The 57,671-nt window shown below is 47.0% G+C and carries 52 protein-coding genes and 1 riboswitch (1 of these 53 running past the window's edge); of the genes, 28 read left to right on the top strand and 24 right to left on the bottom strand.

Annotated features, from left to right (window positions below; translation table 11 throughout):
• A protein-coding gene (gene gshB / locus ASC49_RS16915) for a glutathione synthase (RefSeq protein ID WP_055464423.1) crosses the window boundary here: on the top strand, nt 1-655 show its 3' portion. It extends 299 nt beyond the left edge of the window; the window shows 655 of its 954 coding nt (coding positions 300-954); its start codon lies beyond the left edge, outside the window; its stop codon occupies nt 653-655.
• Between the two features lie 9 nt (nt 656-664).
• Nucleotides 665-1,528: an energy transducer TonB gene (locus ASC49_RS16910; RefSeq protein ID WP_055464422.1), complete on the top strand. Its 864-nt coding sequence runs from the start codon at nt 665-667 to the stop codon at nt 1,526-1,528.
• A gap of 244 nt (nt 1,529-1,772) precedes the next feature.
• On the opposite strand, the gene rpoH is transcribed toward ASC49_RS16910, so the two are convergent.
• From rpoH to ftsY, 4 genes are all read right to left on the bottom strand, one after another.
• On the bottom strand, nt 1,773-2,639 hold the full coding sequence (gene rpoH, locus ASC49_RS16905; RefSeq protein ID WP_055464421.1) for an RNA polymerase sigma factor RpoH: 867 nt from the start codon (nt 2,637-2,639) through the stop codon (nt 1,773-1,775).
• Nucleotides 2,640-2,768: 129 nt separating this feature from the next.
• Nucleotides 2,769-3,794 (bottom strand): permease-like cell division protein FtsX, encoded by a 1,026-nt coding sequence (gene ftsX, locus ASC49_RS16900; RefSeq protein WP_055464420.1) that lies wholly within the window; start codon nt 3,792-3,794, stop codon nt 2,769-2,771.
• On the bottom strand, nt 3,795-4,466 hold the full coding sequence (gene ftsE / locus ASC49_RS16895; protein ID WP_055464419.1) for a cell division ATP-binding protein FtsE: 672 nt from the start codon (nt 4,464-4,466) through the stop codon (nt 3,795-3,797). It abuts the gene before it with no gap.
• A 38-nt stretch (nt 4,467-4,504) separates the two neighbouring features.
• Nucleotides 4,505-5,791, bottom strand: a complete 1,287-nt coding sequence (ftsY, locus tag ASC49_RS16890; protein ID WP_082443868.1) for a signal recognition particle-docking protein FtsY — start codon at nt 5,789-5,791, stop codon at nt 4,505-4,507.
• Nucleotides 5,792-5,970: 179 nt separating this feature from the next.
• Between ftsY and ASC49_RS16885 the strand changes: the two genes are divergently transcribed.
• From ASC49_RS16885 to ASC49_RS16830, 12 genes are all read left to right on the top strand, one after another.
• The gene (locus ASC49_RS16885; protein WP_055464418.1) at nt 5,971-7,257 is read left to right on the top strand and encodes a hypothetical protein; all 1,287 of its coding nucleotides are present in this window, start codon (nt 5,971-5,973) and stop codon (nt 7,255-7,257) included.
• Nucleotides 7,254-7,859 (top strand): 16S rRNA (guanine(966)-N(2))-methyltransferase RsmD, encoded by a 606-nt coding sequence (gene rsmD / locus ASC49_RS16880; RefSeq protein WP_055464417.1) that lies wholly within the window; start codon nt 7,254-7,256, stop codon nt 7,857-7,859. The genes ASC49_RS16885 and rsmD overlap by 4 nt, the downstream gene beginning before the upstream one ends.
• An 80-nt stretch (nt 7,860-7,939) precedes the next feature.
• Nucleotides 7,940-9,826 (top strand): methyl-accepting chemotaxis protein, encoded by a 1,887-nt coding sequence (locus ASC49_RS16875; protein ID WP_055464416.1) that lies wholly within the window; start codon nt 7,940-7,942, stop codon nt 9,824-9,826.
• 163 nt (nt 9,827-9,989) lie between these two features.
• Complete coding sequence (gene metX, locus ASC49_RS16870; RefSeq protein ID WP_055464415.1) at nt 9,990-11,147, top strand: homoserine O-succinyltransferase MetX; 1,158 nt, start codon at nt 9,990-9,992, stop codon at nt 11,145-11,147.
• Nucleotides 11,148-11,738 (top strand): methionine biosynthesis protein MetW, encoded by a 591-nt coding sequence (gene metW, locus ASC49_RS16865; RefSeq protein ID WP_055464414.1) that lies wholly within the window; start codon nt 11,148-11,150, stop codon nt 11,736-11,738. It abuts the gene before it with no gap.
• Nucleotides 11,739-11,753: 15 nt separating this feature from the next.
• Nucleotides 11,754-12,185, top strand: a complete 432-nt coding sequence (locus ASC49_RS16860) for a DUF4426 domain-containing protein (protein ID WP_055464413.1) — start codon at nt 11,754-11,756, stop codon at nt 12,183-12,185.
• A 9-nt stretch (nt 12,186-12,194) separates the two neighbouring features.
• Nucleotides 12,195-12,800 (top strand): XTP/dITP diphosphatase, encoded by a 606-nt coding sequence (locus ASC49_RS16855; protein ID WP_055464412.1) that lies wholly within the window; start codon nt 12,195-12,197, stop codon nt 12,798-12,800.
• Nucleotides 12,797-13,966 carry a radical SAM family heme chaperone HemW gene (gene hemW, locus ASC49_RS16850; RefSeq protein WP_055464411.1) on the top strand — a complete coding sequence of 390 codons (1,170 nt, stop codon included), beginning with the start codon at nt 12,797-12,799 and terminating at the stop codon, nt 13,964-13,966. The genes ASC49_RS16855 and hemW overlap by 4 nt, the downstream gene beginning before the upstream one ends.
• A gap of 279 nt (nt 13,967-14,245) precedes the next feature.
• Complete coding sequence (locus ASC49_RS16845; protein ID WP_055464410.1) at nt 14,246-15,829, top strand: BCCT family transporter; 1,584 nt, start codon at nt 14,246-14,248, stop codon at nt 15,827-15,829.
• A gap of 91 nt (nt 15,830-15,920) precedes the next feature.
• A riboswitch (yybP-ykoY riboswitch) is annotated at nt 15,921-16,018 on the top strand.
• An 83-nt stretch (nt 16,019-16,101) separates the two neighbouring features.
• The gene (locus tag ASC49_RS16840) at nt 16,102-16,665 is read left to right on the top strand and encodes a TMEM165/GDT1 family protein (protein ID WP_055464409.1); all 564 of its coding nucleotides are present in this window, start codon (nt 16,102-16,104) and stop codon (nt 16,663-16,665) included.
• 12 nt (nt 16,666-16,677) lie between these two features.
• Nucleotides 16,678-18,531: a DUF294 nucleotidyltransferase-like domain-containing protein gene (locus ASC49_RS16835; protein WP_055464408.1), complete on the top strand. Its 1,854-nt coding sequence runs from the start codon at nt 16,678-16,680 to the stop codon at nt 18,529-18,531.
• A 9-nt stretch (nt 18,532-18,540) separates the two neighbouring features.
• Nucleotides 18,541-19,236, top strand: a complete 696-nt coding sequence (locus ASC49_RS16830; RefSeq protein WP_055464407.1) for a 3'-5' exonuclease — start codon at nt 18,541-18,543, stop codon at nt 19,234-19,236.
• Between the two features lie 14 nt (nt 19,237-19,250).
• On the opposite strand, the gene ASC49_RS16825 is transcribed toward ASC49_RS16830, so the two are convergent.
• A complete protein-coding gene (locus ASC49_RS16825) occupies nt 19,251-20,864 on the bottom strand; it encodes an alpha-glucosidase family protein (protein WP_055464406.1) in 1,614 nt (537 codons plus the stop codon).
• Between the two features lie 49 nt (nt 20,865-20,913).
• Complete coding sequence (locus ASC49_RS16820) at nt 20,914-21,882, bottom strand: carbohydrate kinase family protein (protein ID WP_055464405.1); 969 nt, start codon at nt 21,880-21,882, stop codon at nt 20,914-20,916.
• 198 nt (nt 21,883-22,080) lie between these two features.
• Between ASC49_RS16820 and ASC49_RS16815 the strand changes: the two genes are divergently transcribed.
• Together ASC49_RS16815 and ASC49_RS16810 are read left to right on the top strand one after the other, a co-directional pair.
• Nucleotides 22,081-22,842: a response regulator gene (locus ASC49_RS16815; RefSeq protein ID WP_055464404.1), complete on the top strand. Its 762-nt coding sequence runs from the start codon at nt 22,081-22,083 to the stop codon at nt 22,840-22,842.
• The gene (locus tag ASC49_RS16810; RefSeq protein ID WP_055464403.1) at nt 22,820-24,268 is read left to right on the top strand and encodes an ATP-binding protein; all 1,449 of its coding nucleotides are present in this window, start codon (nt 22,820-22,822) and stop codon (nt 24,266-24,268) included. Before ASC49_RS16815 ends, ASC49_RS16810 begins: the two co-directional genes overlap by 23 nt.
• Here the strand turns inward: ASC49_RS16810 and ASC49_RS16805 are convergent.
• Genes ASC49_RS16805 through ASC49_RS16795 form a run of 3 tightly spaced genes read right to left on the bottom strand, consistent with a single transcriptional unit; the run spans nt 24,254 to nt 27,844 of the window.
• Nucleotides 24,254-25,966 (bottom strand): GGDEF domain-containing response regulator, encoded by a 1,713-nt coding sequence (locus ASC49_RS16805; protein ID WP_055464402.1) that lies wholly within the window; start codon nt 25,964-25,966, stop codon nt 24,254-24,256. The genes ASC49_RS16810 and ASC49_RS16805 overlap by 15 nt on opposite strands.
• Before the next feature lie 8 nt (nt 25,967-25,974).
• On the bottom strand, nt 25,975-26,403 hold the full coding sequence (locus ASC49_RS16800; protein ID WP_055464401.1) for a response regulator: 429 nt from the start codon (nt 26,401-26,403) through the stop codon (nt 25,975-25,977).
• Nucleotides 26,393-27,844 (bottom strand): sensor histidine kinase, encoded by a 1,452-nt coding sequence (locus ASC49_RS16795; protein WP_162265220.1) that lies wholly within the window; start codon nt 27,842-27,844, stop codon nt 26,393-26,395. Before ASC49_RS16795 ends, ASC49_RS16800 begins: the two co-directional genes overlap by 11 nt.
• A gap of 218 nt (nt 27,845-28,062) precedes the next feature.
• On the opposite strand from ASC49_RS16795, the gene ASC49_RS16790 reads away from it, so the two are divergent.
• The 8 genes from ASC49_RS16790 (at nt 28,063) to ASC49_RS16750 (ending at nt 36,013) form a co-directional block, all read left to right on the top strand.
• Nucleotides 28,063-29,310: an ABC transporter substrate-binding protein gene (locus ASC49_RS16790; RefSeq protein ID WP_055464400.1), complete on the top strand. Its 1,248-nt coding sequence runs from the start codon at nt 28,063-28,065 to the stop codon at nt 29,308-29,310.
• A gap of 69 nt (nt 29,311-29,379) precedes the next feature.
• Nucleotides 29,380-30,309 (top strand): carbohydrate ABC transporter permease, encoded by a 930-nt coding sequence (locus tag ASC49_RS16785; RefSeq protein WP_055464399.1) that lies wholly within the window; start codon nt 29,380-29,382, stop codon nt 30,307-30,309.
• On the top strand, nt 30,302-31,183 hold the full coding sequence (locus ASC49_RS16780) for a carbohydrate ABC transporter permease (RefSeq protein WP_055464398.1): 882 nt from the start codon (nt 30,302-30,304) through the stop codon (nt 31,181-31,183). Before ASC49_RS16785 ends, ASC49_RS16780 begins: the two co-directional genes overlap by 8 nt.
• A gap of 78 nt (nt 31,184-31,261) precedes the next feature.
• Nucleotides 31,262-32,371, top strand: a complete 1,110-nt coding sequence (locus ASC49_RS16775) for an ABC transporter ATP-binding protein (protein WP_055464397.1) — start codon at nt 31,262-31,264, stop codon at nt 32,369-32,371.
• 27 nt (nt 32,372-32,398) lie between these two features.
• Nucleotides 32,399-32,842, top strand: a complete 444-nt coding sequence (locus ASC49_RS16770; RefSeq protein ID WP_055464396.1) for a hypothetical protein — start codon at nt 32,399-32,401, stop codon at nt 32,840-32,842.
• A gap of 11 nt (nt 32,843-32,853) precedes the next feature.
• Nucleotides 32,854-33,237, top strand: coding sequence for a hypothetical protein (locus tag ASC49_RS16765; protein WP_055464395.1), 384 nt, complete (start codon nt 32,854-32,856; stop codon nt 33,235-33,237).
• Nucleotides 33,238-34,075: 838 nt separating this feature from the next.
• The gene (gene ushA, locus ASC49_RS16755) at nt 34,076-35,692 is read left to right on the top strand and encodes a bifunctional UDP-sugar hydrolase/5'-nucleotidase UshA (protein ID WP_055464393.1); all 1,617 of its coding nucleotides are present in this window, start codon (nt 34,076-34,078) and stop codon (nt 35,690-35,692) included.
• A gap of 135 nt (nt 35,693-35,827) precedes the next feature.
• A complete protein-coding gene (locus ASC49_RS16750) occupies nt 35,828-36,013 on the top strand; it encodes a YgaP family membrane protein (protein ID WP_407067176.1) in 186 nt (61 codons plus the stop codon).
• 63 nt (nt 36,014-36,076) lie between these two features.
• Here ASC49_RS16750 and rph read toward each other — a convergent pair whose 3' ends face one another.
• Nucleotides 36,077-36,799, bottom strand: a complete 723-nt coding sequence (gene rph / locus ASC49_RS16745) for a ribonuclease PH (protein WP_055464391.1) — start codon at nt 36,797-36,799, stop codon at nt 36,077-36,079.
• 133 nt (nt 36,800-36,932) lie between these two features.
• Between rph and ASC49_RS16740 the strand changes: the two genes are divergently transcribed.
• The 3 genes from ASC49_RS16740 (at nt 36,933) to ASC49_RS16730 (ending at nt 39,747) form a co-directional block, all read left to right on the top strand.
• Nucleotides 36,933-37,799 (top strand): YicC/YloC family endoribonuclease, encoded by an 867-nt coding sequence (locus tag ASC49_RS16740; protein WP_055464390.1) that lies wholly within the window; start codon nt 36,933-36,935, stop codon nt 37,797-37,799.
• Nucleotides 37,800-38,150: 351 nt separating this feature from the next.
• Nucleotides 38,151-39,407 (top strand): tyrosine-type recombinase/integrase, encoded by a 1,257-nt coding sequence (locus tag ASC49_RS16735; RefSeq protein ID WP_055464389.1) that lies wholly within the window; start codon nt 38,151-38,153, stop codon nt 39,405-39,407.
• A gap of 10 nt (nt 39,408-39,417) precedes the next feature.
• A complete protein-coding gene (locus ASC49_RS16730) occupies nt 39,418-39,747 on the top strand; it encodes a hypothetical protein (RefSeq protein ID WP_245624748.1) in 330 nt (109 codons plus the stop codon).
• A 132-nt stretch (nt 39,748-39,879) separates the two neighbouring features.
• On the opposite strand, the gene ASC49_RS16725 is transcribed toward ASC49_RS16730, so the two are convergent.
• Both ASC49_RS16725 and ASC49_RS16720 read right to left on the bottom strand, forming a co-directional pair.
• Entirely contained in the window at nt 39,880-40,359 is a 480-nt protein-coding gene (locus tag ASC49_RS16725; RefSeq protein ID WP_055464387.1) for a PIN domain-containing protein, read from the bottom strand.
• Entirely contained in the window at nt 40,360-41,412 is a 1,053-nt protein-coding gene (locus ASC49_RS16720; protein WP_055464386.1) for a helix-turn-helix domain-containing protein, read from the bottom strand.
• 553 nt (nt 41,413-41,965) lie between these two features.
• On the opposite strand from ASC49_RS16720, the gene ASC49_RS16715 reads away from it, so the two are divergent.
• Nucleotides 41,966-42,652 (top strand): hypothetical protein, encoded by a 687-nt coding sequence (locus tag ASC49_RS16715; protein ID WP_055464385.1) that lies wholly within the window; start codon nt 41,966-41,968, stop codon nt 42,650-42,652.
• 138 nt (nt 42,653-42,790) lie between these two features.
• On the opposite strand, the gene ASC49_RS16710 is transcribed toward ASC49_RS16715, so the two are convergent.
• From ASC49_RS16710 to ASC49_RS16655, 12 genes are all read right to left on the bottom strand, one after another.
• Entirely contained in the window at nt 42,791-43,840 is a 1,050-nt protein-coding gene (locus tag ASC49_RS16710; protein ID WP_211262079.1) for a restriction endonuclease, read from the bottom strand.
• A gap of 425 nt (nt 43,841-44,265) precedes the next feature.
• Nucleotides 44,266-44,826, bottom strand: coding sequence for a hypothetical protein (locus ASC49_RS16705; protein ID WP_029841376.1), 561 nt, complete (start codon nt 44,824-44,826; stop codon nt 44,266-44,268).
• Nucleotides 44,827-45,566: 740 nt separating this feature from the next.
• Nucleotides 45,567-46,109, bottom strand: a complete 543-nt coding sequence (locus ASC49_RS16700; RefSeq protein ID WP_055464384.1) for a hypothetical protein — start codon at nt 46,107-46,109, stop codon at nt 45,567-45,569.
• Nucleotides 46,110-46,115: 6 nt separating this feature from the next.
• Entirely contained in the window at nt 46,116-46,700 is a 585-nt protein-coding gene (locus ASC49_RS16695) for a hypothetical protein (protein ID WP_055464383.1), read from the bottom strand.
• Nucleotides 46,701-46,703: 3 nt separating this feature from the next.
• Nucleotides 46,704-48,059 carry an AAA family ATPase gene (locus tag ASC49_RS16690; protein ID WP_055464382.1) on the bottom strand — a complete coding sequence of 452 codons (1,356 nt, stop codon included), beginning with the start codon at nt 48,057-48,059 and terminating at the stop codon, nt 46,704-46,706.
• Nucleotides 48,060-48,100: 41 nt separating this feature from the next.
• Entirely contained in the window at nt 48,101-49,294 is a 1,194-nt protein-coding gene (locus tag ASC49_RS16685; protein WP_055464381.1) for a restriction endonuclease subunit S, read from the bottom strand.
• Nucleotides 49,287-50,921: an HsdM family class I SAM-dependent methyltransferase gene (locus ASC49_RS16680; RefSeq protein ID WP_055464380.1), complete on the bottom strand. Its 1,635-nt coding sequence runs from the start codon at nt 50,919-50,921 to the stop codon at nt 49,287-49,289. Before ASC49_RS16680 ends, ASC49_RS16685 begins: the two co-directional genes overlap by 8 nt.
• Before the next feature lie 32 nt (nt 50,922-50,953).
• Nucleotides 50,954-54,082: a type I restriction endonuclease subunit R gene (locus ASC49_RS16675; protein ID WP_072242162.1), complete on the bottom strand. Its 3,129-nt coding sequence runs from the start codon at nt 54,080-54,082 to the stop codon at nt 50,954-50,956.
• A 19-nt stretch (nt 54,083-54,101) separates the two neighbouring features.
• Nucleotides 54,102-54,305: a helix-turn-helix domain-containing protein gene (locus tag ASC49_RS16670; RefSeq protein WP_033539344.1), complete on the bottom strand. Its 204-nt coding sequence runs from the start codon at nt 54,303-54,305 to the stop codon at nt 54,102-54,104.
• Between the two features lie 272 nt (nt 54,306-54,577).
• Nucleotides 54,578-56,320, bottom strand: coding sequence for a DUF927 domain-containing protein (locus tag ASC49_RS16665; protein ID WP_055464379.1), 1,743 nt, complete (start codon nt 56,318-56,320; stop codon nt 54,578-54,580).
• The gene (locus ASC49_RS16660; protein ID WP_007146785.1) at nt 56,307-56,549 is read right to left on the bottom strand and encodes a helix-turn-helix transcriptional regulator; all 243 of its coding nucleotides are present in this window, start codon (nt 56,547-56,549) and stop codon (nt 56,307-56,309) included. The genes ASC49_RS16665 and ASC49_RS16660 overlap by 14 nt, the downstream gene beginning before the upstream one ends.
• A 330-nt stretch (nt 56,550-56,879) precedes the next feature.
• Nucleotides 56,880-57,671: type II toxin-antitoxin system HipA family toxin (locus ASC49_RS16655; protein ID WP_141656868.1), on the bottom strand; the 792-nt coding region annotated here is incomplete at its 5' end.

The raw sequence follows: 57,671 nt of genomic DNA, 5'->3' as shown, positions 1-57,671 counted from the left end.
CATGATTCTTGATCAAGCGCAGCGTGACGGTGCCATGGTCGTTAATAATCCGAAAGCTTTACTTGAGTGCAACGAAAAATTGTTCGCCACACAATTCCCGCAATGTTGCCCTGAAGTACTGGTGACTCGTCGAGCAGACTTGCTAAAAGCCTTTCACAAAGAACACAAAGACGTCATTTTTAAACCCCTAGATGGCATGGGGGGCAGCTCAATTTTCCGAGTTAAAGAAGACGACGCTAACGTCAACGTGATTATCGAGACCCTAACCGAAATGGGAGCGATGCAAATCATGGCTCAGAAATACATTCCCGAAATCAAAGATGGTGACAAGCGTATTTTAATCGTGGATGGCAAACCCATTCCTTACGGTTTATCACGCATTCCAGCCTCCGGCGAAACCCGTGGCAATTTGGCCGCTGGCGGGCGCGGGGAAGGCCGAGCACTGACGGAACGTGAGCGTTGGATTTGTGACCAAGTGATCCCAACATTGAAAGAAAAAGACCTGATGTTTGTTGGCCTGGACGTTATCGGTGACTACCTGACAGAGATCAACGTCACCAGTCCAACTTGCATTCGTCAGCTAGATGAGCAATTTGGGTTAGATATCGGTATGACATTGATGGATTCGATCGAAGCGCGCTTAAGCGCTCGTTAATTTAAATTCATGCGCACGATCGACCGCTTTTCTATCACCTTATTTATCGCCATCAGTTTGCACTTGGTGGCGATAACCTTGGTGAACTTTGACTTTTCCTTGGGGCAAGCCGTACCTAGAAAAGCGCTCGAAGTGACTCTAGTCCAACACAAGTCGGAAGCCCCGAAAGAAGCGGATTTCATTGCACAAGCGAATCAACAAGCCAGTGGCACGGAATTGCGCAAGCAAAAACTCACCACAACAGAGACCGCCCAGTTCCGAGCTGATGAAATTCAAGATATTACCCCCCCAGTGCAGCCGGAATTAGCTTCCGCAGAGCCGGTCAAAGACCCAGAGCTGATCGCCAGCCGTAATCAAAGCGATGTGTTTCGCGTACTTGACGACCCCGAGCAACAAAACAAAACCCTAGAAGAGCAATTCATTGGCAAAACCCAAGTACCGAGCCGCCTTTCCAGCGACATTGCCACCTTAGAAGCTCTACTCGATCAACAGCGCCAGTCTTACGCCAAACGTCCCCGCATTCGCCGACTTACATCGGTTTCAGCGAAATCCGCCATCGATGCAAAATACCTTGATGACTGGCGCCGTAAAATTGAACGTATCGGTAACATTCACTACCCTTCAGAAGCCAAGCAAAACCATCTTTACGGCCAACTTCGTCTGGCAGTATCCGTGCTGCCAAATGGCTATGTGGACAGTATTGAAGTGCTGCATTCCTCAGGTGTTCGAGTTTTGGATGACGCCGCCATGCGTATTGTGCGTCTCGCAGAGCCCTTTGATGCCTTCCCCTCTGAATTGAAAAAAGAAGTCGACCAGCTGGAAATCATCCGTACTTGGCAATTTGTACCGGGTGATCAGCTCCGTAGCCAGTAAGCTATCTTGATTTAGAACCTCCGTAGAGGAGCTCAACTCTGCAATCCAATTTGCTTGCGCTTGTCTCGTCTCATTCTTCGACACCGACGCGTCAGCGCAAATCAGACGCAGAGCATCACTCTAAAAGCTTGTTGTGGTGGATGACTCTTGTAGGAGGGCGAGTCCATCTTATTTCCTACAAACAAAAAAAGCCCTCACGGTGGAGGGCTTCTTAAGATGTTTAACGAGGGTTAAGACTTAGTGCTTAGTGGAATTCCGCTTCACCCATCGCCAAGCGAATCTTCTTCATCGCGTTTTTTTCAAGCTGACGAATACGTTCCGCAGACACGCCATATTCATCGGCCAAATCGTGCAGAGTAGCTTTGTCGTCATTCAACCAACGCTTCACCAAGATATCGCGACTGCGATCATCCAACTCCATCATAGCGCTTTCAAGACGACGATTAGAATCCGCTTCCCAGTTACCGTGCTCAAGCATCAACGCTGGGTCGTAGCTAGAGTCTTCTAGGTAATTAGCCGGCGCTTGGAATGCATTATCATCGTCATCGTCACTGCTGGCATCAAATGCCATATCCGTTGAGCTCATACGACCTTCCATTTGGCGCACCACTTCTGGGGTCACACCTAGGTCGCTAGCAACAGACTCCACTTCCGAGTTGCTCAGCCAAGTCAGGCTTTTCTTAGCACTGCGTAGATTAAAGAACATTTTGCGCTGTGCTTTTGTGGTTGCCACTTTCACAATACGCCAGTTCTTCAGAATAAACTCGTGAATTTCGGCTTTGATCCAATGTACAGCGAAGGACACCAAGCGAACACCCACTTCTGGATTAAAGCGTTTAACCGCCTTCATCAGACCGACGTTACCTTCTTGGATTAAGTCACCTTGGTTCAGACCATAACCCGAGTAGCTTTTAGCAATATGTACGACAAAACGCAGATGAGACATAACCAACGAACGCGCAGCTTCAAGATCGCCTTGGTAGTACAAACGTTCCGCTAGCTCGTTTTCCTCTTCCGCTGACAAAATTGGAATGGTACTAACGGCCTGTACATACGACTCAAGATTTTGTCCCGGAGTCATCATGTCGATTGGCTGGAGAGCTTTACCCATTTCTATTTCACCTCTTCGTGTTCATACTGAGTATGAGCAAATAGTAGCAACAAAGTTCACACTGTATGTGCTGTAAATGAGGAGAATTCACTCAGAATCGTCAACTCTGATACGCGTTTTCTTCCCCAATTACTGTAATTCTATATTGCGAATATGACGGCTAACAGCGACCCAAGAGCCGATTACGCCAATCACCGCGCTGATAGTTAAACATATAATTATTTCGACTGCATTAAAACTTTGCAGTTCGAACCCTGCATGGTAGAGCTCCACTAAACGCGCCGCTGGCGCGCTCACCCACCAAGACAATAGCAGGATACAAATACTAGCAAATAAGCCACCTAGAAGACCAAACCAGAAGCCCATGTATAAGAAAGGACGACGGATATAGCTGTTAGTCGCCCCCACTAGCTTCATGACGAGCACTTCATCGCGGCGACTTTCTACTGCCATCCGGATCGTGTTGCCAACAATTAAAAGCACAGCAATGATCAATAATGCTGAAATGGCGTAGACAAAGCGCTCACCGAAACTAATCATTGTCGCTAACCGCTGTAACCATTCTGCATCCAGTTGCGCTAGCTCTACCTGCGGCAGACTTTGCAATTGATCACGTAGCGTTTGCAGATCAGGCAAGGTGTTTAAATCCACAATAGCCTTAGGGATCACCTTTAGCACAATCGGCAGCGGGTTTTCCGGCAAGGTCGACATAATCTGTTCATAACCGCTGGATTGTTCAAAATACCGCAAACCTTCCTCTTTCGAGATATATTCCACCGACGCCACATCAGCACGGCTCGACAGCTGATGAGAAAGCGATAACGCTTCGGTATCTTCCAAACTTGGAAAAAGGTACAAGGAAATGACCGACTGCTGCTCCCAACGATCGGTCACAGACTGAACGTTTTTTAGCAGTACAAACAAGCCACCCGGTAGCGATAGTGAAATCGCAATGACCATGATGGTCATAATACTGGCCAACGGATGGCCAATTAAACGAGTGAAGCTTTCAATGAGAAAGGCTTGGTGCTGACGCAGGTAAAGCTTGAGATCAAAACCTTGTGCTCGCCATGCAGGCTTTTGTTGCACAGAGTGGTTTTGACGCGTCGCCCCCCGTTGGGAGGGTCTCTGCGGTTGTTGCGGAGGTCTTGCCATTTAAGCAAATCCCCCGTCATTGACCATTCGCCCCTGATTTAGGGTCAACACACGATGTCGCATACGCGCTACCAGCGCCAAATCATGGCTCGCAACCAATACAGTTACACCTACTCGATTGAACTCTTGAAACAGGTTCATGATTTCTGCTGATAAACGCGGGTCTAGGTTACCAGTTGGTTCATCTGCCAACAGGAGCTGCGGCTTATTCACCACAGCACGGGCAATGCCGATACGCTGCTGTTCACCGCCAGAAAGCGCCATTGGATTCAGCTTTTCTTTCCCCAATAACCCGACTTTATCGAGCGCCGCACGCACTCGTTTTCCAGTTTGATCGTCGTCCGCGCCACTGACTTGTAATGGCAAGGCCACATTGTGGAACACACTACGATCAAATAGCAGCTGGTGGTTTTGAAATACCACGCCAACACGGCGACGATGATAAGGAATGGCGTGCTGACTTAAGGTATGTAAATCCACGCCATCGACTAGGATTTTGCCGGTGGATTGACGCTCGATCATCATTATGAGTTTCATCAGGGTACTTTTACCAGCCCCCGAGTGACCAGTAAGAAAGGCCATTTCACCTTGGCGCAGATGAAAACTCACCTGTGACAACGCATCATGACCGCTCTCGTATTTTTTTCCAACTCGTTGAAACTCAATTTCCACGCCGACATCCTCTGTTGTTGACTGGTGTAATCTACCTGTTACTCACTATCAAATAAAGCGTCAACAAACTCTTGGGACTTAAATGGACGTAAGTCATCTGCTTGTTCTCCAACCCCTATGTAACGGATCGGTAAGCCAAACTGCTTGGCTATGGCAAAGATAATGCCGCCCTTAGCAGTACCGTCCAGTTTAGTCAGAGTAATACCCGAAACCCCTACTGCTTCGGTGAACAACTTGGCTTGGCTCAAAGCGTTTTGCCCAGTGGCCGCATCTAATACCAACATCACTTCATGTGGCGCAGCAACGTCCAGCTTTTTCATAACGCGAACGACTTTTTCAAGCTCTGCCATTAGGTTAGCTTTGTTTTGCAGACGACCAGCGGTATCAGCAATGACGATGTCCACACCGCGTGATTTGGCTGATTCGATGGCATCGTAAATTACCGACGCAGAGTCCGCACCAGTGTGTTGTGCTACAACAGGTACGTTATTACGTTCACCCCATACTTGTAGCTGTTCAACCGCAGCAGCACGGAAAGTATCCCCAGCAGCGAGCATGACGCTCTTACCCTCTGCTTGGTATTTTTTCGCCAGCTTACCGATCGTCGTGGTTTTACCCACACCGTTGACACCGACCATCAAGATTACAAATGGACCGTCTTTCGCTACCGGATCAAGCGGCTCTTCTGAGTCGACAAGAATGTCTTTTAACTCGCTCTTTAGGGTGCTCATCAGAGCATCCGTATCTTTCAATTCTTTACGGTTTAGCTTTTCTGTCAGGGTATCAATCAACGCTTGTGTCGCAGCCACACCCACATCGGCCATCAAAAGCTGAGTTTCTAACTCTTCTAGCAAATCGTCATCAATCTTCTTGCCGCCCATCAATAAGGACGACAGACCAAAGCCGCCACGGGTGCGAGCAAGACCCGCTTTGATACGCTGCGACCAAGAAAGTGTTGGCGCAGGTTCAGGCTCTGTAGGGAGAGCGACTTTCGGAGTAGGCTTTGGCTCAGTTTTCGCAACTGGCTCAACCTTCGCTGCGTCTTTTGGTGCTGCAACGGGCTCAGATGGCTCAGCTTCAGGCGTTGGAGCGCTATCAAGCTGAACTTCCTGTGCTGGTGCAGAATCGTCTGGCGTTTCCTCCTGCTCCGACGCCACAGGCTTCTGTTTCGCAGCTTTGATGTCGGCATCCATACTCTTCATCACAGAACGTTTGATAAAGAAGGCAATGATGGCCAACAAAACACCTAAACCAATGGGTGCAAAGCGAGCATATTCACCGAAGTACGGCGTTAAATAGGCGATAATCTGATCTACAAATTCCATTCACATCTCTCTAAATTAATCCCACTATCGGGGTAACTGAGTCGCGACGCGCCAATTCGGCTAAGCCATGCTGGGCGTAGTTGCGTTAAAAGCGGTAATTTTAGCATCATTCCTATTGGCAAAAAGCCCCACTTTCGTGGAAAAATGCACCTTATCTGATTCATTAAGCGACATTTATTATGTTTAAACGCGATAAGCCGTTATTTAGCCGCCCTGCATTAGCGGTCATTATTGTATTGTCGACATTGGCGGTTTGGTTGCTCAACCTCACCAGCCCCAAAACAGAGCTCGCTACGCCACGCATAGAAAGCTGGCAAACCGCGAACGGTATTCCAGTGTATTGGCTCTATCAAAATGCTTGGCAAGGCAGTGATAAAGTTGAACTCACCATTGTTTTAAATGGTCCATCTACAGACGCCGCACTGACCAAGAAAACCTTGACCCTGTTAACTGGGCCGACGCTACCACTCAGCACGGCAACCATAAATCAGCGCTTAGCGCCCATCGCCGCTCAGGTCAGTACCTATTATTCTCTGCCGCAGCAACAAATTAACATCACCTTCAGCAACCGCCCGCAATTTTTAAAGCCAACACTGTCCTTGCTGGATACTTGGCTGAACCAAACACAATTTAAGGCCAATGCGATATTGCGCAGCGAAAGTCGAGCAGATAACGATCTAGGGCAGCAGCAACTGATGCTACAGCTGTTTGGCTCTACAGCCACGGTTGAGCCAACACCGGCTTCTCTCTCCATTGCTCAAGTGAGTCAGCATTTTGCCTCACTTAAGCAGCAGGTATCGCATATTATGATCGCTGGTGCGCTGGACGATGTCGCACAGCAACAATTAGCACAGGGACTGCAACAGATTACCCAATCTATGCAACCATCATCTGGCCCATTAGCACACATACTGGCCACTCAGCCCGCAACCTCTACATTAGGGGCTGAAACACTCAAAGCCATGTACGGCGCCATTGGCCTCCATCCCCTCACATCGGTGGAAGATTGGCTGGCACTGCAAATCTGGGCCAAAGACTCCTTGGAAGCTCAGAAGCAGCAACTACACAGTCAAACAGGGCAATGGCTATTGCATTTGGCACCGCCGCAAGCCTTCGTCACCTGGCAATTGCAGATCCCGCAAGCCGTATTACAAAATGCAGCCACAGAAACTCAGTCACAAACCAGCTGGGTTGCCGCCAATAGCTTGCCGAGCTATCAAGACAACGCTGCCTTTAGCAACCTGAAACAACAGCTGTTAACGCAACTAGAAAGCTTAAGCCAGAATCCCAGCTGGTGGCGGGCCATCGGTAGCAGTGTCGCCTTACCCAAAGCACCATTGAGCTTGGAAGATTTCGCAAAGCGCTACAGTGATGCCGCGAACTCTTTTACAATGGAGCAATACCAACAACGGATCGATCAGCTGTTGATTCCCTCGTCACGTCAAGAAGTATTGATAAAACTATGAGAAAACCCAGCCCGCGTGCCCCTAAACCCAACCATAAATCCTCTTCCAAGCTACGCATTATTGGGGGTGAATGGCGCTCACGCCAGTTGCCAATCCTTGATATTGAGGGATTACGTCCGACGACTGACCGAGTCCGTGAAACGGTCTTTAACTGGTTGAATTTCGATATCCCTGGCGCTAGCTGCTTGGATTTATTTAGTGGCTCTGGTGCACTGGGATTTGAAGCGCTCTCTCGCGGTGCAAAAGACTGCACCTTCGTAGAGCTAAACCGCAACGTGGCCCAACAAATCAAGCAAAACCTCGCCACACTGCAATCTAACAATGGAACAGTCGTCAATAACGACGCTTTATCTTTCCTACAAAGCACTCCACATGCCTTTGATGTCATCTTTCTCGATCCACCGTTTCGTAAAGGCTTCTTGGAGCAAGTAATCCCTATGATTTCAAGCGACTGGATCAAACCAAATGGCTACCTGTATATAGAAAGAGAAAGTGAATCGAGCTTGGATTGTTTGCCCGAGCATTGGCAATTAATCAAAGAAAAGCGAGCTGGACAGCTGACTTACGCGCTATATCAAGTAGTGCAGAAATTTCCAATATAAAACTTGCACGATAGTTGCATATTCCCCCTCTGATGCTCTATTTTGAACGTAATCGTAATTTATGTGGTTGAGGGTGCTGTATGTTGAACAACCTGTCCTTCCGAGCCAAGCTGATGTTGCTGTTAGTTTGTGCCATCGTCGGTTTTATCTTAGTTACCTGGGTGGCAATTCATGGCATGAACGCCCAGCAAAAGGCTAACCAGCAATTGCGAGCCTATGGTGATATCGGCTCCAGCGTTGATAGAATCAGCCTAGACATCTTGGAAGCGGCAGATCAGTTGCGTAACCTGAGTGAAGCCAGCTACCCGGCCTACCAAAGCGACCTGACCCGCAAAAAAGAACAAGACCTGCAAATCCTCGATACAAACATTGCGGCCTCTCAGCGAACCGAACTGAAAAACAGTTTGGAAAGTGCTCGCGAGGCATTAGGGCATTACGCTGACGCGCTATTAGCACTGGCTAGCCAACGCAACATCATCGGCTTTGATAACCAATCTGGCTTGAAGGGTAAAATCACCCAGCTCGGCGGCGAAATTTCTACTAGCATCGAGCGTTTGAGTCTATTACGTCGCGAATTTGTCAATGTGCGTAAATTTGAAGCCACCTACCTAAGCGATCCAACTCCTGAGGTTTTATCCGAGCTTAATGCGAGCTTCGAACGCTTTAATTCCAAAGTAAATGACTTTGGTTTTAACGACTCTCTTGGGCCAACCGTCACCACTTACTACGACAGCTTGCTCGCCTACGGTCCTGCATTCAGTGCTCTCCAGCAAAGCGAAGATACCTTTGATATTCAGAAGCAAGCCTTCACGGATGGACAACTGAAGCTCGCTCAACAGATCGAAGGCATTATCGAACAAGCCGAAGCACAAGCAGACCAACAGTCTAGCCAATCTCTTTACACACTGATCGCCATGAGTATTGGCGTGGCTATTGTGTCTATTTTGCTAATGATGAGCATTGGTCGAAGTGCACGAAACACGCTGACGCAAGTGATTAACGACCTGACGAAGGTGAAAGAAGGCGACATGACGGCGAAAGCCTCCATCAACCGCAAGCGTAATGACGAGTTTGATGCGCTCAGCCAATCCCTCAACGAAATGACGGGCGGCTTGGGTAACGTATTAACAGAAGTCGTAAACACCACGTCCAACGTCAGTCATATGATCAATGATCTAAATGGTGCGATCACCGACATCGCGGATAACAACCGTTCGGTGACCGAACGTACCAGCTCATTAGCCGTTGCAACAGATGACATTTCGGGACGCATCACCAGCCTGTCTTCCACCACTGATGAGCTGCGCGAACACTCCAGTGAAACCTACCAATCAGCCAAAGCTGGCGCGAAAACCATTCGGGTGGTATTAGACAACTTAAAAGGCACTGTCGATGCGGTGAACTTAACCGGCCAACAGCTAGATGAATTAGGCCGTTTATCGTCTGATATCGATAATGTGATCGGCATGATCAACGACCTAGCCAACCAAACCAACTTACTGGCATTGAACGCCGCCATTGAAGCCGCCCGTGCGGGTGAAGCTGGCCGTGGTTTCTCGGTCGTAGCCGATGAAGTTCGCTCTTTGGCAGAAAAAACCGTCGATGCCACCTCAAAGATCACAGACATTGTTGGCACCATCCAGAACTCGACGAAAATGGCCATCAGTAGCATGGAGCAAGGCCAAGAACGCTTGCGCGTAATTGAGCAAAACGGTGGTGAAGCAGAAGAAGCCATTCGCGTGATTGAAAACAATGCTCAGACCAGCTCTCAAGCATCTGATCATATGGCCGCTTCGATCCAAGATGTCGCCAGTACAGCGATCCAAATGAGTACGGAAATGGATCAAATCGCACAGCAACTAAGCGAAGACAGTCACTCCATCGAGCGTATTGTTAACAGTGCCCATCAAATTCATGACATGGCCAGCACACTGGCGGACAAAACTCGCGTTTTCACCTTGCGATAACATGCCTAAAACACCCCGACCATGATTACTTGTGGTCGGGTTTCCCCCCATTCTCTTGATGCGCTCTAACGCAACCGCTAGACTGTGCATCCGTTTAAAAAGAATTCTATAGGCCGCCGATCTCGCGGCATTTCGCTTACTTTCATCAGGAAACGCACAACCTATGCCGGACACCATTCCTGTCGATTCTGTGGGGCTTGTTACGCCACAGGTAGCACAATTCGATACGCCATTAGTGCTCGCTTGTGGGCAGACGCTGCCGACCTACCAGCTGATCTATGAAACTTATGGTCAACTGAACGCTGACGCCAGCAACGCGATCTTAATCTGTCATGCACTAAGCGGCGATCATCATGCAGCAGGCTACCACTCGATGGATGATAAAAAACCAGGGTGGTGGGACACAGCGATTGGACCAGGCAAACCTATTGATACCAATATTTTCTTTGTCATCAGCCTAAATAACCTCGGTGGTTGTAACGGCAGCACAGGGCCGACCACCGTCAACCCTGAGACAGGTAAGGTATGGGGCGCTGAATTCCCAATGGTCACAGTGGAAGATTGGGTCGAAACCCAAGCGCGTCTTGCTGATCGTTTTGGCATTCAGAAATTTGCCGCCATCGTCGGTGGCAGTCTTGGCGGTATGCAGGTTCTAGAGTGGAGCGTACGCTATCCCGAGCGCTTGTCTGCTGCCGCAATCATCGCCTCGGCACCAAAGCTGTCGACACAGAATATCGCCTTTAACGAAGTGGCACGCCAATCGATTCGTCGCGACCCTGAATTTTTCGATGGTAACTATCAAGACCACGACACCATTCCCCACAACGGCTTAGGTCTGGCGCGTATGTTGGGGCACATTACCTACCTGTCTGATGATTCCATGGGCAATAAGTTTGGCCGCCAGATGCGCCATGATACTTATCAGTACAACTACGAAGTGGAATTTGAGGTGGAAAGCTACCTGCGCTATCAAGGGGAAGCCTTCACAAAACGCTTTGATGCCAACACCTATATGTTAATGACTAAAGCGCTGGACTACTTTGACCCAGCTGCACGCGAAGGCGGTGATTTGGCCAAAGTGCTGAGTAAAGCTCAGTGTGAGTTTCTCATCGTGTCTTTTACCACCGATTGGCGTTTCTCTCCTGAGCGCAGTGAGGAAATCGTTGATGCCTTGGTACGTTCTGGTAAACACGTGAGCTACACCAAGATTGAAGCGATTGAAGGTCACGATGCCTTCCTATTCCCTCTGCCGCGTTATATGGCGGCGTTGCGTGGTTTCTTGAGTCGAGTGAGTAAACGTTTACCAAAGGAGAATGCCTAAATGCGCGCGGATCTTGAATTAATCAGCGACTGGGTCGCACCCAACTCCCGTGTGCTGGATCTTGGCTGTGGTAATGGCGCCCTGTTGGAACACTTGCAAGAACACAAGCATGTAACGGGCTATGGTTTGGAATTCGATGCTGACAACATTAACCAGTGTATTGAAAAAGGCATCCCTGTACTGGAACAAGACATTGATCAGGGGCTGACCAACTTCGACGACCAAGGTTTTGACGTGGTCATCATGGCGCATGCGCTACAGCAGTTCCGCCGTCCGGACCTACTGTTAGACGAAATGCTACGTATCGGCAAAGAAGCCATTATCACGTTTCCAAACTTCGGTCACTGGCGCAATCGTATTCACTTAGGCATCAAGGGCCATATGCCTTTCTCAGAATTCTTACCTTATAACTGGTATGACACCCCCAATATCCACTTTTGTACCTTTAATGATTTTCGCGACTTATGTCAGGCAAAAGGCTTAAAAGTAGAACGTTGGGCGGCGGTTGACGGACAATTACGCGATCACTGGTGGACTCGTTTAATGCCAAACCTCTTTAGCGAGACCGCCATTTTCAAAGTTAGTCGCTAATCTAGGAGTCAAGTTATGAAATGGTTAATCGGTCTTGTTACCACTTTGATGTTGTCCACTGCACAAGCTAATCAGGTCAGTCAATTTGGCCAATATCAGCTGCACTACAATACCTTTGAGTCCACTTTCCTAACGCCAGACATTGCCCATCAATATGGCCTGACCCGCACCAAAGGCCAGGCCATATTAAACATTGCTGTGACGACCCAAGCAAAAGGTGAACTGCCACAATCTCAGCGCGCTATGGTATCTGCCAAGGTAACCAATTTGCTGGGGCAGATTGTGCCGCTCTCTTTTATTACCATCGAAGAAGGCGACTCGATTTACTACCTCGCCCCCTTTACCAAAACCGATGATGACATTTTAAAATTCACTGTTGAAGCCAAAATCAGCGCCGACAGCGCGCCGATGACAGTGAACTTCCAACGCCACTTTTACGTGGATTAAAGGTATCCCATGAGCCAAACCATCGTGCTTGCCAGCAACAATGCTGGCAAGATCAAAGAATTTAACGCCCTTTTGAGCCAATTTAACTTCGAAGTGAAGCCCCAAGGCGACTTCCGCGTCGAGGATGCAGAAGAGACAGGACTGACGTTTGTTGAGAACGCCATCCTAAAAGCACGCCATGCTTGTGAGAAAACAGGCCTGCCGTCTCTGGCTGATGATTCAGGTATTGAAGTGGACTACTTAAACGGCGCGCCTGGCATTTACTCGGCACGATTTGCTGGTGAGCATGGCAATAACGAAGCCAATAATGCTCTTCTGCTGGAGAAACTGGCTGGCGTCCCAGAAGCTGAGCGCACGGCGCGTTTTCACTGCGTGCTGGCGTTTATGCGCCATAAAGACGATCCAACGCCAATCATCGCCCATGGCACTTGGGAAGGCCGTATTTTAGAATCGGCCGAAGGTGTGGAAGGGTTTGGCTACGATCCAATTTTCTACGTACCGGAAAAAGGCTGCAGCTCTGCAAGCCTACCAAAAGAGATCAAAAACCAGCTTAGCCATCGTGCCAAAGCTCTGGCGCAACTGGTTGAGGCGTTTCAAGCCCGTCAAATGCTATGAGTCAATTACCGCCCTTAAGCCTCTATATTCACGTGCCTTGGTGTGTGCGTAAATGCCCTTATTGTGACTTTAACTCACACCAAGCAGATCGCTTTGAAGAGCACGGCAAGCTACCTGAACAAGCTTACTTGGATCAACTGATCGCAGATTTGGAAGTAGACCTACCCTTCGTAGCCGGCCGTCCGATTCAAACAGCGTTTATTGGGGGCGGAACACCGAGTTTAATGAGTGCTGATTTCTACTATCAGCTGTTCGAGCGTTTGCGTGGCAAGCTGAACTGGGTTGACCATGCGGAAATCACCATGGAAGCGAATCCCGGCACGTTTGAGCAGGACAAATTCGCTCACTTTCGCCAAGCGGGTATTAACCGTTTGTCGATTGGTATCCAAAGTTTTCAGCCAAACCTGTTGAAAACCCTAGGAAGAATCCACAATCGTGACGAAGCCATTGCCGCTGTGGATAAGTCTCGTCTGGCTGGCTTTGACAATATCAACCTAGATTTGATGCATGGCTTGCCGGATCAAAGCGTAGAAATGGCCTTAGACGATCTGAAATTAGCCATTGAGTTAAACCCCGAGCACCTGTCTTGGTATCAACTCACCATCGAGCCCAACACCGAGTTTTATCGCCGCCCCCCAGCACTCCCAGAAGACAACACCTTGTGGAACATTCAAGATGCAGGTCTTGAGCTACTAGAGCAACATGGCTATTCCCAATACGAAATTTCTGCCAATGCTAAGCTAGGTAGGCAAGCTCAGCACAACCTAAACTATTGGCGTTTTGGTGATTATTTAGGCATTGGAGCTGGCGCACATGGCAAAATCACGCTAAAAAATGGGGAAATATTTCGTACACGAAAGACTCGCCATCCCAATCACTATCTGAATAACCTCCCAGAAGCGCTGTCTATTAAGGACGCCATTGCACCAGAAGACCTGCCGCTAGAGTTCATGATGAACCGCTTGCGATTGTTCGAAGACTTTGCCTTAAAAGACTATGAAACCTACGCCTATCGTGCTGTTCCTAAAGAAATTTTTGACGCATGTGAGCAAGCTGTTCAGCAACAACTGCTTGATCCGAATGCTTGGCAAAAGGGAATTATCAGCACGACTTCAAAAGGAAAATTATTCCTCAATGAGCTACTTGAGCTATTTCTTGATGAATAAATGACCGACCTTACGATTGTTTGACATCTAATTAACTTACTGCCATTCTCAAATCCGCAATGTCACAAGGCCCATTGTATTCCTTGTGACAGAGCACTTTCTTAACGCTGCCAGCTCATGATTATGGGCGGTTCAATCTAACGCGTTGTGTACCAGATTCATTCTGGCGCTGCGCAGAGCGACAATTGGAATGGCTGCTTATGAAGTTGTGTTTTTCTCATATTTTTGCACACGGCCTTCATTCCAATTGTTACCACCAATTTAGTTTGGAGAAACAATATGAGCAAAAAGACACCGGCAACGGGTCGGGACGAGTACGATACGGACTACAAAGCGGGTCAAGATAACGTACAGTTCCTCGGCTTAGATGTGCATAACCCTGTGTTTGGCATCTCAGCCTTTATTATTTTTGCTTTCGTGATCGGCTCCATTGCCTTTCCTAGCAATGCAAAAGATATTCTTATGACTGCTCGCGGCTGGTCGATCAATAATTTCGACTGGTTCTACATGATTGCCGGCAACATTTTTGTCCTATTTTGTTTAGCCTTGATCTTTTTACCTATGGGTAAAATCCGTCTAGGTGGTACAGACGCCAAAGCCGAGCACTCCACCATCGCATGGTTCTGTATGCTGTTTGCTGCAGGTATGGGTATTGGCTTGATGTTCTGGAGCGTGGCCGAGCCTGTGGCCTACTACACCGGTTGGTATGGCACACCACTCAATGTCGAAGCTCGTACACCAGAAGCCGAATTCTTAGCCATGGGCGCCACCATGTTCCATTGGGGTCTTCACCCTTGGGCGATCTATGCGGTTGTAGCACTGGCACTGGCTTTCTTCGCTTATAATAAAGGACTACCACTAACGATTCGTTCAGCGTTTTACCCACTGTTTGGCGAGCGTGTTTGGGGGGTATTAGGTCACTGTGTCGACATCCTAGCGGTTATCGCTACTATTTTCGGACTGGCGACATCACTCGGTTTTGGTGCTCAGCAAGCCACCAGTGGTCTGCATTTCCTGTTTGACATTCCAAATACATTAACCACACAGATCGTCGTGATTGCCGCAGTAACAGGCGTCGCAATCATTTCGGTTGCGCGAGGTCTTGATGGTGGTGTGAAGCTGCTGTCTAACATCAACATGATCATTGCAGCCCTGCTGGCCATTTTCGTACTAATCGTTGGCCATACCGGTGCGATTTTAGGCGCAATGGGCACAACGCTTGTTGGCTACATCGAGAACATTCTGCCACTGAGTAACATGGTCGGTCGTGAGGACCAAACCTTCTACCACGGTTGGACCGTGTTCTACTGGGCTTGGTGGATCAGCTGGTCGCCATTCGTCGGCATGTTCATTGCGCGTGTCTCACGTGGTCGTACCGTACGTGAGTTCATCATTGCCGTGTTATTGGTGCCAACGGTGATATCAATAATGTGGATGTCGATCTTCGGTGGCTCAGCCATTGAGCAGGTACAACAAGGCACAGGTGCCTTAGCCGACGGTATTGGTGAAGTTTCCCTCGCAATGTTCCAAATGTTTGAGCACTTACCACTAACGTCTGTGATCTCCTTTATCGCCATCGTTCTGGTATTGGTGTTCTTCGTCACTTCCTCTGACTCTGGTTCATTGGTAATCGATGGCATAACGGCAGGCGGCAAAACAGATGCCCCTATGTCGCAGCGTATTTTCTGGGCCATCCTAGAAGGGATCATCGCAGTTGCTTTGCTTGTTGGTGGTGGTTCAGAAGCCTTAACGGCGATTCAAGCCGCAGCCATTACCATCGGTTTACCCTTCACGGTACTGCTACTGGTAATGTGTGTAAGCTTGTTCAAAGGCCTACAGTCAGATCTCAAATTTGTTCGCTAATGCGTTATTACGACAAAAGTAAGTGAAATTAAGGCGGGACTTTCCCGCCTTAATTGTTTTGTCACATAAGCTTGAGTATACTGAGCGCCCTCTTAAGGGAGTAATCTTCTTCTTTGATGAAGATCCTTTGTCAACATAATTGAGCCTCAAGCTCATGGCAAAGGAGTCCATAGTTGCCAACTTTGGATTGATGAGACTTAAGACGTACGCTTGTCTCAGGTGGGCACAGGCCGTTCGTCTTATGTTTAATCGCCCACCGTTGGATACGACTAATGGAAGCCGTCCTAACTTCAATCTCCACTGTTGCTCTAGCTGAAATGGGTGATAAAACCCAGCTCCTAGCCCTGTTTCTTGCTGCGCGTTTCGCCTCAAAGTTTCAAATAGTGCTTGGCATCATTGCCGCTACCATCATTAATCATCTAATCTCCGCATGGCTTGGTGTTCAGATTACCAATTGGGTTCCTGACACTTGGATCAATTGGTTGATCGGTGCTAGCTTTATTGCCGTAGGCTTATGGATCCTGATTCCCGACAAAGACGATAGCGAAGACAGTAAATTCATGAAGTCTGGTGCATTTATCGCCACATTTATCTTGTTTTTCATTGCAGAAGTGGGCGACAAAACACAGATTGCTACCGTATTATTGGGTGCTAAATATCATTCGGTACTATGGGTAACCATCGGTTCAACGATTGGTATGCTGATCGCTAACGTTCCTGTTGTATACGCAGGCCAATGGCTAATGCAACGAATTGATCCCAAAAAAACACGTATCGCGGCATGTGTTTTGTTTGTTGTAATGGGATTAGCAGCCATTCTCTACCCAGCCGTTTAAGCGAGGACACTTATGGACGTCGAACTCTCTGAAATTTTGGATACCCTGTGTGAGTACGCCCCATTTGCGGACTTAAAAGATGAGCCTATCTTGCAAGAGATGGTAAAAGATATCGAAATCCAATACCTGCGTGTCGGGGAATGGGCGATTGCGCCAGAAGCGCGTAACGATAACTTATTTTTTATTCGCTCTGGTGCGGTTGAAACAAAAAACAAGAGTGGCAAGCTGCTACGTCGTATGCATGAAGGAGATGTCTTTGGTTCCTCTTCTCTGTTACGTGGTGGTCGCTCCTCGCATACGATGCGCGCGCTGGAAGATTCATTACTGTATCGCATCCCAGCTCGATGGTTTATTCAATTTTACAGTGAGTTTGACTCTTTCTCTGACTTCTTTGAGTTGTCTAAAGAAGTCCGCTTGAAGACCGCAGTGGACAGTCAGTCATCAGATTTATCGCTGATGACTTGCCCAGTACATTCGCTATTGCGTCGTCCGCCGATCACCGCCAGCCATGATGTAGACATCAAAACGGCAGCGAACATTATGTCCAATGAGCGCGTTTCATCGCTGTTAATCACGCAAAATGATGCCTTGGTAGGCATTTTAACCGACCGCGATTTACGTAATCGCGTAGTGGCCAAAGGTCTACCGTTAGACGTTCGTGTGGATATGATCATGACGCAAGACCCTGTCACGGTGGATGCGGGTGATTTCGCTTCAGAAGCCGTACTAAAAATGATGGCGACCAACATTCACCATCTACCCGTGGTGAAAAATGATCGACCTATCGGGGTTATCAGCACGGGAGACTTGGTACAACGCGAAAGCCACGGCTCGGTCTACGTGATCAGCGATATCTACAAGCAAGAAGATGTCGAGGGCTTAGTGCAGATCAGCAAAAAAATGGAGCACGTCTTTACTCAGCTGGTCAATGCCGACGCCAACACACAAATGATCGGTAATGCCATGTCACATATTGGCGTAGCCTTTGTAAAACGTTTACTGCAATTAGCAGAACGAGAATTTGGTCCAGCACCGATCCCCTACTGCTTCTTAGCGCTTGGGTCTCAGGCCCGTGAAGAGCAAATCATCAGCACCGATCAAGACAACGCGCTGATTTTGCACGATAGCTACGATAAGAATATTCACGGCGACTACTTCCGTGAATTGAGTGATTACGTGTGTAAAAACCTTGATCGCTGCGGTTACCCACTGTGTACTGGTGACATCATGGCGATGAACCCACGTTGGCGTCTAAGTCTATCAGACTGGAAAAAGACCTTTGCCGAATGGATTGAAAAGCCTAAAGCTGAAGCCCTGCTACATGTGTCGATCTTCTTCGATTTACGCGGTATTTACGGCGATAAAACGCTCGCGCGTCAACTCAATAGCCATATTCGTGAATTAGCGAAAACCAACAAAGGCTTCTTATCAGCGTTGGCGCGAAACGCTAACCAACGCACACCGCCATTGGGTTTCTTCCGTCAATTCGTATTGGACGGTGAAGGCAAACAATCGCGCACTTTTAACTTGAAGTCCCGTGGCATTGCGCCGATTGCCGACTTAGTTCGCGTACATGCTCTTGCCCTAGGCTCTAGCAAACTTAATACGTTTGAGCGTTTAGAAGACATTGAAGAAGCGGGGGTGATGCCCGATGGGCGCGCTCGAGATCTGATTCTAGCGCTTGAGATGATCGGCATGGTGCGCATTAAAAACCAAAAAAACCAGATCGAAAATGGCGACTCACCGAACAATAACGTGAATCCTGAGACCTTGTCCGAATTTGAACGCCGCCACTTGCGTGACGCTTTCAACATCGTTTCACGTCAACAGGAATTCTTAAAATACCGTTACCCTGGGAAAGGCTAGCCGCTGTTCATGAATCCAAAGAATGTACCAGAAAACTGGCAGGAGGCTTACGCCCAACTGGCACAAGAGTGTCAATCTCCTGCCCTGCGCCGATTTTATGAAGCTGGCGTCCCAGGTCTCAGCAAGCCCTTAGCCGAAACCCCCTTGGTCTCTTTAGACATCGAAACCACAGGGCTTGATTCCAGCAAAGACGATGTGATCAGTATTGGTCTAGTAGACTTCAATCTTGAGCTTATTCGCTTAAACAGTGCACGTTATTGGCTTGCCAAACCACACGGCCCCTTAACACCTGAGTCCGTCACCATACATGAGATTACCCATTCAGAAATTCAAGATGCACCGCGTTTGTCGAGTTTGATGGATGATCTACTGGAGGCAATCGCAGGTAAAATCGTGGTGGTGCATTGCGCTGCTATTGAGCGGCCGTTTCTCTATCAAGCTGCAATGAAGCATTATGGTGAGCCTCTGATGTTTCCAATGTTGGACACCATGGGGATTGAGGCATCGATTATTCATAAGCCTTGGTGGCAACGTTTCGGTCGTCAGCCATCGTTGCGGCTAGACGCATGTCGTCAACGCTATAATCTACCTCGTTACCGCGCCCACCAAGCCTTGATGGATGCGGTGTCCTGTGCAGAGCTGTTCCAAGCGCAAGCGGCCCATCACTTGAATAAAAAACATCTTGCGTCCGACTACAGCTGTTAGGCGCTTTACCTAAGTTAAACGAATTTAGCGTAATAGGCTTGATACGCTGGTAATGTCAGCGTCGAGCCCTCTAATATTGCGTTGAATCCATGCCCATCTATCGCTTCAGTCACAGCCAACGGCAATTCTGCGATTTGCGCTTGCCCAGTCAGATTGATCACAACCAACACGCGATCCTCGGCATAACTTCGGGTAAACGCCAGCAAGTCATCATTTTGCACATCCACAAACACTAAATCCCCGCGCACTAAAGCACGTTGTTGCTGACGCCACTGAATCAAGCGTCGAGTATGCTGCAACATGGAATCGGATTGCGCTTCTTGATGCGCCACACTCAGGGGTATATGACTTGCATCGACAGGCAACCAAGGCTCCATGGTAGAGAAACCGCCGAATGGCTGATCGTTCCATACCATCGGTGTGCGACAACCATCGCGGCCTTTAAACACAGGCCACAGTGGTATGCCATAAGGGTCTTGAATACGTTCAAAGGGCACATCTGCTTCCGGTAGGCCAAGCTCTTCCCCTTGATACAAGCACACGCTACCGCGCAAGGATATGATCAAGGCTAATATCGCCAGCGGGTACTGAACGGGATCTTCCTCTGCCCCCCAACGGGTACGCATGCGTACCACATCGTGGTTGGAAACCGCCCAGCAGGGCCAACCATCGCGGACACTGTCATTGGTGGTACGAATCACATCTCTTAGAAACTGCGGTGAACGTGGCTTATTAAGCAGCTCAAAGGTATACGCCATGTGCAACTTGTCACCACCATCGGTGTATTCCGCCATGCGCTTAAGCGGGAAATCATCACCGATCTCACCGACCATGGTCGAGCCTGGAAATTCATCCATCAAGGCACGTAACTCTTGCAAGAAAGGCAGATTCTCTGGGCGGCTTAGGTCGTACACATGACGTTGATAAGTATAAGGATTGTCTTCCGGTGCACCCTTGGTTTTCGGCTCACCCGGTGGTACTGGTGGGTTATCTTCCAGACCTTGGCTATGAAAATAGAAGTTCACCGTGTCCAAACGAAAGCCGTCCACACCCAGTTCCAACCAGAAACGCATATTATCCAGATGCACTTGACGCACTTCAGGATTATGAAAATTAAAGTCTGGCTGAGATTCAAGGAAGTTATGCAGATAATACTGCAAACGGCGGCTGTCCCACTTCCAAGCGCTACCGCCAAAAACCGACAGCCAGTTATTCGGTGGCGTACCGTCGGGCTTGGGGTCTGCCCAGACGTACCAATCGGCTTTTGGATTGGTACGATCTTGACGACTTTCTGCAAACCAAGGATGCAGATCGGAAGAGTGACTAATCACCTGATCGACCATGACTTTTAAGTCCAACTCATGGGCGCGGGCAATCAAGCGTTTGAAATCCGCTAAGCTGCCAAACATAGGATCGATGTCACGATAATCGCTAACATCGTAGCCAAAGTCTTTCATTGGAGAAGTAAAAATCGGTGACAACCAGATGGCATTCACACCGAGCGAAGCAACGTAGTCCAACTTATCCGTGATACCCGCCAAATCGCCGATACCATCGCCATTGGCATCCATAAAACTGCGCGGATAAATCTGATAGATAATTCCGCCTTGCCACCAGTTCAACTCCATCACGTCACTCCTTAAGGTGTCCACAGCCCTGCTGTGTTGTTTTAACTGACTAGAACGTTGCCAAACGTGCGTTCGCTTGCTCAAGGTTTGGCAAGGATGGGTACGCCCCCGCTTTGGTCACCGAGTCTGCACCGCATGCCACAGCAAAGCGAATACAGGCTTGCAGCTCCGCTTCATCAAACGCTTTCAATGACTCACGATCGCCGCCACGTTCCGCTAATTGATACAGCAAACCACCGACAAACGCATCCCCTGCTGCCGTAGTATCTTTGACTTCCACTTTTGGTGCGGCAATTTCACCTTGGCCATTGGCGGTAAAGTAGCGTACTGGGTTTCCGCCATCGGTTAACACAAACAGTGATACGCCTCCCGCCAACAACTCTTGAATCAAATTAAGTGGTTCGTTTGCAAGTACTTCTAATTCTTCTAAGCTGGCTTTAATAACATCGCCTTGACGCATCCAAGCGATCACACGATCCGTATCCACCTGATGCTCTGGCCACAAATTAATACGCAAATTCACATCAATGCTAACAATCCAACCTGCAGCTTTTGCCATGACAATACCGGCCATGGTCGCAGTGGTGATGTTGGCATCCGTTAACGTATTCGAACAGGTATGGAACACACCTTGTGGCGCATAAAACCACTCACTCTGAAAATCTTCGCGACGAAACAACATGTCCGCCGACGGATTGCGGTAAAACTCAAAGCTGCGCTCGCCCGTACTGTCTAAACTGACAAACGCCAGCGCAGTTTTCGCTTCTTTGGTCATCAACATACTGTCGGTTTTTACGCCGTAGCTTTCCAGAGAGTCTTTCAGAAAATGACCAAAGACATCGTCGCCGACCTGACCAGCAAAATGGCTATTTCCGCCCAAACGCGCCACGGCCACCGCCACATTAGCAGGTGCTCCGCCAGGAAATTTTGTGAAAGACTCCTGTCCATCAAGGCCCGTTTGACCATTTGATAGAAAATCAATTAGGGCTTCACCAAACGCCATTACTTTCGTCATCATCGTGTTATCTCTCTCTTATTGTTACCATCAGCCTAGCGGATTTGCACGGCGAATATGTCTGGAACGCTAACGCAGAATACATGTTACTATAGCGTTTACCGACTGTTACCGACTCTATTATCAAGGTCGTTGGTTAACAAACGGTTTCTTGCTAGACTCTTTTCATTATCTGCTTATTTATTATTCAACTAGGCCTATATGACAAAATCCAAATGCGTCTTCGTTGTTGATGATGACGATGAAATTCGCTCTCTCTTAAAATCCTATCTAGAGAAAAACCAATATCAGGTTCTTACTGCGGATTCTGGTGAGTCATTTTTGACTGCATTTAGCCCAAATTTGGGTGTGGATTTGGTCATTCTGGATGTGCGCTTACCAGGGGCTGATGGCTTTTCTGTCTGCCGTACCTTGCGCACCCAATCCAACGTTCCGGTGATCATGCTGACCGCTAACTCTGATGAGATGGATCGCATCATTGGCTTGGAAATTGGCGCGGATGATTACCTTGCCAAACCTTTTAATCCTCGTGAACTGCTCGCGCGAATTAAAGCGATCCACCGCCGTATGGAACAAGTCTCTGAGGCACCCGAACAAGCACTTGCTTCGCCTCAAGAAAGCTATCGTTACTACCGCTTTGCCCAGTTTAAACTCGATACCTTGACCCGAGAATTGTGGGTAGACGGCGTGAAAGAATCTCTCAGTGGCGCGGATTACAACCTATTAATGCTGTTCGTCACCAACCCAGGCAACGTGCTGTCACGGGATTATATTGCCGAGAACACTCGAGGCCGAGATACCACTCCACTGGACCGCTTTATCGATGTGCACGTGAGTCGCTTGCGCCAACGCTTACGGGAAGATGCACGTCAACCGCAACTGATCAAGACCGTACGCGGACAAGGTTATATTCTGACGGCCAAGGTTGAAGCCAGCGATCATGACCACCACGAAGAGAATTAAGCGCTGGTTCCAGTCTTTAACTGGACAGATCGTCTTAATCATGACGTTTGGGGTGGCGGCTATGCAGCTGATCGGCTCCTCCATTTGGTTGCACCAAGTGGAAGCTGACACTCGAGAAAACGTCCGCGAAGTCTCCAAACACATGGCGTTTCGCATTGCGGCGACCGTCAGTTACTTCACCTCACTGCCGCAGAACTATCGCCATATCGTCATCGATCAACTACAAGATATGGGCGGAACACGCTTCTTTGTCACCTTGAATCGTGAGGAGATTCTGATTAACCCCATTCCAGACTCGCCTTTAAAGGATATTGTGAAGGATCAAGTGCAAAGCACCTTGGTCAAACAGCTGGGCATAAGCAACGCCAAGATTGCCTTCTCCAGCCCCGACGATTTACACGTCATCAACAATCACACCCGTTTGGTCGATCTGCCTGAGCGTTGGGGTCATCACAGTCTGTTAGTCAAACCACTGACGCCGCCAATTATTGTCATTCAGATTCCGATTAATGATTCCGATTGGTTGTATTTAGCCAGCCTCATGCCGGATCCCTACTTCCTAGAAGAAACCTCCCCTTTAAGCCGTGATCGCATCTTCTCATTGATCGTATCGGTCACGACGGTGTTGTTACTGACGCTATTGATCTTGCGCCGTACCACCCGTCCATTAGCGATTCTTGCCCGTGCGGCAGAGCGCTTTGGTCAGGGGGATTTTAAACCCCTGCGCGAGGAAGGGGCCCTCGAAGTGCGCCATACCGCACATGCCTTTAATGATATGCAGGCTCGTATTCAACGCTATTTAAATGATCGCGAGAAACTATTTGCCGCCATTTCTCACGACCTAAAAACCCCCATCACACGCTTACGTCTGCGTGCAGAAATGCTCGACGAAGAAGATGTCCGTGACGCGATGATCCGAGATTTGGAAGATTTAGATTTGTTGGTAAAAGGCGCGATTCAGAGCGTGAAAGAAACCGATATTCACGAAAATCGCGTCGAGATTGACCTGATGCGATTTCTTAAAGACATTCAGCAAAGCGCTAATAGGCTGGCCAACGCCGTCACGATTCAAGGTAATTTATTAATGCCTTACATAGGCAAGCCTTTGGCAATCCGTCGCTGCCTTGGCAACCTAATCGATAATGCCCTTTACTATGGTCACAAAGCAGATATACGGATCGAGGACAATGAAAATGAGCTGTGTATCTATATTTGCGATAACGGCCCAGGGATCCCAGACGCCAAGATGGACGATGTGTTCCAACCCTATACTCAGTTGGCAGCCTCAGGCAGTGGGCGCACCGGTAGTGTCGGTTTAGGTTTGAGCATCGCCCGTAATATTGCCCGCGCCCATGGCGGCGAGATTACCCTTAGAAACCGCGATGTGGGTGGTTTAGAGGTACGCCTTTGGCTACCGCGTCACTAACAGTTTTTTCTGTTTAAGCATCTCAAAGATCACATCCTGGGGCTGAGGTTTAGAAAATAAATAGCCTTGTCCCTTATGGCAGCCCTGCTTGGCCAACTCAAGAGCTTGACTGCTAGTCTCGACCCCTTCGGCCACTAGGTCTAAGCCCAGACCTTCCGCTAGAAAAACAATTGCCTGAGTAATCATAGGGTCCGACAAGGAATCATCGCTGTGCGCTGAGACAAAGCAACGGTCGATCTTGATACGATCAATAGGCAAGCTTTTTAAGTAGCGCATGGACGAATAGCCCGTTCCAAAATCATCAATGGCAATGCCGACACCCGCTTTTCGAATTTCCGTCAGCGCATACAAACTGGCAATACCACTGTCAACAAAGACCTCTTCCGTCAGCTCCAACATCAAACAACCGGCGGGAATCTGATATTTTTGTACGACTTCTTTGACAATTTCTTCAAAGCCAGCTTGACGCAAATGGCGAGGAGAAACGTTTATAGACATGCTCAACTGTATGCCGTGGTCTAACCATTGACGCAGTTGCTTGCAAGCAGACTCTAAGACCCATAAGCCTAAGTCACCAATCAATCCGACTCGATTGGCCTCTTCAATAAAATCGTCCGGCATCAACAAATTACCATCCGGCAAACGCCACCGAATTAACGCCTCAACCCCATGAATACTATAGTCATCAAGGGACACGATCGGTTGATAATGCAGTTCAAATTCATCATTTAACAGCGCTCGATGCAGGCCATTCTCCACCCGCGTTTCTTTGTGTAAGCGCGCTTGTAAGCTGTCACTAAACACCATGTAATGGCGCATGCTCTCTTGCTTCTTGCATTCATAAAGCGCCATATCTGCTTTACGCATCAGTTCAGAGACCGTACTGCCTTGCTCGGGATATAACGCAATGCCCATACTTGCCGAGACTTCTAGATGTTTACAATCAATCACCGCATGGCGCGAGACTTGCGCTAACACCTTGTTAGCGATGCCATTAAGGCTGTCTAGATCCTGTACTTCATCAAGCAACAGAGTGAATTCATCACCACCGACACGCGCCACAAAGTCGCTGCCCCGAATCGTATCCTGAATACGTTTACCGACTAAAGTCAGTAGCAAATCCCCCACATGATGCCCCAAGGTATCATTCACATTTTTAAACCGATCAAGGTCGAGGAAGGCAATTGCGAGGTGAGTTTTATTACGCTTTGCTCGGGCGATAGCAAGCTCAGCGTGCTCTTCAAAAATTAACCGATTACCGAGCCCCGTCAACGGATCACGTTTGATCAGCTGGGAGATTTGTTGCTCGGCGCGCTTTCGCTCAATGGCATGGCGAATACTACGTTCCAGTAATGCGGTAGTGAGCTCATCTTTGGGGATAAAGTCCGAAGCGCCCAGCTGCATCAGCACATCATCCAACTCGGACTCAGCCACACCAGTGAGCACCACGATCGGTGTTTCTACTCCAATCAGCTTCACATGTTTAAACAAATCCGTCGCGGTATGACCATCTAGGAAATAGTCACAGAGAATGGCATCGAATTGCTTCTCAACCAAAATTTTGGCCGCACCATCAAAGTGCTCTACATGCGTCAGTTCGAATTGGGTACGCGCAGCATGAGCCAAATAGGTACGTAGGAGAATATAATCCTCGTAATCGTCCTCGATCACTAGCACTGATAAGCTTGTCTTATCCATTCTTCCCTCTAACTCTTGTTATCTATCCAATATCCATACAAAGCCATCAATTTTTCCGCCAACTCTTTTACGCTATCAGGCTTACCAACATGGGCATTGGCACCAAGTGACAAACTTCGCTCTTGTTCTTCCTTCATATCTGAAGTGGAAAGCACAATGATGATCAACGGATCAAAGCGACTGTCTGCACGAAGCTCAGACAGCCACTCTAACCCTGTTTTAACGGGCATATTCAAATCGAGCAATAACATTAGACGCGATTCCTGTACTTGCACAGAATATTCTTTGTCTAAGTAGTCAGAAAATGCCTGACTGGTCTGAAAATGCTGAAACGACCAGCGCGTATTAAGCCTCTTTAATGCTGTCTGCACCAAAAAAGCATCCTCTAGATCGTCGTCAAGCATCAACAACCGCGGTTGTGTTGCGTTAACTGCCATCGTTCACTGCCATTTTTTTGGGTAATTCAATAATCATCGTCGTACCCACCCCCTCTTTTGATCGAGCAGTAATGGAGCCTCCATGACGCATGACTATTTTGCGACAAATGGCCAACCCCATTCCGGTACCTGAATAGGATTGCTTGTCATGTAACCGCTTGAACACATCAAAGATTTGCTCGGCAAATGCTTGCGCAAAGCCAATCCCGTTATCCTGTACTTTAAGATACACAAAATCATCGTCTTGGTTACCCGAAATGGTCACGATGGGAGCGCGATTAGGGTCGCGATACTTCAAGCTGTTACCAATTAAATTTTGAAACAACTGCCGCATTTGCACTGGATCCGCGTTCACATCAGGCAAAGTGTCCGCAATCTGAATGTCGGCATTCGACTCTTCCACGAGCAGCTGCAGATCCTCTAACACTTCCTCTAGCAGCGGATTTAAACGCAATGTTTTAAAAGGATTAGCCTTAGATGTTACACGGCTGTAAGCTAATAAATCCGATAACAGATCACGCATTCGTTGCGCCGCATTAACGATGTAACCAGAGAAGACTTTACCTTCTTCGTTAAACTCTCCGTATTCCCCTTCCTGTAACAGTGTAGAAAAGGAAATGATTTTACGCAGTGGCTCGCGCAAATCGTGGGACGCAATAAACGCAAACTCCTGCAACTCGCGGTTCGACAATTCCAACGCCTCATTGCGCTTATGAATACTTTTTTCGTAGGCTTTGCGCTCACTGATGTCGACCACTGCAGCAACAATTTCGGTGCCACTTTCCAACGCAACGGGGTGCAACCCTACTTCCAATGGCACATAAGACCCGTCAAATCGGGCACCGTATAAATCACGGCGGGCACCCATTTTTCGTTTCGAAGGGTGTTCCTGAAACTCAGATCGATCCACCACATGTCGTTCGCGAAATTCCGTCGGCACTAAGCTCTCGACTGATTTGCCAATCAACTCTTCTACTTTACAACGAAAGATAGACGCCACCATGCTATTGGCCTGAGTAATCAACCCCTCTCGATTCACAACCAACATACCATTCGGAGCCGACTCAAAAATGCTGGTCATACGCTTTTGTGCTTGCGCGGTTGCATGCATCTCTTGTTCCAGCTTGCTGTGGATTTCTTGCAGCTCCCGAGTCCGCTGTTCCATCGCTCGTTCTAGCGAATTGTATAAACGACGCTGCTCTTCCTCAGTGGCTTGCAGGCGACGCACGTCATCTTGTAAACACCGATTGCGATCGAGTAAGTGCTGGGAACGCTGACGTTCACGCCAACTAAAAACAAATGACATCAGCACTAGGATCATTAAGAAGCCAATCAGAAAGACAAGATCAAGCTGAGTAAATACATGAGCCTCCATGGCACCTCCTTGGTGGTATGGGTACACCACAGCCAATCCCATTATAGTTGAAGATGATTGACTCATGAGGACACGGGCACAAAAGAGCTTCATTCAAGAAGGGATTGAAGGAGAGAATATCGAGCTTGCAAGACTTTGATACATTTGGTTGCTCTACTTTACCACTTGCGTGCATAAGGTTTGCTACATTTACCCTGTCTAAGTGAGCATTTTTTATGCTGATGACCTAGATTTAAAAAACGTTAGTTACAGAGTCCCACAATAATAAATAAGGGTTACTGACCATGAAGAAAATTGCATTAGGTTTATCAAGTCTTGCCATTTCTGTTGCAGCGGCGACAGCACACGCAGGTGAAGTAGAAGTTCTACACTGGTGGACTTCCGGTGGTGAAGCCGCGTCGATCAACGTTCTTAAGGACTTGATGACAGAAGAAGGCCACACTTGGAAAGACTTCGCAGTTGCTGGCGGCGGCGGTGAATCTGCAATGACCGTTCTAAAATCGCGCGCGATCGCTGGTAATCCACCAGCTGCGGCACAAATCAAAGGCCCTACCATTCAAGAATGGGGTGATCTAGGCTTCCTAACCAATCTCGACGCTGTGGCTGAAAAAGGCCAGTGGGACGTTGTCCTACCGCAAGTGGTGAGTGATGTTATGAAATACGATGGCCACTATGTAGCCGCACCGGTTAACGTACACCGCGTCAACTGGCTATGGGCAAACCCAGAAATCTTCAAAAAAGCTGGCGCTTCTATCCCAACCACTTGGGACCAATTCTTCGAAGCGGCTGACAAAATCAAAGCAGCAGGTTTCACACCGCTGGCGCACGGTGGCCAAGCGTGGCAAGACGCGACACTGTTTGAAGCGATTGCTTTGTCTAAAGGTTCACGATTCTACACTGCAGCATTCGTCGGCCTAGACGATGCGACGCTACGTGGCGAAGATATGATTGATGTGTTTAAAACCTTCAAGAAAACACGAGACTACGTAGACTCAGGTTTCTCTGGCCGTGACTGGAATATCGCTACCTCGATGGTGATCAACGGTGACGCCGCGATGCAAATCATGGGTGACTGGGCCAAAGGTGAGTTTACCGCAGCAGGTAAAAAAGCCGGCATTGACTACGTGTGTTATGCAGCACCAGGTACAAGCGGCCAGTTTACCTTCAATATTGACTCTCTAGCGATGTTCCAAGTGGATGACAAAGATTCGCAAAAAGCACAACAAGACCTTGCGCGTCTGATGCTTGAGCCAACCTTCCAAGAAACATTCAACTTGAACAAAGGTTCAATCCCTGCTCGTCTAAATATGCCACGAGATAAGTTCGATACCTGTGCGCATTCTTCTATGGATGCCTTCCTAGCTAGCTCTACAACGGGCGACTTAGTGCCAAGTATGGCGCACGGCATGGCCGTCAACTCCATGGTGCAAGGTGCGATCTATGATGTGGTGACAAACTTCTATAACAGCGAATCAATGACCGCTGAAGAAGCAGTCGATCGTCTCGCTCGTGCTGTTAAAGCGAGCATGTAATACGCGTTAACACCGAGGCCAGTCATTAGGCTGGCCTCCTTCTCTCCTCTAAAGTAGAAGCGCCCTAATATGAATAATAATGCCGCCAAAGCTGGGTCTGGAGCGACTCAAGCTGGTCGTCCTGCGCGCCTAAGTTTGGCCGATTGGATGCCCAAAATCGTCATGGCACCGACTGCTGTTGCAGCGATCGTGTGTATCTACGGCTATATGATATGGACTGCCGTACTGTCTTTTACCAACTCTCGTATGTTGCCATCGTACAACTTCGTCGGCTTTGACCAATACGAGCGTTTATTTATGAATGACCGCTGGTTAGTGGCTCTATCCAACCTAGGTGTCTTCGGCGGCTTGTTCATTCTAATTTGTTTGTTCCTTGGCGTGATGCTAGCGATTTTCCTTGATCAGAAAATTCGCGCTGAAGGCGCGATTCGTACCATTTACCTTTATCCAATGGCGATTTCATTTATCGTGACCGGTACCGCGTGGAAGTGGCTTTTGAACCCAACCAACGGCATCGAGAAAATGATGATCGAATTGGGCTTTGAAGATTTCCGTTTTAACTGGTTATCCGATCCTGACATGGTGGTTTACTGTTTGGTCATCGCGGCGGTTTGGCAGGCATCAGGCTTCGTCATGGCCTTGTTCCTTGCGGGTCTACGTGGTGTCGACAGTGAAATGATTAAAGCGGCACAGCTTGACGGTGCGGGCATCATTACCACCTACCGTCGCATCATTTTGCCATCGCTCAAACCGGTATTTTTCAGCGCTCTAGTGATCCTTTCGCACATTGCGATTAAGAGTTTCGACTTGGTCGCGGCCTTGACCAACGGTGGCCCAGGTTACTCCTCTGACCTGCCGGCGAACTTTATGTACGCCCACGCTTTCACCCGCAGCCAAATCGGTCTTGGTGCTGCATCCGCGATGGTGATGTTGGGCTGTGTGCTAGCGATTCTTGTTCCTTACTTGTACTCAGAACTACGAGGTGAGCGCCATGAGTAATGTTGCAAAACGCCAAACCTCAACCCTAGATAAAGCCCTACGCATTGCCTTGTACATTGCTTTGCTAGCAATGGCTGCGGTCTATCTAGCGCCATTCTTAGTGATGTTGCTAACGTCTTTAAAAGACGTGGAAGAAATCCGTTCTGGCACACTGCTCTCTTTACCAGGATCATTGAACTTCGATGCGTGGTCTAAAGCGTGGAGTGGTGCGTGTACCGGTAGCCAATGTGAAGGCATGGCGCCGTACTTCTTTAACTCGTTCCAGATCGTTATCCCTGCGGTAGCGATTTCAACCCTGTTGGGTGCGTTGAACGGTTACGTGATTTCACACTGGAAATTCAAAGGCAGCGATGTGTTTTTCGCAGCGCTTCTTGTGGGCTGCTTCATCCCATTCCAAGTGATTCTACTTCCGATGGCTCGTACTCTGGGCTGGTTGGGCATTGCCAACACCACCACTGGTTTGGTGATGGTACACGTAATTTACGGTGTGGCATTCACAACACTGTTCTTCCGTAATTTCTATCAATCTATCCCAGCAGAGCTAGTGAAAGCCGCACGTCTAGACGGTGCCGGTTTCTTCACCATCTTCTACCGTATTATCTTGCCGGTCTCGACGCCAATCATCGTCGTAACGGTTATTTGGCAGTTCACGCAGATTTGGAACGACTTCCTATTTGGCGTGGCGTTCTCTGGCTTCGACACACAACCTGTGACGGTGGCCCTTAACAACCTTGTCAACACCAGCTTCGGTGGTAAGGAATACAACGTCGATATGGCCGCTGCCATCATCGCCGCCCTACCAACGCTTGTGGTGTACATCTTGGCAGGTAAGTACTTCGTACGCGGTCTAACCGCTGGTGCGGTGAAAGGCTAAGTCTTAAAGGTTTATTTAATAAGGTTGACGGCCAGCGACAACACCCGCTGGCCAGTGAAAGAATTTGGAGAAAAAATAATGGCAAGTTTAACGATTGATAATGTAAAAAAACGCTACGGCCAAACGGAAATCCTAAAAGGCATCAACATCTCGATTGAAGCGGGTGAATTCCTAATCTTGGTCGGCCCATCAGGCTGTGGTAAATCCACACTGATGAACTCGATTGCAGGCCTAGAAGACGTATCTGAAGGTCGCATCCTAATCGGTGACAACGACGTGACGTACGCTAGCCCAAAAGACCGCGACATCGCCATGGTGTTCCAGTCCTACGCCCTGTACCCAAACATGACCGTTGCCGAAAACATCTCGTTTGGTCTTGAGATGCGTAAAGTGCCAAAAGAAGAGCGCGATGCGGAAGTGCAACGTGTCGCAGACATGCTGCAAATCGGTCATTTGTTAAAGCGTAAACCGGCTCAGCTTTCCGGGGGGCAGCGTCAGCGTGTGGCCATGGGTCGCGCTCTAGCACGTCGCCCTAAGATGTATCTATTCGACGAGCCGCTATCCAACTTGGATGCCAAGCTTCGTGTAGAAATGCGTACTGAAATCAAAAAGTTACACCAAAAACTGGGCACCACCATTGTCTACGTAACCCACGACCAAATCGAAGCCATGACCCTTGCGGATCGCATCGCGGTCATGAAAGACGGTGAAGTACAACAACTGGGCACACCACAGGAAATCTACGACAACCCAACCAACTTGTTCGTGGCAGGATTTATGGGCTCACCAGCCATGAACTTCGTGCCAGCGAAAGTGGTTGAGCAAAACGGTACTTACGCCCTAGAGCTGCAAGCAAGCAAACCGACCGTTGTGCCATTCCCAAAACCTGACAGCCTAAAAGCTTACGCTGGCAAAGAAATTCTACTGGGCCTTCGCCCTGAGATGATCACAGAACCTCAGCCACACAAAGAAGGCGCCGAGTTTGTCGTGACAGCCGATATTGATGTAGAAGTCACCGAGCCGATGGGCGCCGATACCATGGTTCTGACACGCATCTCCGAGGCTGAAGTAAACTGCCGCTGCAACCCTGCCTACCCAGTGAAAGCCAACGAAACCGTTGCCATGATGTTTGATACCTCAAAAGCCGTCGCCTTTGATAAAGACTCCGGACAGCGTATCGACAACTAACGTTTAGCCGTTCTTTCGGTAAACTTTATGCCGGCCTTAGGGCCGGTTTTTTTTGGCTTTACAGCAAAGAAACTATCTAAGCTTGCAACAAAAGGCGGAGTTGTATTGTCAGGTATTGGCGTAGCAAAAGGTGCATACGACATGTGCCAAGCCAGTAGCCGACATGAGAAAAACGAAATTTCCGTAGAAACTATAAGTGGTATTGTTGGGGGCCTAGCAGCTGGTGCAGCGGCTGCTTTTCTATTGATGAGCCCTGTAACTTGGATTGGTGTTATAGTAATTGGAGCTGCATCAGCATTAGCTGGCTATGGTACTGGGAAAAAAGCTCGAGAGTTCTATAACAGTAGAGGAGAATCTTTTGATTTAGTTTCTTTAACTAGAGCGGATTCTATTTGTAACTTTTACTCCGAACCACTTTCTCCTGAAGTATTAAAGTATTTAAATGACATAAACTCTATGAGATCACTTTAAAGGAAAGAGATATGCTTTCTGTAACCCAAGAAACTGGAACTATCCTTTTCTACATTATGTTTTCAGTGTTGTTTTCGGGAATTTTCACCCATATGTTATTATGGCCTTTATTGACCATAACAACACCAAAAAAACTTCTGAAATCTTATTTCACTCCCCCTCACTTTACTCAAAATGAAATGAGCCTATATGATAATTTCCCAACTTCAGCCTGGCGAACAATGATTTTTGGCTGGGCGATTACACTACCGTTTTCGGCAAAGAAAAGACGCCTAGAGGATTGTGGAAAAGCTATGCCATTGTGGTACAAAGTTCCCCTTTATATTTTATGTGCCCACACCATTATAATAGTAACTGTTGTACCAACCATAATGCTAATCCTAGAGTTCTCATAAAATCAAATATCTAACAGAACAGAAAACTGACTATATAGACCCTCTAGACTAAATTTTAGGCAAAACAACTACTTAAATAGTTATAATAGCCCAAAATATATTGATAAATATCTTCCTTATCAGGCCTTTAAGGCGTAAATTTGACCTTATCCACCTTACAATATCAGAAGTGATATTTAGCTATAAAAATCATGATAATTAAAAAGCACTCTAAAGGAAGAAATGAGTCTCACACAATCAACGTTTGATAGCCTTGCAAGCATATTGTTCTTTTACATGATATTTGCTTTTCTTACAGTGCCTACGCTTTGGTTATTATTAACCTTTATCACCCCTAAAAAGGTATTAGAAAAATATTTAAAGCCTCCTCACTTCCAAGATAGCGAAATAGAAATAATGACCAGTTTTCCAACATCGTTATTGCGAACTTCTATTTTTTCTTGGGCAACTTTGTTCCCATCATTAGGAAAAAAAAGGAGCCTGATGAACATAAGAAACAATATGCCAAAATGGTATAGATGCTTAATTTCGTTATGGATGACAATAGTAATACTGTCAATGGTAATAATTTTTGGCGGCCTTTTATTCTTGCCAAGTGTTAAGATAGTTTAATTTAAAAAATAAAATAACACTCTTCTCGATCGAAAATTAGTCTTCCTATTACATGGGAATCTTATTTTCAACGTCTATTCATAAATCCGTCCATTAGGTCAATTTTCGCCTCGCAGTTGTCATCTCATTGGGTTACATTGTTTAGCAAGTGAGCAGCCGTCTCACGATGGAACCTTGAAGCCCTGCTTCGTTGAATGAACTCGATCGTAGAACAAAGGACAACAAAATGAACGCAAATCGCTTGATCGCCCAATTTGCACTGTCGGGCGTGGTTATCGCTTTAGCTGGCTGTGCCAGTATCAGCAACACGGATGCACCAAGCTCGCCAATGTGGCAAGCTGGAAAGGAGTACCATCTGACCATTTTGCACACCAACGATCATCATGGTCGCTTCTGGCAAAACAGCAATGGCGAGTACGGTATGGCTGCTCGAAAAACGCTGATTGATAATATTCGTGAAGAAGTACTGCTCGAAGACGGTAATACGCTTCTATTATCTGGCGGTGATATCAATACCGGGGTACCTGAATCCGATTTACAAGACGCTGAGCCAGACTTTAAGGGCATGAACCTATTGAAGTATGACGCGATGGCACTGGGTAATCATGAGTTTGACAATCCAATCGAAGTTCTCAGAAAACAGCGCGACTGGGCTGGTTTTCCATTTCTATCTGCCAACATCATCGATAACAAAACCGGTAAACCGTTATTTGATGCCTATAAAATCTTTACTGTAGATGACCTACGTGTCGCTGTGGTTGGCTTTACCACAGACGATACTGTGAAAATAGGCAATCCCGAATACCTTGGCGGCATCACGATCAAATCGCCGATTGAAGTGGCTCAAGACCTAATTCCTGTACTGGAGCAAAAAGCCGATTTAATCGTCGCTGTGACTCATATGGGACATTACGATGACGGTAACCATGGTGGTAATGCGCCAGGGGATGTCACCCTTGCTCGAACCGTGCCCGGCATTGATGTGATCGTTGGTGGGCATTCACAAGACCCACTGTTTGAACCAGATGTGCAAAGCGGTACTCTGATCCTACAAGCCCATGAATGGGGCAAATACGTCGGTCGCCTTGATATGACCATCAAAGATGGCGCCATCGTTGCCTCTGACTATGAGCTCATTCCTGTGAACTTGAAAAAGAAGGTCACTAAGTCTGACGGATCTAGCGAGCGCGTTTTTATTGATAAAGAAATCGCTCAAGACCCAGTGATGCTAAGCATGCTGCAACCATATCAAGATATCGGCCTAGAAAAGCTCAACATCGAGATTGGTTTTACCGATGGTCCACTTGTCGGCGAACGTAAGCAAGTCCGCGCACAAGAAACCAATCTGGGCAATCTAATCGCCTCAGCAATGATGAAGAAAGTCCATGCGGACGTGGCGGTGATGAACTCTGGCGGTATTCGCGATAGCATTCCAGCAGGTAAAATTACCTACAAATCCGCACTACAAGTGCAACCTTTTGCAAACGCGGTTGCCTACGTTGATTTCAATGCCGAGGAGCTAACAGCCTACCTGTCTGCCGTGGCAGGGAAGGAAGCGGGGACGGGCGCCTTTGCTCAAACCCGAGGCGTGTCTTTGGTGATGAAAGACGGTAAAGCGACCAACATCAAAGTGGGCGGCAAAGCCTTAGAAGCCGACAAAACTTATCGTGTTGCCATGAACAGCTATACCGCGAGTGGAGGCGATGGCTACCCGAAAATTTCGGATCATAAAAACTACGTTAATTCCGGTTACGTGGATGCCGACGTACTAGCGGAATACATCAAAGACTACTCCCCTATTTTAATCAGCGACTACAAACCAACTGGTGCCGTGGTTCGCTAAACCTTCGCAACATGCCAAAGGGTGCCCAACCCTTTGGCATTTATTGATCCATATCCTACTCTTATATATTTAGAATTTTCTAATATTAAGATTTTTTCTATACTGATCCCATCAATCAAGCTTCTTGAGGACATCATGATGAAAACAAATGTAGGTGGTATCGATAAGATTTTACGAATTGTTATCGGTGTACTATTGATCGCACTGGCCTTGTTTGGGGTCATTGGAGTATGGGGCTACATTGGCGTGATTCCGCTCGCCACTGGACTGTTCAACTTCTGTGGTTTATATGCATTACTAGGCTTCAGCACGAAAAAGTAGCCATCGACCAATGCAATGAAAAAAGGGAGTCCAAATGGACTCCCTTTCTCGTCTAACGATAGATTATGACTCTTGAAACAGTGCTTCACGCTGCATTGCCATGATTTCGTTAATACCCTTACGTGCCACGGCTAGCATACCCATCATGTGTTCATCACCGAACGCCGCACCTTCTGCCGTACCTTGGATCTCGATAAAGCCGCCTTTATCGTTCATGATCACGTTCATATCCGTTTCCGCGCTAGAATCTTCTGGATAGTCCAAATCCAGCACTGGCGTACCTTGATAAACGCCCACAGAGATCGCCGCGATTTGAGAAACGATTGGGTTCTCTTTGACTTTCTTACTTTCTACTAGCGTTTTCACCGCGTCTGCTAGGGCCACAAAACCACCAGAGATCGACGCTGTGCGCGTACCGCCGTCTGCCTGAATCACATCACAGTCGATGGTGATGGTGTATTCACCCAGCTTTTTCAAATCCAGTGCAGCGCGTAAAGAACGACCGATCAAACGTTGGATTTCTACCGTACGACCGCCCTGTTTGCCGCGTGCTGCTTCACGGTCCATACGGCTATGGGTCGAACGTGGCAACATGCCGTATTCAGCTGTAATCCAGCCTTGACCTTTACCTTTCAAAAAACGTGGCACACCTTGTACAACCGTCGCGGTACAAATCACTTTGGTATCACCGCATTCCACTAATACGGAGCCTTCCGCGTGCTTCGTGAAGTTACGCGTAAACTTCATTGGACGTAATTGATCTGCTGCTCTACCGCTTGGACGCATAAAAGTCTCACTGTTATTCGTTACTAAAGCGGTGATTATAACGAACCTTGGCAAAAATGACTGCCCATCCTGACGGGAAAGTCAGACTTAGGTTACACTAACCAGATCTTTTATTTAGCTGCTAGGAATTGATATGACTGCAAGCATGACCGCTTTTTCGCGCCAAGAAGCCGTATACGACTGGGGCACCATCAGCTGGGAAATCCGCTCAGTAAACCAACGCTACCTTGAGCCACACTTCCGCCTACCAGAGCAATTCCGTGAATTGGAATTTGGCTTCCGTGACAGCCTACGTAAAAAGCTAAACCGCGGTAAAGTAGAATGTCAGCTACGTTTCTACGCCGAAGACACTGCTGCCAAAGGCCTTAACATCAACGCTGAAAACGCCCAAGCCCTAGCTAATGCAGTGAAAGAACTGGGCACTTGGTTTGATGGCATCAAAACGCCTTCACCTCTGCAAATCCTACAATGGCCAGGCATCCTAAGCGATGCAAGCGCTGACGCAGATGAAATGAAAAAAGCCGTGATCGCGCTATTTAACACAGCCTTAGACGATATGATCAGCGTGCGTCAGCGAGAAGGTGAGCAACTTAACGCCATCATCGAAGAGCGCCTAGACAGCATCGACGCCATCGTTGCCGATGTAAAAGAAAAGCTACCAACGATTATCGCTGCACAAAAGCAGAACCTACTGGATAAGCTAGAAGCCGCCAAAGTCGAGCTAGACCCAATGCGTGTCGAAGCGGAAATCGTCATGCTGGCACAAAAAGCCGACGTGGCCGAAGAAGTGGATCGCCTAGCGACCCACACCAAAGAAGTCCGCCGCCAGCTCAAAGAAAAAGGCCCCATCGGCCGTCGTCTAGACTTCCTAATGCAAGAACTCAACCGCGAAGCCAACACGCTATCGTCTAAGTCTATTGTGGTAGAGACAACCAACAGTGCGGTGGAATTGAAGGTGTTGATTGAACAGATGAGAGAGCAGATCCAAAACATCGAATAGTTTTTTTACCCGTCCAAGAATGTCTTAAAAGCCCTGTTATTTGCTTGTAAATACAGGGCTTTTTTATTTTTCCCGTCCAAATCGGTTTGCAGATGTCCGTTACCAGTTGCTGTTTAAGTGGTGGGCAAAATGGTGGGCAAGACCTGTTTTTTTGACTCAATAAGCAAAAAGTCAAGGTATCTGGTGAGCAGATTTTTGCATCTATCTCACCACCGCCTTATGCCATCTCCACTTATCGTGCTGCTTGCAGATTGTTCAATCACTCAACTATCGAACCAATCGATAAACAAACAGTGGTGGGCAATGGTGAGCAAATTTTAACGATTTCTTAGGAATATAGAGTAACAAACGATGGCAAAACTAACCGCAACTCAGGTGCAGTCTTATGCTCGCACCGCAACAGCAAACAAAAAATACAGTGATGGGAATGGCCTATATTTTTGCGTAAGAAAATCTGGCATGCCGTATTGGATGCTAAGGTATACCAGCCTAAACGGACGACGAGAAGCCACGCTCGGTCAATATCCAAGCATGACCTTAGCAGAGGCTCGACTTGAATCATCTAAAATGCAGCTACAACTTCAGCAAGGTGAAGACCCATTAGCAATCCGTGCTATTGAAACCATCCCAGAGATCCAAAATGTCAGTCAGCTGTTTCAAGACTGGTATGCCAAAGACTTAAGTCGCCGATTAAAGCACCCGAATATACCCAAACGTGTTTTTACCAAAGAAATTGCACCAGTGATTGGTCAACTTCCTATCCAAGCCGTGCGGCCAACACATGTACGTGAAGTATTGGAACGCATTCGAGAAAGTAACCGCCCTACCATTGCCAACGATACCTTGATGTACATGAAGCAGCTGTTTCGACATGCGATAAAGCTCGACTTAACGCTGAACAACCCCGCCGCAGCATTTACCGTGGACGATGCCGGTGGCGTGGAGTCCAGTAAAGACAGGATGCTTAGCAAAGAGGAAATTCACTACGCCTTTAGCGTGTTTCATACCCATATCAATAGCTTTGGCCGCGACAACTACCTCGCTTGCTGCCTGTTTTTGGTATTGGGCGTGCGCAAAAGCGAACTGTGCGAAGCCATGTGGCGTGAAATGGATTTAACCACGGGCGTATGGGACCTACCCAAGGAACGAAGTAAAACTGGCGTCCCAATCAGCATTCCCTTACCACGCCAAGCCATTGCCTGGTTTAACGAGCTACAAATCCGCGCTTGTGGCTCGCCTTATGTTTTTCCAGCCAGACGAGCAAGCCATCGTCCACATATGGGGCCAGATACGCTAAACCGCGCCATTTCTAAACTCTTTGGTCGCGAGCCTGGGCGCAAAAAACAGCCACCGAATAAAATGGGCAAGCTTGAACACTTCACCGTACACGATCTGCGCCGCACCTTTCGCAGCCTTGCCGCCTCTTTGGGCATTGCAGGCAATGTGGCCGAACGCTGTCTTAACCATAAGCTAAAAGGCGTTGAGGGTATCTACGACCGCCACGATTACTTTGAAGAGCGCCGAATTGCCCATCAAACCGTAGCTGATGTGGTTGAACCACTGGTGAACTTTGAGCACCCTTCACAGCACAACACAGGAGGGCATTAACATGCAATTTATGATGCAACTCGCCCCCATTACCTTTCCAATAGCCATGCTGGCAGGACTTGGCTGGTGTATTGGCATTGCCCTACTCGAACAGTCTCATGGCATAGGCTACGCACTGACTAGATATTGCCTGACGACATTCGTGGTACTCGCCCCTTGGCTGACGCTAAAACTCACTTTCTACGTGATTGTCAGTTTAGGACGCAAACTGGGGCTCATCCCGCCTGCACGCCCAACGCACAGCTTGGGGTATGAAGAATCACTCTATTGGTTCAGAGTATTGGCCTTCTTCGATGGCAAACGCAGCCGCATGCCGAAAAGGCCCATCAGGCGAAACTAACAAGCCCCCATTTGCTCACTTACTGTGGGCAGTTGGGACAATGGGGCAACACTTGATATGCCGAGCTTCAGAGGGTGAATAAGAGGGATGTGAACCGCCCCAAGGAATGGGGCGATTGGGGCTATGCAAAGTTTATAATTGGGTTAAACGCTGTTTTGCAAGCGCCCAAGGTAAGCGACGACCAGCTTTTGCCATTTTATCGTAGGCAGCTTGAGCTTCTTCAACTGACAATACACTATGGGTGACGAGCTGCTCGACAACCCATAGCGTACCTTGAACTAATATCGCTTCTTTTTCAGCCGCCTTCCTAAGCGCCATATCCCCAGTTAGCAATGGACACTGTTCTTGTTTCGCCAACGCAAGTGCAAAGCAATCGTTCATGCTAGGGCCAGCATACTTTTGCCTCAGTTCAAATGAGTACATCATAGACTCCGGGCTTAACTCACCCAACAACAACCCTAACTCGAGTAAATAGCCATGTTGATCGCTTAGCTCCTCGTGGAATAACACATCTGGAACTTTGAACTGGTAAGGCAAATTGAAAAAGACTTCTAATAATTGGCCTTCTTCGAGATCAATGAGAATATTGGCATCACTGATCAACAAATACATTTACACCGCCTCAGTCAACATTTGACGCTGCTTATGCAATGCCATTACTGACATCTGTAACAGCTCAGCGGCTTTGGATTCACTAACAATTCCCTCTGCCAATGCACGATAAACCAACTGCTCAAACAATAATGTCTGTTCTTGTGGATAAGGATTCCCTGGCTCCTGCTTACGCCAACCGTTTTTTGAGAACTGTATAAATATTTGTCGTTTTTTCTCTTCGGTGATCACACCAAGGTCGGCACTGCGATACAAACAAGCCGCCATGCTTAGGCCATATTCATGTTTCAGGAAATACAGCTCTTTGGGGTCTACGTTCGAACGTCGCTCTCCTAGATGCTGAAAAAGGCCTACTTCAGGCAGTAAAAACGCAGAAGCAAAGCGGTTGCAGGCCATCTCTTCGTCAATGGATTCATCTAGTAAGCCATGTAAAACAAGGTGGCCAAGTTCATGCGCCAATGTAAACCGCTGACGGCAACCAGGCCAATGAGAGGACACAACAACAATTGGCTGCCCTGATATTTTGGCTTGTAACCCATCAAATTTATCGGCTTGGGGTACGTTACTGACAATCACCAGAATACCTTTAGACTCAAGCAAGTCGATTAAGTCTGGCAATGGATTCATACCCAACTGCCAATCAGTACGGACTTTAGCAGCAACCTGTTCTACTGCGTCTAAAGTGCTTACAACAGGAACGTCGGGGTGGTAGTTAAAACTCGCTATCGGGAAGTTTGGCCATACATTTTTAAGCGCTAACCAGCGCTCAGCTTGGTCAACCACATCGGACTCAATCTTCTTTAGCAACTTAGCTGAAGCTGAGGCTTTTTTACGATACTCCACCTCACCCAAAGTCACCTGTGCTGGGCGAAAGAAGTATTCAGTACGAACCGACAAAGCCGTCGCTAATTTAAGTAAAACTCCCGACGAAGGCATACTCTGGTCGTGCTCGTATTTTTTAACCATGTTGGCACTAATACCAACTTGCTCACCCAAGGCCTGCATCGACAGGCCAGCGGCTGCACGGGCTCGTTTTATGCGCTCTCCAATCATACAGACCTCTGGTTTATAAAAACTAAAATAATTTTAAAAATATAAACCAAGTTGGCGTTTTTGTCGATTGGTTTTACAGGGCAATCATTCGCGTGTTCGCGCACACACTTCCCCATGCCTTTATACCCTTACGCCAAAACCACTATCCGTTTGGCTTTTGGATCGAAACGCCAAACAGGGAAATTAGCCCATTTACTGTTTGGCGTCTCGATTGAAATCCAACGCTGGTAGGCCTTGCCCGTACTGGCTCAAAGCAAGATTTGGTACTTTTTACGCCCTAAACCAACCTCGACTCCAAAGTCCAAACCGTTTGGTTTTTTAAACCCAGAATGCAAACGATCGTTTGGCGTCTCGATTTTTTGCACTAGCCAAATGCCGCCAAACAGAGCCGCATTGGACGATATATTTCAATCAGTTACCGCGCACAGGTCATAACAAAAAACCGATTTGACTGGTTAGTTTGATGGCCATTTCTTTCATCTAATTCACCACCGCGTCTGCACCCGACAACTGAAAATAGACGGCATGAAAAACCAATAAGGTGATAAGTGACGTGTTATGGGCAAGTGCTAACGATTGGGATAGAGAATGGATACAGCAGGTGGTCGCGTTACTGGTTGGGCATGGCGCGTTTACCCTCTACCCAGCATTAAGCCAGTGCGATAATGCAGCCGAACGCTTAACCCGCTGGCTGACCTATCAGTTACCGCGCGTTAAACAAGCGCACCCTGGCTGCCCGATTCACCAATGGCTGAACAGCATTGGCGCACAAGTGATCGTAGAAAAATGGCAAAGCCCCGAGCAATGGCCAAACCTGTATTGGCTACCTTTACCTGAGGTTGATGGCCATGCCCAAGGCGGACTAGTTTTGTTACCGGCACATTTATTACCGATATATGGGGATTGCACAAGCCAAACCAGAACATTGCAAGCAAACACACCGGCCAACGCCTGTATTTTTTGGTGCATCACGCCTTTATCTAAAACGGGAAAACGCACTACCTTGCACCCCAAACAGCAAAACTGCGCCTTTTGCCTGCCCAGTTCGCCGGAGCAAATAGGAAAATCATGTACAGGATTATTACTGAGAGGTTTGAAAAAAGAGAGCCAAAAACGAAACAGCAACGTGATCAGCCACCAGATTAATCTAGCTCTGCTGCACCACCTTTGCGAGCCGGAGAGTGATGTGTGGTTGAAAGCGAATTTTGGTGCCGTAACTCATTACGGTACCAAAAATTAGAAGCCTGAAAAAAGAGTAACCCCTCGGAGGGCGCTGATCTAACGGGTAGCGGGAGGGGTGTTGTTGGTGCAATTTTAATATCAAAAGCGCCAAATAGCTCGATATTATTTGATGTCGCTTTTTAATTGGCAGTATGTATCAGACTGTTTTAAGCTCCTGCTTTTTAGAGGCATTCATGGCAAGCTTATTAAAACGAGCTTCATCTGTATTATCGTAGATTATCTGAGGTAAGATCCCAACTCCAAGTTGTTCTTTTGTCGACGGTGATAACTCGTTGATTCTGTCGTATATCCAGTCAACCAGTTTTTCTCCATCCATCACGGAAACATTCTCACGTTTAGCAAGCTCTAACGTATCGTCTGAAACCGTTGCAGTCGTAATAAGCCATTTATCAACGTGCTCATCTTCTTCAATCTCAGCTAGTTGTCGGATCCCCCACCCACTAGTTTCACCTCTATGGTGCTTAACTTGGATAAACACTCGGTTACTCGATACCGGGTCAGTGCGACTTGCCTCAATGTCGACATCAGAAATATCTGAGGTCTTATTTTTCGCAGCTATATGAGCAGAGTATCCTTCCAACTCCATGAGCTCTTTAACCAACCTTTCTAAGCCATAACCTCCACTTGCCAAAGTAGTCGAGCCATTTCTTAATCTAGAAAGTAGAGTCTCTTTAAAGTCAGCAACTTGTTTATCCTTCTTCTGTTGAAAAATACTGTCAAAACAGACTTGGTTGTTGTCTTTTAACTGAGTGACGTACCCCTCTATTTCATCTGCGAATTCATTCAATGAAGCAATAGTCATTCTGATTTTTAATCGACTTTCCAATCGCTGTGATAACTTCGCGCGAGGAATTTTAATCGGCTCACCATGTTCATTTTTAAAGTAATCGACATTAATACGATTAGCTCCATAGCCGCCATTTTCATCATAAGACTTTCCGCCTCGAACAATTCCAATAACAATAGCTCTATGTACAGGAACTACGACTATATCTCCGGGCTTAGCATGGAAAAATCGAGAAATTTGATTTCTCTGTCGACCAATATTGATCTGCTCACCTTCAACATATTTCATTAAATCTTCAAAGTCAGAGAAAGACGACATCTCAATACAGTCCCACCCGTACCCAGCTAAATTTTTAGAAATTAATTCACTTGGGCTTCGAACCAAAATTATCTTACTCACACTTTCTCCTTAAAGCTCATGCAAACCCGCACACTGAATTTCACCACCCGAATCACTAACATATTAATAATAACCAGTACAACAGCTTGCCGTAGGCCGCTGTTGTACTGGTTATTATATATTTAATATAAAGATCCTATCCCAACCCTAGCTCTCAGTTCATTTCGCAGCATTTGCACAATCACCAAGTGACAAACCCCCGAAGCAAAGTGTGTCCCCATATCTCCCATAGAAACTCAACCGCAAGCATATAGTTCAGAGCACACCGAGAGCCGAGACACTAATCCCGTACAATTACCACCAGAAGGTACTCTAGTAGCCACCGAATGAGCTTAGGACAGCGATATTCATACACTGATGGTTAGTAGTAGCGATGGAGAATACCGCCATTTATTACTCTTTAATGAGGTCGGTAAGTCAGCCGACTAACACCTAACCCATTTTTTCTTGGACTGAGGACTGCGCTTGATTTGGTTATTCTTGGAAAGCTCATTGATTGCCTTGGTAAAATCTGACTTTGACAGCCCTAGCTGCTTTTGAAAACTAGGATCTAAAGCACGAGGAGACTTCAAAGCATGAAGAAGCTTGTCTTCAGGAGATTTTTGAGGTGTCTGCTGTGGCTTAACAATTGGAACAACGGTGTTCTCTCTAGTTCTGATGCTTTGAAAAGGTGCGCCTAATTGCTTGCACTGAAACTCAAATGCTGAAATCAAGCTTTCATCGTTACTGTATAGCTCAAAATGAACAGAGCCCAACTGCTTTTTATCTAAAGCAAGTAGCACCCTAGACAGATATGCAATGATATAGAAATCGGCTTGGTTCTGACCTGTCGGATAGTCAGATAAGAACAGGTACAACGACTTTTCACAAACAAGCTTGACTGAATCTGACTTAGAAAAAACAAAGACTTTATCAACAACAGAAGCGTTAATTTTTTCTAGCTCCTTCAGTCCTACATTTTCAGCATCGACGAAAATCATCTTCATAGTTGGTCAAGCTCCATTTGTTCACCACTATAAAGAAGATTACACAGTTGCATATCGATATCAACTTGGGGTTAATTCATTTGTGTGATTGATTGTAGATGTACTACCCCAACGCGCTTCCAACACACACCGCAAAACCGCCTATCTCAAACCGACTTTTCGACTATCCATCGAAACGATCAGTTGTTCCATAAGGGCAAAGCCAAAACCGCATAGCACCGTAAAGTCACCATGGTCGTACCATGGTTCTGGCAGCTCGAAGCCCTTGACGATACTGGCTTGCGAGATGGCAGCTTTTAGCATTTGTTGGATTTACTGGGATTCCCTTGCGCACAGAACGGTCATGCGATGAACCATAGATGGACCATGGAAGAAATTTTAAGGTGGATAGAGTGAGGTTAATGAAGCGAAAAAAGAGGTGACAACAGAAAAGGAAAAATGAGGTAAGCACCTGAAAAATAGAATATTTTCAAGAACCTAAAACGACGAAAGGCCGCTATAAAAGCGACCTTTCTTTGTATGTTACCGGTGGGCGGACTTGAACTGCCACGCCCGAAGGCAACGGATTTTGAATCACGTGTTGCTACCGACATTCATTTCGGTAGCAAAACCCTAAGGCTCACAGCCAAAAAACAAACTCGAACTGTCGGAGTACTGTTTTTAGAATTGACGGGGAAAAGGATCCAGACAAAATAAAAATAAACTATCCGGAATTTCCGAATAGTTACGTTATTTATTAACTATGCAGTTATCCAGCTTTGATCTATTAACACCTGCTCTGCAATCGCAATTTGCCTTGCAGTAAACATTTGTTTGCGTGAATTCCATGAGTGCACCTTTTGTACAATTTCTTCGGTGTTTTGTACTTGCTCATGTTTACTTAACCAATGCACCGTTGCCAAAAGTTCTAAGCCTTGTGGGGACTCAAAACCTTCGACTAACTGCGACACTTTCTCAAATCGTGTTCGAGTGTCAGGGTGTTGAATAAGAAACTCCTGCGCATCTTCTATAGCACCGGGCACTAGCCGTAACTCTTTTTCAGGTGCATCTCCACCATCGGCATAACCAGAGATAAAGTGCCCCTCAATCGCATTGAGCACATGCCGCAAATTTTGTGCATAAGGGCCATAATGCGCTTTTTCGTATTTTAATCTTAATGGTTCACCTGCTTCTTGCATAAAATACAAAAGCTTATGAACTTCAAGTAACGAAACGGTTGGGTCAAGCAAACCTCTTAGATAGCGTTGCATTAGCACAATTATTAAGGCGCTACCAAGTGTCATCTCACATCACCTGGTTAACTGCCGAAAGGAAATACTGGCCGTTCTTGAAGAGTTAGCCACCACACTTTCAACTTTGTAATTACCAATCTGTGCCGTATCAGCATTTGGCTGGTATGTGGTTCTTTTGCGTACATTTCTGGCATTGGTGGTCACGATGGCTTTATCAATTTCAATACCGTTGGCATCTATTTCGTAATGGACTTCTGCCATGCTCAGTAGGTATTTTAAGAACAACTCTGAATTATCCAGTTGCTTCTGATTATCCTTAGGCTTCAGCCTATCGGATTTTAGATCGAATACTAATGCACGTTTTTGTTCGGTATCTTGCCACAAAATAATCAGGTCACAGCCTTTATTCACACCCACATCATTAGTCGATTTTACATAGAGTGAAAGCTGTTTAAATTTCTGTTTGTTTCTTTTGGGCTGATAATCCAAAGTAAACGCGAGTGCATCGGCGGGTATATGCTCGATATATAGCGTCGCCACCTTACTATCAGCCCCATCTTCTTTCAGTTTTAACTGTTTATTGGCGGTATCGTAATGGATAACCACATCAGGATTGATGATTTCCTTCATCGCTGCCAGCATGCATCACTCCTTGATACCGTAGTAAATTTTATCGGCCAGCTCGTTGGCATCGGCGATGAGGTTATCGAACACTTCCATATTGATACCGTACTTATCTACTTCTACGGCATGTATCTGGTGATCATCTTTTAGGCTGTAAGCTTTGATTTGTGCGGGTTTCAGCAGGTCTAAACCGGTCATTTTTGCCGATTTCATAATCTGCTCTTTGTTTTCGACATCAAGGTTAAGCATCACGCGGTTGTTCAGCTCGCGGATCAGATAATCGCTATGAGTTGTCACCAGCACTTTCACGCCAGAATTCACTAAACGCGCTAGCAGCCCTGCCATTTTTCGCTGGTTATCTGGGTGCAGGTTCAGCTCTGGCTCGTCGATGATCAACATGCCGTTTTTCTCGGCCAGCGAGTTGATGTAGAGGTCAATCAAAAACAGTGACTTAATCGAAGAGGACGCCACATAAACAGGCACCGCCACTTTATCGCGGCCACGCTCCTTCTTTGGCATATACATCACTTGCTTATCAACCGCTTTGTAAGAACCGCCCATTAAGTCTTGTAGCGCATCCCGAATCGGTTTGCAGTCGCTCTCTTCACGGATAAAACTCTTACGCTTACACAGATTTTCGTATTCGCGTACCACGTTAATATTGTCGTGGATTGGCTGGGCATAACGCGAACGCATACTGTTTAGCAGATCAATCGGATTTACCTTATCGCCACTGGTAATATGCTCGATAATGGCATTTTTACTGATATCCAGCTCTTTATAGAACAAGGCAATGCCGGTGCGTTCTGACGTGACCACAAAGGGGCGCGGCAATAAATCTGCAAACAAACAATCAGCAATATGATTGCTAATCACGTCATCCAAAATCTGGTTAGGAACACGGCCACCGCTTTTGGTTTGGAAAGTTACCGATAGCACAGTTTCATTTTCGGCCTTGTAAAAACTTAACTGCTCTGACTGCCCAAAACTCACGGCTTGTTTAAATTCATTAGTAAAGTCGAATACCAACTGATCATGGCTAAACTCGGCTTTAGCACCATTAAAAAAATCTTCTGGTACATTGAAGTAACGTGGCAAATTTTCAGAAAATTCCGAAGAGGCGTTTTTAAGGTAATCGGCTAACTTCGCTTGATAGTCAGTCAACTCAATCAATAACGTGCCTTCGTCGCGCAGCTGTGCAAGGCGCTCACGGGAGACCGACAAATCTATCCACTGTTTAAAATGGCGCAACAAACCATAAATGGCATAGCTAATATAGGTTTTGCCCATATTATTAGGGCCGCAGATTACGGTTAAATCACCTAGCTCAACGGTGCCTTTATCAATACCGCCTAAATGTGCAAAGTTAAATTTCATAGTGCCTCCTGATTAAGCGGTATGGTGTTAGGTTTATCATTTTAACTCGCCTCCCCAACGGTGACTTGGCCGTTCATTAGCATGGGGAGAAGCCAGTCACGGAGCTGCGCTAATTTTTGATTTTCAGTGATATTTTCATACATTAGCTTGTGTATGGGTTTTATTTTCCCATTGAATTGTTCGAAAACTTTCTCATTGGGAATTAATATAGGAATGCTTCTTAACGTTCCAAGGGTTACATATGGTTGTGACGTTCCCGTCGACTGGTTTTGTTGAAGATATGCTTTACCATGCAACGATGTTACCGCAGCATATATATAGTCTGCCATTTCAGGCGCTTGCGATGTTTTAAATAGTCCAATGTTTTTTATCGCATAAGGAGTTTCAATTTTCATTGCCCATTGAGAAAGTCCTATAGTACCAATCATTGACAGTAGAAAATCTCCCTCGTCTACTTTGCTGCGTTTGTTTACGGCATCAAAGTCTTCTTGCGAAATCAGGTATGCATCAGAGAAGTCAATACCCGAAGGTTTCAAATGTTTAGAAGTAATTAAATATTGCCCCGAATCTGATGGTTTCGGACTATCATGGGTTCCGTCTTTTACTTCAATTATTGAAGATACAGGTTTCCAATCCCACCCCTCCGGTATTTCCCGCTTTAGGGTTGGGTTGTAGACCATTTTACCGCCAGAGGTTTTGTAGGGTTTGCCTTGGCCTTGTGGTGAGTCGTCGGGGAAGTCGAACTGTACAAACCAGTAGTCGTACAGAGTTTTGGCCATGGCTTCTAGTTCGGCGTTGATGCGGTTGTTGAGTTCGATTTTTTTGTCGATTGCACGCAACAAGGTCGAAATTTTCTTCTGAATATCTAGTTGAGGTAGTTTGACCTTAATCCCATTGTAAGCACCAAAAGTCATACTCGGCACACCTGTACCGCTAGATAAAGAATTTAAATCTAACAACTTTAAGTAATAGTAAAGGTAATAAGCATCAACTTTGTTTTGATTAATTTCGGTGTAGTAAAGGGTATCTACTGTCCAAAACGGTTGGTCTGAATACTGAATGTTATTCAGAGTGCCTTTTCGTGGGAGTAAAATGCTCGGCTTATCATACAGATAACTATCCACCATTCTCATTAAGCCACCACTGCCATAAACAGGGTAGACACCATCAGCAAGGCTTTTATGATCTCGACCGTTTTTAATTTTAACTAAATCTTTAAGGCGATACTCACTCATACTTCAACCCCGCCAATTGCTTTTTAATCTCCGTTTCCAATTCACGAGACTGATTAAACAGACTATCCAAGTTGCTGGTAAAGCCCTGCATCTTTTCAGCAAACTGTTCTGGGGTAATATCCACATATTCGATTTTGACATCAAAGTATTGGCCTGCACTCAAGCTGAAGTTTTTGGCTTCGATGTCGTCATAACTCACCGCTACCGATAGATCCTCGATGGTTTCTTTGGCGTTAAACACATCAATAATTTGTTGTTCTTCTGCTGTTGTTAATACGGTTTTTTGGTTTTTACCATCTTTAACTTTTTCGCCCAAGTTGGAGGCGTCCACCAGTACTACATCGCCATCGTTGCTGGCATCGATAAACAGAATGGATACGTTGGTGCCGGTGGTGGCGAAGATGTTGGATGGCATAGAAACAGCACCCGCCAGCATTTTGTTTTTCACCAAGTGCTCACGGATTTTTTTGTCGATACCGGATTGGGCGGTAATAAACCCCGTTGGCACCACGACTGCTGCTTTGCCGTTTGGTTTAAGTGAGGCAATGATGTGTTGTAAAAACAGCGAGTAGATCGCCATTTTGTCTTTTGCTTTCGCCGGTGCTTTAGGAATACCAGCAAAGAAGCGTTCTTTGTTTTCCTTGCTGTCTAGCTCATCTCTAAAGTCGCTGAAATCGAGCTTAAACGGCGGGTTGGAAACAATATAGTCAAAGCGTTTTAACTCTTTGCCATCTTTATGGTAAGGATGAAGCACCGTATTACCTTGGATCACATTGGGGATTGAGTGCACCAGGTTATTTAAGATCAGGTTTAAACGCAGCAGGTTCGAGGATTTTTGCGAAATATCTTGCGTATAAATACTACAGCGGTTTTCACCAATGGCGTGCGCCACGTTCATTAACAAAGTACCCGAACCTGCCGATGGATCGTAACAGGCAACATTGCGTACGGTACCTCGCTCAGCTTGTGGCACTAAAATCTCCGCCATAATGCGCGCTACCGCATGGGGGGTAAAATACTCGGCGTATTTGCCGCCCGAGTTGCTGTTGTAGTCTTTGATCAGGTATTCAAAGATGGTGGCGTAGAAGTCGAATTTTTGCGTGAAGATACGCTCAAAGCTGAACTCAACCAGTTTATTGATAATGGCGCGGCAGAAGGCGTCGCGTTTTGAATCGTCAGCAATGTATTGGCTGATGCGGTCGAACAGCACCACTTTTGCGCCACCATCGGTTTTTACCGCGAATACATCGTTATTGGTGATGGCGATATCGATTAAGGTGTCATCAAACAGTTTGGCAAAGTCCGGCGCGTTTTGTTGGCTAAACAGGTAGCTAATAAAGTGCTGCGGCTTTAACCGTGCGGTATCGCCGCCCATTTGCAGTTGCAGCATATCGAGCTCGTCTTCGCTCATGGCTGCCAGTGCTTCTTCCCACTTATCGGCTTTGGCAATATTATCGTCGAGCTTTTTCGCTTCAAAGGCAAACTTGTCGTTTAAAAACTTGTACAAAAAGGTTTGGGTAATGATTTTAAATTCGTTACCGTCGTTACCTAAACCATAGTTGGCACAGATGCTTTTTAAGCTATCAATTAAGGTTTTGGTTTTTTGCTGAAATTCTAATTCAACCATTTTCTATTTATTTCCTATTCGATTTTACCGCATTACCACGCTTGGCTGCCGGTATTAAATTCTTTTAAATATTCTGCGACGACGAGGTGGTTAATGTAACGCGAGGCGTCGGCGTTAAGTTTGATTTGCTGTTCTTTCATAAAGCGGCCAATCACCAGCGGCATCATTTGCCGTTCGAAGTAGCTTTCGTTGTCGAGCACTTGGCTGTTGTTGAGCACTTGCTCGTCAGCATCTTGTTTCACGCCTGCCAATGCCTCAAAAATTTTGCGTTCTGATTCGCTAATATCGCTTCGGCTTTGCTGGCGCTCTTGTAAGCGCTTGTGAATACGGGTGTATTTGGCATCGCCGAGGTATTTTTGCCTTAATTGGTTGTTTTGGCGGTTCAGCTCTTTAACGCGGTCGTGAATTTTATTCAGTGTGTCGATGTTGGCAACCATTTCATCCTGCGTGACTTCGCTTAAGTTTTTCTTCTTAAACAGGCGCTCTAGCTCTTCTTTTAAGCTGATAAATTGTGGGTCTTGCTGGTCAAAGTTGCTAGCCAGTGCTTCGCGGGTTTGGCGCAGGGTGTTTTTCAGCTTGTCGGCCAGTACCAACTCTTCTTCGCCGATTTTTACAAACTTGAAGATCACGTCTTCTAAGGCGCGATTGAGCAGGTTACTGGTGTCTTCGCCACTTTCTAGATCATTTTTAAGATTGAGTAAATCCAAGTGATTACTGGTTTCACGGTAAAGCACATTGAGCTTGGCAAAATCCAGTTCATCGAGAAAGTCATACTCACCTTGCAAGCGGATCAAGTTATACAAGCTGCGTGCATCGGCTAAGGCTTTTTTGAGTGCTAGTACGGTATCGCGGTCTTGTATTTGGCTGATCTGGTTGCAGAACTCTTCCATGTTGTCGGTATCAAAACGGAACAGTATGTCTTTGATATGCTCGATTTCTTGCTTGATCTCTTCCTGAGATTTAAACAGGTGCGAGTAGTGCTCCATCTCATCGCCCAGTTCTGACTGTAATTCGTCGAAATAGGCCTTGTTGGTGGCATCAAACTCTTTACGAATATCAGCAAAATCCACCACATAACCGTAGCGAAAATCTTTGTAGGTTCGGTTAACTCGCGTGAGCGCTTGCAGCAAGTTGTGCTTGCGAATCACCCGGCCAAGGTAGAGCTTTTTTAAGCGTTTGGCGTCAAAGCCAGTGAGTAGCATGTTATAAACAAACAAAAAGTCGATTTTGCCTGCTTTGAAGTCTTCCACCCAGTTTTTGCGCTCTTCTTTGGTGCCGATGTCGTGCAGAATCAGGGCCGCGTTTTTTACCTTTTGTGCTTGTTTAGCAGACTCTGCATAACTGGTTGGCGCAGGCTCAGCGACTTCGAGTACTTGGCTATTTGAATTGGATGTTTGCGGCAGAATAGGTGCATCGGCATAAACGCCATTGAAGATTTCAAACATCTGCTTGGCTTGATCTGAGCTGTCGCAAATAACCATGCCACCAATGGTTGCATCGTTTAATGCGCCACGGCTTTTTTCAAAGTCGTTTACGATGTAAGTCAGCATGGGCTCAACAAAGCTTGGGTGGGCGTAAATCAGCTTGCGATCGACATCGCCCATTTTCACTTCGGCTTCTTCAAGGGCTTTTTGCAATTCGATTTTGTATTGGGTGCTGATCTCTTCTCGAATTAAGCGCAAGGTGTAGCCGTCGGCAATAGACGCGTTGTAGTAGTACTTGTGAATGTAGTCGCCAAACAAGGCGCGTGAGTTGTAGTCATCTCCCAATAGCGGCGTACCGGTTAAGCCTATTATTATGGCGTTGCTGTCTGACTGACTCAAGTTGGCCAAAAAACTGCCCTTGGGATTATAGCTGCGGTGTACTTCGTCTAAAAAGTACACGCGTTGTATCGTGACGTTGTAGTCTTTGGTGCTAACTACATCTGGGTCGTCTTGAAATTTTTGAATGTTTACCACGGTAATTTCTGGCTTGCCAGAATGGTTATGGATCACCTGCGTGGCTTTAATGTCACGGGTAAAGGCATCCCGTGAGTTGATGGTGTGCACGGTTAAACCACGGGCGGTAAATTCGCGTTGCGCTTGTTGCAGTAGGTCTAGGCGGTCAACGATAAAGTAAAACTTAGGGATGACCTGCTGCTGTTGAAAGTAGTCGGTTAAAAAGCGTACGTTATAAAACGTTAGTGCGGTTTTACCACTGCCTTGGGTGTGCCAAATTATGCCTTTTTTAACGCCTTCGCTAAGCTTTTGCTCAATAGCTTTGGTGGCAAACAACTGCGGGTAACGCATGATGTGTTTTTGTAGTCCATCTGACTCGGACACATACGCCAATGCGTAACGCAAAATAAAGGCTAAGCGTTCACGGCTGAGTAAAGAGGTACAAATGCGGTTGGTTGGACGCTCAGGCTGCTTGTTAGTTTGGAACTCTGGGTTACTGCGGATCACTTCCAGATTGTTGTCTTTTAAGACTTTTAGCTCGTCATCAACCGATACCGGCTTCAGCAAGGCGGTTAAGTTTAAGATTTCTTCTTCGCGGAAATAATTAAATACCGGCTTATGGTAAGAACTGCTGGCATAGAAAGCGCCTTGTACGGGTTCAGGGTCGCCGTCGTCGTACTCCATGTTATTGGAGAAAATCATAAACTGGGTAATATTGGCAAAACGCTTGAACTTAGGGTTTTGAAAGCGTTTATTGATACGGTCTCGCTCGGCCAGAATGCCTTCGCGGTTATTGGGCTTTTTCACCTCGATAAACACTAACGGCATACCATTGATAAGCAATGTGATATCTGGGCGGAATTCTTCATCGCCGTTTTGACACGTTAGCTCGGTAACAACATGGAAGGTATTGTTATTGAAGTTTTCAAAATCGATCAGCTTGGTATTTGAACGTTCTGACAGGCGCTCAAAAAAGGCTTTACCTAGGTCTTCGTTATCGAGCAGTAGTTTAACATCTTCTAGCAAACGACCAGCTTCAGCATCTTCAATACCAGGGTTAATTTTGCCGATAGCGGCTTTGAATACGTCAGGGAAGATATTAGTGTCGAGATCCCAGCTTTGCCCTTTAAGTGATAGGTACTTATAACCTAGACGCATTAAATGAAGAATTGCAGGGATTTTTACTCGGCTATCTTCATTGAATTTTTTGGTATTGAAGGCCATAACATTCCTTGTAATCGTTTTAATTTGGAACCTGCTCAAGCAAATCGCTTAGAGGGCAGTTAAATAACTCGCACAGTTTATCTAATGCCTCTAAGTCCACCTTGAGCGCGGTTTCTTTGTACAGTAGCGTGACGGTGGTACGGCTGAGGCCGGTTTCTCGCATCACGTCGCTAATGCGCATTTTTCTCTCACCCATTAATCGGGCTAGGTGGCAGCGGATCATGCTCTCTCCACGGTGTTTTCTTAACCATAAACTTGGGGATTTTTCACTGTTGCTTACCCTACCACGATTATGATTATTCTCAACTTATTTGAGTTAAAACCAAATAATTGAGCGTATTTGTTATTCGTTCCGTTCTGGTTGTTGGTGCACTGGCGGTTCACGGGAATGCCTCTAACAGTATTGTCTGAATTGGACTTTATACCTCGCCCAGCCTTTAGGTTGACTGGCGGTGCACTGCAAGGCGACAAGCCTACATAGGATTCATCGCCTCTTTAGTCATCCAAAATGCTGCCTTTAACACAGTACATGCGTGGGCGAGTGTTGTCGGGCAGGCTGACTTTGCGCTGTGGTCGGTTGCCATCAGGGACTAGGTAGCCTGCGGCCATCAGTGCTTTGGCAGCGCGATCTGGACTTAGGCCTTCGGTGGCTTCACGCCAGCCAGTTGGGTAAAACAGGTAAAGGGTTTGTGGGCCAGAAGTATCAAGCCAACCCGCGCGCTGGCGTACTTGGCTGCTGTAACCGGTTTGTTTGGGCGTAAAGCGGCTTTCGCCATGTTGTTCAATAAAGCTACGCACTTGGCGAATCGCTTGTTGGTCTTCATTGGCAGCCACACCACCGCGAGCGAGTATCCATTGGTTAAGCTGGCTTAAACAGGCAGCTTCGACACTTTGAGCTGGCCAATCAAGTACTTTGGCTTGAATGGCTAACAGGCCTGCGCTGGCCAGTATGGCAAATTTTTCGGCAACTCGACGCACTTGGCCGTCGGCCTCGGGAGGCAAGCTGGCTAAAAAACGTTGGCGTACGTTTTGGAAAACGGGTCGCACCTGTGCGCTGTGCTGCGTTAAATACCGTAACCAGTCCAAAGCCAAGCAGCCGTAATGTTGGCGACTTTGCTGTTTAAGATGATCGGCTAAATCGGCGGCATTCATACCATGACTCTGGTTAAACACGCCCATTTGCGCTCCGGCATCAGCACTGAGATCAATCACGCGCACTTGCTGGCCGGCTTTTACGCGCTTGCCGATACTGGCAAGATGGCTTTCGAGCGTCACTTCACCAGTAGATAAAAACACCAAACGCCAACGGGCGGGTAAGCGCATTTCACCGTATTTGCCTGCACGGGTTTTACCTTGGCCATTGGCAAGCATATAAGCGACATCGCCTGCCTCTTTTGGGTCAACTTCGCCCATTTCATCGAGCGCCAGCAAGGCATCGTTATGCGCTAATGCTGTGCCTTCTAAACCGTTGGCCGTGGCACGCCAACTATGGCGCAATTGATTAGGCTCGCCCCACACTGATAACGCCGGATACAGCGCCGCGGTTTTGCCAGTACTGCTGGCACCGTAGAGGTGTAAACCAAAACCATCCACCCCGCACAAATGCAACAATGGAGCGGCCAGTGCAGCGCAGACACCAACAATTAATAGCGGATTATCCAGACAATAACGGCCAACGTGCTGCCGCCAACTGTCGCTACTACCTTGTTGAATAAAGCCTTCTATCGGGTGCATGGTTTGCAGCACCATGCGCGGGTTGTTGCTGTGTTCGCTTGGGTAAAAAGTGAGGCGCGGATGCACATAAGCGTTATGATGCCAACCAATGCAGTTGACGCTGATGGCCTTTTGCGTGGCCAGTTCGCCCATTTGTTGAATAAACAGTGAGAGCAACTGCCGCGCTTTGACACTGTTGCTTAGCCGCATGCCTCGGCTGAGTAGAATTCGGCGGTACTCGCTGCCATCTCCGGCCAATAGTTCTGCGGGCATAGCCCAGTAGCGATGGCGATTGTCATCGTCTAACCAGTGCAATAAATAACCGTAGTTGTCCCCTTGCGGATCGCGAGTACGGGCGGCCACTTGCAACCAAGAGCAGATTTTAACTGGGCTATCTTGCCCTGCCGGTTGCATCACCAGCCAGTTTTGCGCGTTATAGGCAAAACCTGGCGGTAATGTTGGCGCGCTGTTATTCATCTCACTTGCAGGTAACGGGGTTGATGCTGATGGTTTATCCGCGGCCATAAGCAGCACCGATACGGCGGGTTTCAATCCACTGGTCGATATCGCTTTCTAACCAGCCCACCGCACGCGCGCCAATACGAATGGAACGGGGAAATTCACCGTTGGCCATCAAGGCATAAATGGTGCTGCGGCCAAAGCCTGTTTTGGCCTTTACCTCGGGCAAGCGCAAAATCCGCTGCTGACGCGCTGGGTGTGTTGATGTGGTGGATGATTGTGTAGTTGGGTTCATCGTTTGCTTCCTCACTGATCTGTTAAGTTCAGTTAGGAGTTTGCCAGTACTAAACGGACGCAGTAGGCAGATAAATGCCCAGATCGTGCAGCTTTCTGAGGGTACAAGTAGCTACTTGCCCCAGTTTGTAGATAGTGCTCAAAACAATAAATGCTCTGTGGGCAGAGTTAGTGCGTGGCTAAGTGGCGTGAACTAAGGCTTTGCCCAAACTGCCCCAAAAGCCCAAGGGATGAGCGAAGTGTTAAAACACATGGAGTATGAGGCAAAGCATAAAGTGAAACTAAAACTTCTTTATCTGCTGAAAAATGAAAATATAGTTTCACTGACTCATTAAACGTTAAACGCTGATTGTTTCATGGCTTGCTCCGCTCGGCTGATCCCTAGCCGCTTAGCAACGGTTTGCCATTGCTTAACCGCCATTAATACTTCATCGTAAATTTGCGTGGCTTGGGTTTGCGAAAGTCTGAAGAAGTCTTTCACATCAAAGGCTAGCTGGTAGTCTAAAGCGTTGTCTGCATCGGTAATATTCAGATGCAGGCCATGCTTACCCACTATCGGGTTTAAATCATAAGCAGGTGATAACTTCCAGCCATTCTTTGTTAATAAAAACCCATGGTTACGCAGGTGATCATCCGTGTTGGACACCGCAATATTAAACACGATTCGACGCCATAACTGAGCTAAATCGGCTGCGGTTTGTGCACCAGAATTGGAAATAAATTCAGCAATCTCTAAGTAGCTAGCACCTTGAGATTGTTCACCATCATAGTATTGAAGCTGTGTCATGGCCGATGAAAAATGCAGCCGCTTTTCACCGTCGCGGTCAAACCGTTTGGTTAAAAAGGTATGGTGCTGTGACGAAAATTGCTTGATCTCACTTGGAAACATGTGAACACCTGCCGCAAGAGCCAATTCATAACAGACCATCTCCCATGCGCCCACGTCATGGGTATCATTTAGATTGGGAAACTTGGCAATCCACAAGTGGCCTTGTTCATCTGTGACACAAGCCTTGGGCCTTGCACCACCTAATGATGAGCCTGGAGAAATCAGCATTTTCAACCAGCGGTAATACTCGTCACTGTCGATGTTATCGTCTTTTTCAATCTGCATTGCTGCGTG

The sequence above is a fragment of the Marinomonas fungiae genome (assembly GCF_001418205.1).
In the GTDB taxonomy this organism is placed as follows: domain Bacteria; phylum Pseudomonadota; class Gammaproteobacteria; order Pseudomonadales; family Marinomonadaceae; genus Marinomonas; species Marinomonas fungiae.
This window is presented reverse-complemented; position numbering and strand designations above follow the sequence as displayed.

Excerpts from the sequence above, each read along its gene's own strand:
- ftsY (WP_082443868.1), bottom strand. The coding sequence starts at position 5,791 with ATGGAATTTGTAGATCAGATTATCGCCTATTTAACGCCGTACTTCGGT.
- ASC49_RS16750 (WP_407067176.1), top strand. The coding sequence starts at position 35,828 with ATGATGAAAACAAATGTAGGTGGTATCGATAAGATTTTACGAATTGTT.
- ASC49_RS16735 (WP_055464389.1), top strand. The coding sequence starts at position 38,151 with ATGGCAAAACTAACCGCAACTCAGGTGCAGTCTTATGCTCGCACCGCA.
- rpoH (WP_055464421.1), bottom strand. The coding sequence starts at position 2,639 with ATGGGTAAAGCTCTCCAGCCAATCGACATGATGACTCCGGGACAAAAT.
- ASC49_RS16805 (WP_055464402.1), bottom strand. The coding sequence starts at position 25,966 with ATGGATAAGACAAGCTTATCAGTGCTAGTGATCGAGGACGATTACGAG.
- ASC49_RS16810 (WP_055464403.1), top strand. The coding sequence starts at position 22,820 with ATGACCACCACGAAGAGAATTAAGCGCTGGTTCCAGTCTTTAACTGGA.
- ASC49_RS16665 (WP_055464379.1), bottom strand. The coding sequence starts at position 56,320 with ATGGCCGCGGATAAACCATCAGCATCAACCCCGTTACCTGCAAGTGAG.
- ASC49_RS16690 (WP_055464382.1), bottom strand. The coding sequence starts at position 48,059 with ATGAAATTTAACTTTGCACATTTAGGCGGTATTGATAAAGGCACCGTT.
- ASC49_RS16780 (WP_055464398.1), top strand. The coding sequence starts at position 30,302 with ATGAGTAATGTTGCAAAACGCCAAACCTCAACCCTAGATAAAGCCCTA.
- ASC49_RS16845 (WP_055464410.1), top strand. The coding sequence starts at position 14,246 with ATGAGCAAAAAGACACCGGCAACGGGTCGGGACGAGTACGATACGGAC.
- ASC49_RS16660 (WP_007146785.1), bottom strand. The coding sequence starts at position 56,549 with ATGAACCCAACTACACAATCATCCACCACATCAACACACCCAGCGCGT.
- ASC49_RS16875 (WP_055464416.1), top strand. The coding sequence starts at position 7,940 with ATGTTGAACAACCTGTCCTTCCGAGCCAAGCTGATGTTGCTGTTAGTT.
- ASC49_RS16790 (WP_055464400.1), top strand. The coding sequence starts at position 28,063 with ATGAAGAAAATTGCATTAGGTTTATCAAGTCTTGCCATTTCTGTTGCA.
- ASC49_RS16835 (WP_055464408.1), top strand. The coding sequence starts at position 16,678 with ATGGACGTCGAACTCTCTGAAATTTTGGATACCCTGTGTGAGTACGCC.
- ASC49_RS16885 (WP_055464418.1), top strand. The coding sequence starts at position 5,971 with ATGTTTAAACGCGATAAGCCGTTATTTAGCCGCCCTGCATTAGCGGTC.
- metX (WP_055464415.1), top strand. The coding sequence starts at position 9,990 with ATGCCGGACACCATTCCTGTCGATTCTGTGGGGCTTGTTACGCCACAG.
- metW (WP_055464414.1), top strand. The coding sequence starts at position 11,148 with ATGCGCGCGGATCTTGAATTAATCAGCGACTGGGTCGCACCCAACTCC.
- ASC49_RS16795 (WP_162265220.1), bottom strand. The coding sequence starts at position 27,844 with ATGAGTCAATCATCTTCAACTATAATGGGATTGGCTGTGGTGTACCCA.
- ASC49_RS16785 (WP_055464399.1), top strand. The coding sequence starts at position 29,380 with ATGAATAATAATGCCGCCAAAGCTGGGTCTGGAGCGACTCAAGCTGGT.
- ASC49_RS16695 (WP_055464383.1), bottom strand. The coding sequence starts at position 46,700 with ATGCTGGCAGCGATGAAGGAAATCATCAATCCTGATGTGGTTATCCAT.
- ASC49_RS16700 (WP_055464384.1), bottom strand. The coding sequence starts at position 46,109 with ATGACACTTGGTAGCGCCTTAATAATTGTGCTAATGCAACGCTATCTA.
- ASC49_RS16910 (WP_055464422.1), top strand. The coding sequence starts at position 665 with ATGCGCACGATCGACCGCTTTTCTATCACCTTATTTATCGCCATCAGT.
- ASC49_RS16725 (WP_055464387.1), bottom strand. The coding sequence starts at position 40,359 with ATGTATTTGTTGATCAGTGATGCCAATATTCTCATTGATCTCGAAGAA.
- rph (WP_055464391.1), bottom strand. The coding sequence starts at position 36,799 with ATGCGTCCAAGCGGTAGAGCAGCAGATCAATTACGTCCAATGAAGTTT.
- ASC49_RS16820 (WP_055464405.1), bottom strand. The coding sequence starts at position 21,882 with ATGATGACGAAAGTAATGGCGTTTGGTGAAGCCCTAATTGATTTTCTA.
- ASC49_RS16680 (WP_055464380.1), bottom strand. The coding sequence starts at position 50,921 with ATGGTTGAATTAGAATTTCAGCAAAAAACCAAAACCTTAATTGATAGC.
- ASC49_RS16770 (WP_055464396.1), top strand. The coding sequence starts at position 32,399 with ATGCCGGCCTTAGGGCCGGTTTTTTTTGGCTTTACAGCAAAGAAACTA.
- ASC49_RS16815 (WP_055464404.1), top strand. The coding sequence starts at position 22,081 with ATGACAAAATCCAAATGCGTCTTCGTTGTTGATGATGACGATGAAATT.
- ASC49_RS16740 (WP_055464390.1), top strand. The coding sequence starts at position 36,933 with ATGACTGCAAGCATGACCGCTTTTTCGCGCCAAGAAGCCGTATACGAC.
- ftsX (WP_055464420.1), bottom strand. The coding sequence starts at position 3,794 with ATGGCAAGACCTCCGCAACAACCGCAGAGACCCTCCCAACGGGGGGCG.
- ASC49_RS16825 (WP_055464406.1), bottom strand. The coding sequence starts at position 20,864 with ATGGAGTTGAACTGGTGGCAAGGCGGAATTATCTATCAGATTTATCCG.
- ASC49_RS16670 (WP_033539344.1), bottom strand. The coding sequence starts at position 54,305 with ATGATCCGCTGCCACCTAGCCCGATTAATGGGTGAGAGAAAAATGCGC.
- ASC49_RS16775 (WP_055464397.1), top strand. The coding sequence starts at position 31,262 with ATGGCAAGTTTAACGATTGATAATGTAAAAAAACGCTACGGCCAAACG.
- ASC49_RS16705 (WP_029841376.1), bottom strand. The coding sequence starts at position 44,826 with ATGAAGATGATTTTCGTCGATGCTGAAAATGTAGGACTGAAGGAGCTA.
- ASC49_RS16855 (WP_055464412.1), top strand. The coding sequence starts at position 12,195 with ATGAGCCAAACCATCGTGCTTGCCAGCAACAATGCTGGCAAGATCAAA.
- hemW (WP_055464411.1), top strand. The coding sequence starts at position 12,797 with ATGAGTCAATTACCGCCCTTAAGCCTCTATATTCACGTGCCTTGGTGT.
- ASC49_RS16685 (WP_055464381.1), bottom strand. The coding sequence starts at position 49,294 with ATGAGTGAGTATCGCCTTAAAGATTTAGTTAAAATTAAAAACGGTCGA.
- ASC49_RS16675 (WP_072242162.1), bottom strand. The coding sequence starts at position 54,082 with ATGGCCTTCAATACCAAAAAATTCAATGAAGATAGCCGAGTAAAAATC.
- ASC49_RS16830 (WP_055464407.1), top strand. The coding sequence starts at position 18,541 with ATGAATCCAAAGAATGTACCAGAAAACTGGCAGGAGGCTTACGCCCAA.
- ushA (WP_055464393.1), top strand. The coding sequence starts at position 34,076 with ATGAACGCAAATCGCTTGATCGCCCAATTTGCACTGTCGGGCGTGGTT.
- ASC49_RS16840 (WP_055464409.1), top strand. The coding sequence starts at position 16,102 with ATGGAAGCCGTCCTAACTTCAATCTCCACTGTTGCTCTAGCTGAAATG.
- rsmD (WP_055464417.1), top strand. The coding sequence starts at position 7,254 with ATGAGAAAACCCAGCCCGCGTGCCCCTAAACCCAACCATAAATCCTCT.
- ASC49_RS16800 (WP_055464401.1), bottom strand. The coding sequence starts at position 26,403 with ATGGCAGTTAACGCAACACAACCGCGGTTGTTGATGCTTGACGACGAT.
- ASC49_RS16860 (WP_055464413.1), top strand. The coding sequence starts at position 11,754 with ATGAAATGGTTAATCGGTCTTGTTACCACTTTGATGTTGTCCACTGCA.
- ASC49_RS16765 (WP_055464395.1), top strand. The coding sequence starts at position 32,854 with ATGCTTTCTGTAACCCAAGAAACTGGAACTATCCTTTTCTACATTATG.
- ASC49_RS16720 (WP_055464386.1), bottom strand. The coding sequence starts at position 41,412 with ATGATTGGAGAGCGCATAAAACGAGCCCGTGCAGCCGCTGGCCTGTCG.
- ASC49_RS16730 (WP_245624748.1), top strand. The coding sequence starts at position 39,418 with ATGATGCAACTCGCCCCCATTACCTTTCCAATAGCCATGCTGGCAGGA.